The organism is Mitsuaria sp. GD03876, from assembly GCF_029840635.1.
In the GTDB taxonomy this organism is placed as follows: domain Bacteria; phylum Pseudomonadota; class Gammaproteobacteria; order Burkholderiales; family Burkholderiaceae_C; genus Roseateles.
Window position 1 is genome coordinate 55,485 of sequence record NZ_JAOCCU010000004.1, and the last position, 57,671, is coordinate 113,155.

Below are 57,671 nucleotides of genomic sequence, written 5' to 3' on the forward strand. Positions count from 1 at the left end.
ACAACGGCTCTTTGGTCATCCAAGTCAACGGGCGAGATGTGGGCGCAGCCGCGACCCTTGCGACGCTGATCCGCCGCAATCTGTCCGCGCTCACCAAGTCACTGTCGACCTTGGTGCGCGAGACCGACATCCCGCAGCCTCAGATTCGTGTATCGGGGCATTCGCCCACGGACGATGACCTGGCTCGGTTCATCGCCAAGATCGGCTTCAACCTCCTGGCGTTGGAGCAAGGGCGCGCATTCTGCTGCGACCCAAGGTTCGATGCATTGCGGTCGTCCATCCGAACCGGTAATCCCGAACTGCGTATGTCACCGTGGACGGAGGCCGAGGGGCTTTTGCCCAGGCTCCATTACCTCTTCGCGGGCAAGCATTGGATGATGCTGTCCCCCATGCCGAATCCGGCAACCGGCGCAAGGGGACTGGTCCGTTGCTGCAGCCTCTATGGCGGCGCTGCCAGGATCGTCCTGCTCACCGAAGATCTGCCTGCCCAGCACTTTGACTTCCATGTGTTCTATGTGGTCGACTACAAGCGCCAAAGCGTCGCTCGCCACACTTTGTTCGACGTCGTGCAGATGATGCAGCAGTCGCCATCGATCAACGTAGCGCCTGACGTCGACCCCCGGTAGATCCCGTAAGGATCCTCGCTCCGTTGTCCTTATCATCGAAGGCTACACGCGGCGCCTCAACCTTCTCGGCCGTGCGCGTCGCGCGGTAAAAACGCTCACTCCCTATGAACGGCGACGTCCAGCAGTACCTCAGTGCGGCCGACCGTGAGAACACGGTGCGCAGCTACGCAGCCGCGATCCGCCACTTCGAGGTGGACTGGAAGGGGCTGCTCCCAGCGACGATCGATACCGTGGCCAGGTACTTGGCTGAGCACGCAGCGGTCTACAAGATCAGCACGCTCAGGCTGCATTTGGCGGCCCTGGCGCGATGGCACGCCGACAACGGCTTCGCGGACCCAACGCGATCGCCGTTGGTGCTCAAGGTGCTTAGGGGAATCCGGGCCAGACACGCCACCCCCCAGCGCCGCGCGCGTCCACTTCAGCTCGATGTGCTGGAGCAGGCCAGCGATTGGTTGATGCGCGCCAGGGACTCCGCCCTCGAAGGCGGACGGCGCGTGCAGGCACTGCGCCACGCACGCGACCGTTCGCTTCTGCTGCTCGGCTTCTGGCGGGCTTTTCGAGCCGACGAGCTCGCCAACATGCGCATCGAGGAAGTCCAGGCCGTGCGCGGTCAAAGCTTGACCTGCAGGCCGGGCCGCACGAAAACATCTCACGAGGACGATGACCGGGCATTCCGTTGCCCGGCTTTGTCCCGTCTTTGCCCGGTAGATGCCTTTCTCGACTGGATCGAGCTCAGCGGCAGAACCACCGGTCCGGTTTACCCAGGCATCGACCGCTGGGGAAACATCTCCCGGAACCATATGGCCAGCCATGCGGTGCTGCCACTTTTGCGTCGCATTCTTAAAGAGGCCGGCGTTCTGGAAGCCGACACCTACTCCAGCCACTCCCTCCGCCGCGGTTTCGCTGGCTGGGCCACCGCCAACGGGTGGGATTTGAAGGAGCTGATGGAGCACGTGGGGTGGCGGGACGTGAACTCAGCGTTGCGCTACATCGACGCTCCCCAGGACGCGGTGAAGGCAAAGATTGAACGCGCACTGGCCTCAAGCGGCAGACTCCCGGATTGATGACCATGGATGGTCTGACCTCTGACCAGCGAGCTCTTGCGGAGTGCATCTGCGAGATCTCCGAGCGTCGCTACCGGGCTGGCTGGATGTTGGGCATCGACGCGGAGGTGTGGCAGGACCTGGTCGGTGCACAGGGCGGGACGTATCGACGCGGTCTCTCGTCCGAAGAATTCCAGCGACTCAAGACGTTGAGCGACCGATGCGGCGGCTGGATCGCCCTCGATCACGAGGGCGATTGCGGTTTCGTAGCCATGGAGGACTGGCTGGCCCGTTGCGCTGCGGACGACGGGATTGGACGCTAGATCTGCCAGGCACATCCGTCATGCGTCGCTCCCCAAGCGCTCCCGATGCTCAGTGGTCGCGTCCTGGGCGCCGCACGCCCTCTGGCGAATGCGACGACTCCAATGCCGCTTCCTTCATCCCCGCAAGGATCCCGCAGTCCTGCGCGGTTCGTTCGTCACCGCATTGCCTGCGCAGATCCATCAGCTGGCGCTCAAGCAGCCCAAGCTCCTCGATGCGGGTCGAAACGTGTTGGATGTGTCGATCGAGCAAGACGTTGACGTCTCCACAAGCGGCAGCAGGCTTATCCCGAAAACTCAGCAGCGCCCGAACCTCGTCAAGCGACATATCCAGGCTGCGGCAGTAGCGAATCATCTGCAGACGGTCCAAATGGGCCGCCTCGTAGATTCGGAAGTTTCCGGCGGTCCGCGCAGGCGCCGGCAGCAGTCCTTCGCGCTCGTAGAACCTGATCGTCTCGATGGGCGTCGCCGCCACGCTGGATAGTTCGCCAATCTTCATCGGGGGCACTGACAGCGAGTGAAAGTCATCAACATTCTAGGGGCCATGGGCTTGACTCTGTAGTTGGTAGAGGTTTTCCAATACAGGGATGAGCACCTCTTCGCCGACCAAGACCTCCGCGCCCACCGCGACGGCAGTGCCGTCTGGGTTAACCTCCTATTCTGGAGGCTGCTCTGAAGCTGCCCCGGGGGCCCCGCCGACGAGCCTGCCGGCTAACCCCCGCGAAGCTCGCCTCGAACTGCGCATCCCGTCCATGGACTGTCCAAACGAGGAGCGCCAAATCCGCGCCGCCTTGGAGCGGATCGCCGGCGTTAGAGCAATGAAATTCGATCTGGGGCAGCGCCGGCTGGCTGTTGACGCGCCTGAAGCGACCTGGCCGCACGTGATTGCAGCGATCAACCAATTGGGCTTCGAGACATATCCGCCCACCGGGCCCTCGGCCAGCGCAGTCGCCCAAGTAGACGCGTGCGCTACCACCGATTCTTGTTGCTCCAGCGCTTGCGCTGCACCGGTGGCGCTCGCCACCGATGCCGCGCAGGAGAACGCCGCCGAGTTTCAAGGGCTGCTGCTGCGTGTGCCGGCAATGGACTGCCCGACGGAAGAGGCTCAGATTCGTCGCGCTCTGGAAGGGTTGGAGGCGGTGCGACGACTGCAGTTCGACCTTCCCGCGCGCACGTTGTCGGTCGATGCGCCGGCATCAGCCAAGGAAGCTGTGATGCAAGCGCTGCTGGCCAACGGCTTCAAGTCGGAGGTGCTAAGTGAACCACCATCGGCTGAGCTCACCGCGAGAGCTCAGCGCGTCGAGTTGTTGAGGCTTGTCGGTGCGTTGGCTGTGGCGGCGCTCGCCGAGGCTTTGCACTTCTTCGCATCCGACGCCCTCGGCTGGAAAGCCGTCGGCATGGGTATCGCGGCGGCAGCGATCGCGCTCTCAGGACTATCCGTCTTCAAAAAGGGGTTCTCATCGCTACTACGCGGGCAGCTGAACATCAATGCGCTAATGAGCGTTGCGGTCATCGGAGCGTTCCTCATCGGCCAATGGCCCGAGGCAGCCATGGTGATGGCCCTGTACTCGTTGGCAGAACTTATCGAAGCGCGATCGGTAGACCGGGCGAGGAACGCCATCGCCGGCCTGCTCTCACTCTCGCCTACGCAGGCCGAGGTGCAGCAATCCGACGGTGCTTGGGCAATTCAGCAGGCTAATGTGGTCAAGGTCGGAGCGCTGGTCCGCGTCAAACCGGGCGAACGATTCGCACTGGACGGCCGGGTCACTTCAGGCCACGGCGCGGTGGACCAGTCGCCAGTGACCGGCGAGAGCGTGCCTGTCGACAAGGGGCCGGATGACGACGTGTTCGCCGGGACCATCAATCAAAGCGGCTCGCTGGAGTTCCGCGTCACCCATCCGGCAACCGACACGGTCCTCGCGCGGATCATCCATGCCGTTGAGCAGGCGCAGGGGCAGCGCGCGCCGACGCAGCGATTTGTCGACAAGTTCGCCGCCATCTATACACCTTCAGTCTTCGTGATGGCGCTCGCGATCGCACTGGGCACGCCGATGCTGTTGGGCTGGGATTGGCTGACGGCCCTTTACAAGGCCCTGGTGTTGCTCGTGATTGCCTGCCCATGCGCGCTTGTGATCTCCACCCCGGTGACTGTCGTGAGCGGCTTGGCCGCCGCGGCGCGTCGCGGCATCCTGATCAAAGGCGGCGTCTACCTGGAGCAAGCGCGCAAGCTGGCGGTCCTTGGCCTGGACAAGACGGGCACCTTGACCGAAGGCCGCCCCAAGCTGGTGGCCAGTGAAATCATTGCCAATGTGGTGGAGCGTGATGCGGTGCTGCGCATGGCCAAGAGCTTGGCGGCAAGATCCGATCACCCAGTGTCCAAGGCGGTCGTCGAAGGCCTTCCGGGCGAGTCCCTCGACGTGATGGCCTTCGGCGCGGAACTGGGCAAGGGCGTTCGAGGCACCATTGACGGCATGGACTACGTGCTGGGGAACCATCGCTGGATTCACGAGCGCGGTCAGTGCTCCGCCGAACTGGAAGCCATGCTGCTCAAGCACGAGTCTCAGGGGCGCACGCTCTCCGTGCTCGCCAGTGAGACACAAGTGCTTGCGCTGTTCGCCGTGGCTGATACCACCAAGGACACGAGCCGCCAAGCGATCGCCGAGCTCAAGGCCATGGGCGTGCGCACAGTCATGCTCACCGGCGACAACGAGGCGACCGCCAAAGCCATCGGCCATGAAGTAGGCGTCGAAGAGGTGTGTGCGAACTTGCTGCCTCAAGATAAACAGGCCTGGGTCACAGAGACAGCTGCGGCGAATGACGTGGGTATGGTCGGCGACGGAGTCAACGACAGCCCTTCGCTGGCAGCCGCCTCTGTGGGCTTCTCCATGGGCGCCGCTGGCACGGACACCGCGAAGGAAGCGGCCGACGTCCTGATCATGAATGATGACCTTCGCAAGGTTGCTGAAACCATTCGGCTTTCCAAGCGGACATACTCAGTGCTCTGGCAGAACATCACCCTGGCACTGGGCATCAAGGCAGTTTTCTTCGTCTTGGCGGTGTTCGGCAGTGCTTCGATGTGGATGGCGGTGTTTGCGGACATGGGAGCCAGCCTCCTCGTCGTGTTCAACGGGTTGCGGCTGCTCAAGCCGCCCCGCGCTTAACGCAATCTTGAAGGCCCGCGAGACGGGCCAACTTTTCGTTCAGGAACAAAAATGAGTCGCAGTCACGGCAGTCCAGGTGTAGGTCTCCACTTGGTCAGGAAGATCCTCATGGCCGCCTTGGTCTGCCTCACCGCCCTGGCAGGCGGCGCGGCACATGCGGCCGAGGCCGACGTGCGCCGGGTCTGGCAGATCCTCGACTACTTGGCCGTCGATTACTCGGGTGCGGTGCAAGACGGCAAGGTCGTGGCGCAGTCCGAGTACGACGAGATGAGGGAGTTCGCTCAAACCGCTCACGACAAGATTGCCGCGCTAGAGAACAAGCCCGAGCGCGCGACGCTGTTGCGGGAAAGCGAAGCGTTGCAGGCCGAGATCGCCGCCAAGTCTGAAGCGAGCAAGGTCGGCGGGCTGGCCAAAGCACTGGCAAACCACCTGATTGCGGTCTACCCAGTCCCATTGGCACCAACCGCGCTGCCCAACCTGAAGCTTGGCGCTGCAGTGTACGCAGCCAGCTGCGCGGCATGCCACGGCGTTTCCGGCAACGGCGATGGCGCGCTTGCCAAGCAGCTTGACCCGAGGCCGATCGCATTTACGGATCAAGGTCGAGCTCGCCAGCGCAGCGTGTTCGCCCTGTATCAAGCGGCAAGCCAAGGCATTGCGGGTACGGCGATGCCCGCGTTCGGGCAACTATCAGAGGACGAGCGCTGGGCGGTGGCGATGTACCTGGGTACCTTCGCGCACGACGACAAGCAGCGTGAGCAAGGGGAGCGCCTCTGGAAGGAGTCGGAGAAGGCCCGAGGCGAAGTGGCTGGCTTGGACCACTTTGTCCGCATGACGGAAGCGGAGCTTGCTGGCTCCATCGGAGCGGAGCAGGCCGCTGCAACGATGGCCTATCTGCATGCGCGTCCCGAGGCGCTTGCCGCGCCTCGCGCAAATCTCGGCTTGGCGCGCGAGCGACTGCACCATAGCGTCGCTGCTTTTAAAGCGGGCAAGCTCAAGGATGCCGCTGAACTGGCCCTGTCTTCGTACCTGGATGGCGTCGAGCCGTACGAGCAGGCGCTGGCCGCCCGCGAAGGCGCACTCAAGGATCAGATCGAAGTGGCCATGGGGCAGTACCGATCGCTTATCGCGTCCAAGGCCCCGGCTGTGGAAGTTGAAGCAGCCGCTGCGCGTATTGATGCACTCTTCACTGAAGCGGACCAGGTTCTGGCTGCATCGGGGGCGGATGCCAGCGCGGCCTTCTTCGGGAGCCTGACGATCTTGCTACGCGAGGGCATCGAGGCCCTGCTCGTAGTCGTGGCGATGATCGCCTTCCTCAAGCAGGCCAAGCGCCCAGACGTGCTTCCATACGTGCATGCGGGATGGGTTGGCGCGCTTGCAGCTGGGGGCGTGACCTGGGCCATCGCAACCTACGCGGTGTCGATCAGCGGAGCTAATCGCGAGGTGACCGAAGGGCTGTCGAGCCTCTTCGCGGCGATAGTGCTGCTGAGCGTGGGAGTGTGGATGCACCAGAAGAGCGTCGCTGGTCAGTGGCAGGCGTACCTGCGGGAGCGCATGTCCGCGGCGCTGAACCGCCGTTCTGCTTTTTTCATGTTCGCACTCGCCTTCGTTGCGGTGTACCGCGAGGTGTTCGAGACGATCCTCTTCTATGCGGCGCTGTGGGGCCAAGGCAATGACGGCGCGATCCTGGCAGGCTTGGGAGTAGGCGTACTCTGCTTGGCGCTCATCACGGTGCTGCTCCTTCGATACAGCGCTCGGCTCCCCATCGGCATATTCTTTTCCGTGAGCTCTTGGCTCGTTGCCATCCTGGCCGTGGTCCTGACCGGCAAGGGAGTGGCCGCACTGCAAGAGGCTGGCTGGATCGCGCCCAGTGCACTGTCCGCGCCGCGTCTGGAGCTACTGGGGGTCTATCCCTCAATCATCGGCCTGACGGCGCAGGCAGCCGTGCTTCTGCTTGTTCTGGCGTTTTTCCTCAGGAATGCGCGCCCGAAAGCTGCGGGCGTCGGCCGATAGGAGCCTTGTCCGGCATTCGCCTGCGGCGGCTTTGAACTTGCCGCTACACTTTCACCACTCATGTTGCGACGCCTTGCTCATCGCCTGACCGTCACGTGCTACGTGGCGCTGTCGCTGCTGTTCTCGCAGCTGGCGCTGGCGAGCTATGTCTGCCCTCAGGAGCAGGACATGACGGCCATGGCTGAGATGGTGGCGTCCGGGGTGCCCTGCGAAGGCATGGACATGGATCAGCCCGCGCTATGCGCGGAGCATTCGTCTGGGGCTCCCCAGTCGTTCGAGGCGGTCAAGGTGCCAACGCTTGCGCCTGCGCTCGTGGTTTCGATGCTGATGGTCAGCGTCGATGTTGGTGGCGACGCTAGCGTGCCCGTCGGGGGCTTGACTCCGACGGAGGATCGGGCACCAGCCGATCCACTCTTTCTTTCCACACTCAGACTCCGAGTCTGATCAGCTCCGTCGATTGACTGGCGCCGGTGCGGCATGTCCGCCATCTGGCCACACTGTCCTTCGTTCGGAGCTCTCGTGAACCCAAGAATCATTGTGCGCATGGCCGCCCTGGCCGTCGCTTTGCTGCCGCTGCACAGCCGCGGCAACTCTCTCACGCTGGACCAAGCGCTGAGCCTGGCCGTCGAGCGGTCGCAAGCCGCGCAGGCTGCCAGGTCTGGTGCTGCCAGCGCCGCGCAAACGGCTCGCGCCGCCGCCCAGTTGCCCGATCCCGTCTTGCGCGCCGGGATCGACAACTTGCCCATCTCGGGCAGCGACCGTTTCAGCGGTCGAGACTCGATGACGATGAAGCGTGTCGGAATCTCGCAGGAATGGGTGTCCGCAGGCAAGCGCAGCGCACGTCAGGCCGCCGCAGACGCCGCAGTTCATCGAGAGGTCGCCGCAACTCACGCGTCGCTGGCTGACGTCCGACTACAGACCGGCATGGCCTACCTGGACGTCTACTTCGCGCGCGCGGCGCTGGGATTAGCCGTCCAGGACGAACGCCACGCGCATGACGAGCTGGAGACGGCGCGGGCTCGTCTGAGCTCAGCCAGCGCGACCAGCCAAGAGGTCCTCGCGCTGGCAAGCGCCCGCGGCTTGGCCGAGGATGCTGCGGCTGAAGCGCGCCAGCAGCTGGACGTCGCCCGCGCCGCGTTGGAGCGTTGGGTGGGCGTTCCCGTGGATGACGTGGCCGCAGCGGGCGGCTGTACGGCGCCCAGCGAAGACGCCTATGTGAGTAGGCATCCAGCCGTCGTTGCCGCCCAGCGAGACGTCGATATGGCGCGTTCGGAGGCAGACTCGGCCCGGATCAATCGCAGCCCCAACTGGTCGTGGGAAGTGAGTTACGGGCAGCGATCTGGATACTCGGACATGGTCTCGGTGGGCGTGAGCATCCCACTGGCGATCGCGCCGGCGCAGCGGCAGGACCGCGAACTCGCGGCCAAGCTCGCGCTGGTGGAGAAGGCTCAGGCCCAGCTTGCCGAGACGACTCGAGTCGCTGTGGCGGAGTACCGGGGGCTCAGCACAGAAGCCGCTCGGTTGGCCGAGCGCGTCGAGCGCTATCGAACGTCAGTCGTTCTCCCGGCACAGCAACGCACGGTCGTTGCTCTGGCCGCATATCGGTCGAATCAGGCGCCGCTCACGACGCTCTTCGATGCGCGCCACGCCGAGCTCGAAGCCGATAGGAAGCTACTCGCGCTTCAGCGCGATCTGAGCCGAGCACAGGCGTCGCTCGCCTTCAAGGCCATCAGCGAAGGAGACCTTCCGTGAATCGCGCATCAGTTCTCACTCTGGCTGCGATCGGCGTCGCCTTGGCAGTTGGAGGCTTTTACGCCGGCCGAGCGCTCAACTTGCCAAGCAGGGACCTCGGTCGACTCGGTGAAGGAACGGCAAGCACCACCACCGATGCTGATCGCAAGGTCTTGTACTGGCACGACCCGATGGTGCCGGGACGTCGCTTTGACAAGCCGGGCAAGTCCCCCTTCATGGACATGCAGCTCGTGCCCGTGTACGCCGACGAAGCCGCTGACGCCGGTGTCAAGATCTCCGCTGGCGTACAACAAAACTTGGGCATCCGTATGGTCGCGGCGAAGATGACCGACGTGTCGTCGTCGATTGACGCAGTGGGCGCGGTGCAGTTCGACGAAAGACTCAACGTTGCCGTTCAGACGCGCATCTCTGGCTACGTCGAGCGCCTGTTCGTGCGAGCGCCCATGTCCATCGTTCACAAGGGGCAGCCGCTCGCCAAGATCTTCGCGCCGGAGTGGCTGGGGCCGCAAAACGAGCTCCTCGCGCTTAAGCGCGCCGGCGCCGCGCCGGAACTTATCGATGCCGCGAGAGATCGCCTCAAAGCCATGTCCGTCCCCGAAGCGCTCTTGCGTCGCAGCGAGGACGCCGGCACGGCGCAGGCTCGCTTCACCCTTGACGCGCCTGCCGACGGCGTTGTGGCGGAGCTCGGTGTGCGCGACGGTGCAGCGGTGAGCCCCGGGAACACGCTGTTCCGCATCGCAGGTCTTGAGCGCGTGTGGGTGGTGGTCGAGGTGCCTGAGGCACAGGGGGCGCAGCTCGTCCGCGGTCAACGGGTCAGTGCGACGCTGCAGTCCGATGCGGCACAGACTTTCGAAGGTGAACTCAAGGAGATCCTGCCGCAGGTCAGCGCCGACACGCGCACGTTGCAAGCGCGCTTCGAGGTCGACAACAGGAACGGCAGACTGGTGCCCGGCATGTTGCTGCGATTGAAGATTGCAGCTGCCACCGCATCGCGCCTGGTCATTCCAGCCGAAGCCGTCATCCGTACGGGCGTCAGGGCCTTGGTCATCGCCCGCAAGGACGGCGGCGCCTTCGAGCGGCGCGAGGTGAAGCTCGGTTCGGAGCTGGGGGGCGACGTGGAGATCCTGCAGGGCCTGCGTCCCGGTGAAGAAGTCGTGGCCAGCGGCCAGTTCCTCATCGATTCCGAAGCCAACCTGAAGTCGGCACTTGGAGGCATGGCCCCCCCGCCTGGTACCCCCAGCACGCTCAGTGCCACGGCTGCGTCCTCCTTACCGGCCGTCCCAGTCGCCACTGGCACCTACGCCGCCGAAGGCACGATTGAGAGCGTCGACGCCGACAGCATCACGCTGTCACACGGCCCTGTGGCTGCGCTGAAGTGGCCCGCCATGACCATGGCTTTTGGGAAGCCTGCACCTAATGCTTTCTCTGGAGTGAGGCCCGGTGACACGGTCCACTTCGAGTTCAAACAAGGCAGTTCTACGCAATGGGAGCTGGTCTCGGTGCGCAAGATGGGTGGTGCGCCATGATCGCTGCGCTGATCCGATGGTCGATCGGGAATCGCTTCCTGGTGCTCATTGCCACCGCGATGCTGGTCGCCGCGGGCGCTTGGTCCGTCGCGCGCACGCCGGTGGATGCGTTCCCCGATCTGTCCGACGCACAGGTGATCGTACGAACGAGCTACCCGGGCAAGCCCCCGCAGGTCGTCGAAGACCTCGTCACATATCCGCTGACCACCACGATGCTCAGCGTGCCCGGCGCCAAAACGGTGAGGGGTTACAGCTTCTTCGGCGACTCGTTCGTCTACGTGCTCTTCGATGATCGGACCGATCCGTACTGGGCCCGGTCCCGTGTGAGCGAAGCGCTTGGTCAAGTCCAGGGGCGACTGCCGGCTGGGGCCACAGCGGTGCTAGGCCCGGACGCGACCGGCGTGGGATGGGTTTACGAATATGCGCTGGTCGATCGCACAGGTGCGCACGACCTGTCGCAGCTGCGCGCGCTCAACGATTGGTTTCTGAAGTTCGAGCTCAAGACAGTACCGGACGTGGCCGAAGTGTCCAGCTTGGGCGGCATGGTCCGGCAGTACCAAGTCGTCCTAGACCCAAACCGCATGCGAGCGCTCGGCGTGACGCAGGAGGCTGTCTTGGCCGCCTTGCGCAGTGCCAATCAGGCCTCTGGAGGATCCGTCGTGGAGCTGGCGGAGAGCGAGTACATGGTGCGCTCGCGCGGCTTCCTGAGGTCGCTAGACGACTTCCGCGACATCCCGGTGAGCGTGGCGCGGGCGACGCCGGTGATGCTGCGGGACGTCGCTTTCGTGCAGGTCGGTCCCGAGATGCGGCGCGGCATTGCGGAGCTCGACGGCGAGGGTGAGGTCGCCGGCGGCGTGATCGTGATGCGATCCGGCAAGAACGCCCGAACCACGATCGAAGCCGTCAAAGCCAAGATCGAGGCGCTCAAGCCTGGCCTGCCAAAAGGCGTCGAGATTGTGGAAACCTACGATCGGTCGACGCTCATTGACCGCGCCATCGATCATCTGCGCGACAAGCTCATCGAGGAGTTCATTGTCGTCGCGGTCGTCTGCGCCGTGTTCCTGTTCCACCTGCGTTCCGCCTTGGTCGCAGTCGTGACCTTGCCCGTCGGCGTACTGACCGCCTTCATCGTGATGCACTGGCAGGGCCTGAGTGCCAACATCCTGAGCCTGGGCGGCGTGGCGATCGCGCTGGGCGCGATGGTCGATGCGAGTGTCGTGTTGGTCGAGGCGGCGCACAAGCACTTGGAACACTTCGAGGCTCGGCATGGGCGATCTGCCAGTGTTGTCGAGCGGTGGGCCCTCATCACGGAGGCTGCCGTGGAGGTGGGACCTGCGCTGTTCTTCTCGCTGCTGGTGATCACGCTGTCGTTTCTGCCGGTGTTCACGCTTGAGGCGCAAGAAGGCCGCCTGTTCTCGCCTTTGGCGCTGACGAAGACCTATGCGATGGCCGCGGCGGCGGGCTTGTCCGTGACGCTCGTGCCGGTGCTGATGGGCTTCCTGATCCGGGGGCGCATCCCGCAGGAGAACGCCAATCCGATCAACCGACTGCTCATCGCGCTCTACCGACCGGCGCTGGAGGTCGTCCTGAGGTTCCCCAAGATGACGCTGCTGGCGTCTGCGCTGGTGCTGGCGCTCACCGTGATCCCGCTGATGCGTCTTGGCGGCGAGTTCATGCCGCCACTGGACGAAGGTGATCTGCTCTACATGCCGTCTGCGCTACCAGGGATATCCGCCTCCAAGGCCGCGGAACTGCTGCAGCAGACGGATCGGCTCATCAAGACCGTACCCGAAGTGGATCGCGTCTTCGGCAAGGCCGGCCGCGCCGACACGGCGACCGATCCGGCTCCGCTGGAGATGTTCGAGACTACGATCCGATTCAGGCCACGAGCCCAATGGCGGCCGGGTCTCACACCGGAGAAGCTCGTCGAGGAGCTCGACCGCGTCGTGAAGGTTCCGGGGTTGTCCAACGTCTGGGTTCCACCCATCCGCAATCGCATCGACATGCTGGCCACCGGCATCAAGAGCCCGGTCGGCATCAAGGTGTCCGGCCCTGACCTGGCCACGCTGGACAAACTGACGACGCAGATCGAGGCTGCGGTGAAAACTTTGCCCGGCGTTTCGTCGGCCTTGGCTGAACGCCTGACCGGTGGCCGCTACATCGATATCGACGTCGACCGCGCGGCTGCGGCGCGGTATGGACTTTCTGTGGCGGCGGTCCAGTCGATCGTCTCGACTGCCATCGGCGGAGAGAACGTCGGTGAGGTGGTGGCCGGGCGCGAGCGCTATCCCATCAATGTCCGCTACCCGCGCGAAATCCGGGACTCGCTGGAGCGGCTGCGGCAGCTGCCTTTCGTGACAGACAAGGGGACCACCGTGCTCCTTCAGGACGTCGCCCGTGTGACAGTCGCGGACGGGCCGCCCATGCTGCGCAGCGAGAACGCCAGGCTGTCGGGCTGGGTGTACGTCGACGTTCGGGGGCGCGACCTGCGCTCCGTCGTCCAAGACATGCAAGCCGCGGTTGGACAAGAGGTGGTCATGCCGGCCGGGTATGCCTTGTCTTGGTCCGGTCAGTTCGAATACCTGGAGCGCGCAACGCAGCGGCTGAAGCTGGTGGTACCGGCGACGTTGGCTGTGATCTTTGTGTTGCTGTACGTCTTGTTCCGCTCCGCAGGTGATGCGCTACTGGTGATGGCGGCGGTGCCGCTGTCGCTGGTCGGTGGCTTCTGGCTGGTGTGGGGACTTGGACATGCGGTGTCTGTCGCCACTGCGGTGGGCTTCATCGCCTTGGCCGGCTTGGCGGCGGAGTTCGGCGTCGTGATGCTGGTGTACCTCAAAAACGCCCACGCGCAGCGCCTGGCGGCCGGCGAAGCGGACGACGAAGCCACGCTGCTCGCGGCAATTCGCGAAGGTGCCGTCCTTCGTGTACGTCCCAAGGCGATGACGGTCGCTGTGGTGATGGCCGGCCTGCTTCCGATCCTGCTGGGTGGTGGGACAGGATCGGAGGTCATGGGGCGCATTGCCGCCCCCATGGTGGGCGGCATGGTGACGGCGCCCCTGCTCAGCATGCTCGTGGTTCCAGCTGCTTGGTACCTTTTGCGCCGGCGACGTACGTCGGCAGGGGAGATATCAAGCCGGTCGGCCACTTCCCGTCCTCTCCAACCAACTCAACTTTGAAGGAATCCTGTCGATGAATGCCAACAACGTGCTTGTCGCAGCGCGGATCACGCTGCTGGGCGCAAATGCGCAGGCGTAAGGCGCTTCAAACTCCACAGCCATGCCGATGTCTAGCAAGGCTGCAGCTTCGGCAGCGATGCCGTTGGTGTTGGGTGGGGTGCGTAAGGTCGACTTGGCCAAAAGATTGATCGTCCTGCGACACGGCGACACGGCGACATACCCAACCTCGCTATGCCGGGCATGACCATTGGCGTCGACTTCGCCGACAAGAAGCTGCTCGATGGCCTCACGGCCGGCCATCTCGTCGAATTTCAAGCAGAAGTGATCAAGGGCAAGGCAACGGTGACGGAACTCAAGCGACGCTGACCGGGATCCCCGGTTCCAGTCGCTCCAGCACCTGCACCTGGCGCACTTCGGACTGCGCCTACCAAGCGCGCCTGAGAGGTCCTCGAATGGGACTGCCAGACATCTCACCAGATCAATTTCTCAGGTGTTGCTGTGTTTCATCGATTCGAGTATTCTTTAAATATGGAATCAACAGATGTCGTACGCGCCCTCGGCGCACTGGCCCAGCCGCTGCGCTTGCAGGTCTTCCGCGCGCTCGTCGTGGTGGGCGATACGGGTCTAACCCCCGGTGCCATCCAGCAAGCGCTCGGCGTAGCCCCCGCGACGCTGTCGTTCCACCTTAAGGAACTGGTCGCTTCGGGACTGGTAACGCAGGAGCGGGTGAGTCGAAATTTGGTCTACCGCGCCGCGTACGCCCAGATGAACGACCTGCTGAGTTACCTCACTGAAAACTGTTGCCATGGCTCGTCGTGCGCCGTGGAAACGGCTACATCCAGCTGCGACTGCTGAACAAGGAATCTTCATGACATCGAGGGTCTACAACGTGCTGTTCATCTGCACGGGCAACTCTGCACGGTCCATCCTTGCCGAGGGCTTGCTGAACCACCTGGGGCGTGGCCGCTTCCAGGCGTTCTCGGCTGGTAGCCATCCCAGGGGCGCAGTCCATCCGCTGGCTCTCAAGGAACTGAGCGAGCTGGGTATCCCGACGGACGGCTTCCGCAGCAAGAGCTGGGAGGAGTTCGCTGAGCCGGGCGCTCCCGAGATGGACTTCGTCTTCACCGTCTGCGACCAGGCTGCTGGCGAGGTTTGCCCCGTGTGGCCCGGTCAGCCGCTGACCGCGCACTGGGGCATGCCGGATCCGGCTGCCGTTGAAGGCAGCGATGACGCGAAGCAGCAAGCCTTCCGCGCCGCGGCGGTCACGATGAAGCGCCGGCTGGAACTGATGATGTCCTTGCCGCTCCAGAGCCTGGACGCCATGGCTATCCACAAGGAAGTCAAAGACATCGGGACGCGCTGAGCCATGACCACCAACGTTCTCATCCTGTGCACCCACAACTCGGCGCGAAGCGTGCTGAGCGAGGGCATGCTGAACCATTGGGCCCAGCGTCTGGGCAAGGACATCAAAGGCTTCAGCGCCGGCAGCGCGCCGAGCGGGCGCATCAATCCGTATGCCCTCCAGGCGCTGGGCGAGGCCGGCATCGACACCAGCGCCTATCGCAGCAAGAGTTGGGACGAGTTCGTCACCGATGGCGCGCCCGAGATGCGGGTCGTCATCACCGTGTGCGACAGCGCTGCGGCTGAGCAGTGTCCCTACTGGCCCGGCAGCCCCGTCAAGGTTCATTGGGGCTACGCCGACCCGTCGAACGCGCCAGAGGCCGACAAGCCTCAGGCCTTCGAACTGACGCGGCAGGCCATCGGCTACCGGATGCTCCAGCTGGCGCAGTTGCCGCTGAAGACCATGTCCAACGCCGAGCTGCAGCAGGCGCTCGATGCCATCTCGAAGTCCTGAATCCCGACCATGACTATCGCAACTCTCAAGCCGGCCGCCACCGTTGCCAAGCCTGCCATCAGCTTCTTCGAGCGCTACCTCAGCGTCTGGGTTGGCCTTTGCATCGTCGTCGGCGTTGCGCTGGGCCAGCTCTTCCCCGGCGCGTTCAAGGCGATTGCCTCTCTCGAAGTCGCGCAGGTCAACATCCCGGTGGGCCTGCTCATCTGGGTGATGATCGTTCCGATGCTGCTGAAGATTGACTTCGCAGCGCTGGGGCAGGTGAAAGCCCATGCCCGAGGAATCGGCGTCACACTCTTCATAAACTGGGCCGTCAAGCCGTTCTCGATGGCGCTACTGGGCTGGATCTTCGTGCGCCAGCTCTTCGCCCCCTGGCTGCCAGCAGACCAGATCGACAGCTACATCGCTGGGCTCATCCTGCTGGCCGCGGCGCCGTGCACCGCCATGGTCTTCGTCTGGAGCCAGTTGTGCAAAGGTGACCCGTACTTCACCCTGTCTCAGGTCGCGCTCAACGACGCCATCATGGTGGTCGCCTTCGCGCCCATCGTCGCGCTGCTCCTGGGCCTGTCCTCGATCACGGTGCCATGGGACACGCTATTGACCTCGGTCGGCCTGTACATCGTCTTGCCGGTCATCCTGTCGCAGCTGTGGCGCAAGCTGCTGCTCAAGCGCGGGGTCGGCCACTTCCAAGCTGTGGCAGCCAAGCTCGGCCCGTGCTCCATCGGGGCGCTTCTGTTGACCCTGGTGCTGCTGTTCGCCTTCCAGGGGGATCGCATCATCCAGCAGCCGCTGGTAATCGCCTTGCTGGCCGTACCCATCCTCATCCAGGTGGTGCTGAACTCGGGGCTGGCCTACTGGCTCAACCGCAAGATGGGTGTGCAGCATTGCGTCGCAGGCCCGTCGGCCCTCATTGGCGCCAGCAACTTCTTCGAGCTGGCCGTGGCAACGGCCATCAGCCTCTTCGGCTTCCAGTCCGGCGCCGCCCTGGCGACCGTCGTTGGCGTTCTCATCGAGGTGCCGGTGATGCTCGCCGTCGTCGCAATCGTGAACCGCTCGCAGGCTTGGTATGAACAAGGAGCGCAGCGTGCCTGAACTGGACCAGACCTTCCCGGTCTTGGAGTCGGAGCTCTTCGATGTACCCGACCAGGGGCGGTTGACGGTGCGCGAGCCGTCTGAGCATCGGCCGCGATTCCTGATGCTCTATGGCTCCCTGCGCGCCAGGTCGTACAGCCGACTCTTGACCTTTGAAGCGGCCCGCTTGCTGGAAGCCATGGGCGGCGAGGTCAAGATCTTCGACCCGTCCGGTCTCCCGCTTCCCGATGATGCCGCGGACACGCATCCGAAGGTCCAAGAACTGCGTCAGCTGGCCACGTGGGCGGAGGGCATGGTCTGTGCTCTCCAGAGCGTCACGGCGCCATGACGGGCGTCATGAAGTCCCAGATCGACTGGATCCCCTTGAATTCCGGCGCTGTCCGTCCGACGCAGGGCAAGACCCTGGCGGTGATGCAGGTCTCTGGCGGCTCGCAGAGCTTCAACGCCGTCAACCAGATGCGCGTGCTGGGCCGCTGGATGCGGATGCTGACCATCCCCAACCAGTCCTCGGTGGCCAAGGCATACGCGGAGTTCACCGAGGAAGGTCGGATGAAGCCGTCCTCGTACTACGACCGCGTGGTCGACGTCATGGAGGAGCTGTTCAAGTTCACGCTCCTCACGCGCGACTTGGGTGACTACCTAGTCGACCGGTACAGCGAGCGCAAGGAGACGGCCGAGAAGCTGTCCGAGCGGGTCAATCAGAGCGCCATCTGAGCGCGAGTGCGGGGCTGCGGCCCCGTTCTCTTGGTCATCTAGTTGCTATTGACAACCAAAAGAGCGATTTCTAGCATGCGGCCAAATAGTTGCTTTCACAACGATATGAGCCAAAGCCTATCTGTCGAGCTTCTGCGCGAGGTCACCCGGATGTACACACGCGCTCAGCGCGTCGTCGCCGACTGCTGCCGCACCACCAACACGCAGTGCCATCTGCTGACGGAGCTGGGACGCTCGGGCCCGCTGCCGCTGTCCGAGCTTGGCGTGCGGGTCAGTCTGGAGAAGAGCTGGGTGTCCCGTGCGGTGGAGGCCATGGTCGCGCATGGCTGGGTGACGAAGGAGCCGAACCCCTCCGACGCAAGGAGCTGGCTCGTCACGCTCACCGCCGACGGCGAACACACGGTCCATGAGCTCAACGCCACCCTCGACCGTCACGCCGAAGCCTTGATGGCCAAGCTCAGCGAGCGCGACCGGACCGCTGTCGAGAAGTCACTGCAAATTCTCATGAAGGCGCTGCGCGAGGACGACGCGGCCATGTGCTGCCTGCCGCCTCCAGACGCCAAGGACGACAAATCATGTTGTTGAACGCGAACATCACCCTGCGCCAAGCGAAGCCCACCGACTGGCCCGCGTTGGCCGCGCTGCTCCAGGCCAACAAACTTCCGCTGGACGGCGCGCAAGAGCATCTGCACGCGTACCTGCTCGCGCTGTCCAACGGCGAGGTCGTTGGCAGCGCCGGCGCGGAGATCTATGGAGACATCGCGCTGTTGCGCTCGGTCGCGATCTCGCCGGGGCTGCAGGAGCGGGGCGTGGGCAAGGCGCTGGTCGGTCGCTTCCTGGATGAAGCCAGAAGCCGAAGCATCCGCCGCGTCTTCCTGTTGACGGTCACCGCGCCGGAGTACTTCGAGCGATTCGGCTTCCGGCGGCTGGACGCCAAGGAAGCGCCCGAGGCGCTGAAAGCGTCCGCCGAGTTCCGGGGCGCTTGCCCAGCGAGTGCGGCGCTCATGGGCCTGTCGCTCCAGGCTGCCACAACACCCGAGCCGGGTCTGCCGGTCGCGGTGCTGGGAGCAGGTCCGGTTGGTCTGGCGGCTGGGGCGAAGCTCATCGAGCGCGGCTTGCCATTCGTGGTGCTCGAAGCGGGCCGCGAGGTGGGAAGCAACCTGCAGGAGTACGGTCACGTTCGGCTGTTCTCGCCGTGGCGCTACAACGTCGACGGCTCGATGGCCGCACTTCTCAAGCCCACTGGCTGGACGGCACCCGATCCAGACGGCCTGCCGCTGGCGCGCGACATCGTGGAGCAAGTACTGAGACCGTTCGCACGGCTGCCCGAGGTCGCGGCGGCGCTGCATCTCGGCACGAAGGTGCTGGCGGTGAGCAGGGAGGGCTTCGACAAGGTCAAGAGCACCGGTCGTGACCAAGCCGCCTTCGTGATCCGCGCCCAACGTGGCGACGAGCGCCTTGAATTCCGGGCGCGAGCGGTCATCGATGCGACGGGGACGTGGAGCACGCCCAATCCGCTCGGCGCCAGCGGCTTGCCGGCCATTGGCGAAACCCAGGCCACCTCGCGCATCTTCTATGGTATCCCTGATGTACTGGGTGCGCATCGCCATCGTTATGAGGCCCGGCGCACGCTGGTGGTCGGCGCTGGGCATTCCGCTGCGAACGCGCTGCTTGCGCTGGCTGAGCTTGCCAAGACAGTGCCGGGCGCGAGCCTCGCCTGGGCCGTGCGCTCGCCTGTGCTCACCCGCGTCTTCGGCGGAGGCAATGCCGACGCGCTCCCTGCTCGCGGGCAGCTCGGCGCATCGCTTCGGCGCCTGCGCGATGCCGGACAGCTGGCGTTCTTCGGCGGTCTGCGCATCACCGAGATTCGCGAGCAGGACGATGCGCTGACGGTGATCGGGTTGAGCGCCGACGACCGACAGGTCCAGGTGGATGGCGTTGATGAAATCATCTGCGCGACCGGCCAGCGCCCCGACCTTTCGCTGACAAGCGAGCTGCGGGTCAAGCTCGATCCCTGGCTGGAATCGACCGAAGCGCTCGGCCCTCTCATTGACCCGAACGTTCACAGCTGCGGGACGGTTCGTCCCCATGGACATCGGGAACTTGCACATCCAGAACCAGCCTTCTACACGCTCGGAGTGAAGAGCTACGGCCGCGCACCGACCTTCCTGATGGCGACGGGCTTCGAGCAGGCGCGATCCGTGGTGGCCGCCATTGCCGGCGACATCGAAGCAGCCGACCGTGTGGAACTCGATCTGCCCGAGACTGGCGTCTGCGGCATTGGCGTGCCAGGCGTCGCTGCGACGGGTGCTGGCTGCTGCGGGGATTCAGCGCCGTCGCCGATTGCGAAGCCGAAGCCCGCGATGGGGAAGGCGGGAGGCTGCGGGCCGTCATCCTGCGGCACAGGAGCAGCGACGCCAAAGCCTCCCGTCTCCCGTTGCTGCCGCTGAGCACGCGACGAGCATGAGGCGTTCGAGCACCGTTGTCGCGTTGGGGCTGGCCCAGACCCTGGCCTGGGCCTCGACCTACTACCTGCCGGCCATGCTGGCTGCGCCAATGGCGCGGGATGTGGGCGTCACCGTCCCGACGGTGTTCGCCGCGTTCTCCGCGGCGCTGGTCGTATCGGCACTGCTGGGACCGCAAGCCGGCCGGGCCATCGACCGCGTCGGCGGTCGGCCGGTGCTGATGGCCACCAATCTGGTGTTCGCGCTAGGCCTTGTGCTCCTCGGGCTCGCTTCTGGACCGACCTCGCTGTTCGCCGCATGGGTGATCCTTGGCATTGGGATGGGGAGCGGCCTATACGAGGCCGCCTTCGCGGCTCTCGTTCGACTGTGGGGGAACGACTCCCGCGGCGCCATCACCGGCGTCACGCTCTTCGCCGGATTCGCCAGCACAGTCGGCTGGCCGCTGTCGACCTACCTAGAGGTGCACCATGGATGGCGGGCGGCATGCTTCGTCTGGGCTGCGCTTCATCTTTGCGCCGGGCTTCCGCTGAACGCATTGCTTCCTCGGGTTCGGAAGGAGGCTGAGTCCGCGCAGGGCCCCGCCAACGAAGCACCCGCGCCGGTCGGCGACGAACGGTCGTCCTTGCGCGCTTCGCTGGTGCTCGCATGGGTGTTCGCGACGACCTGGTTCATCAGCACGGCGATGGCGGCTCATCTTCCACGCGTGCTGCAGGCTGGAGGCGCCAGCATTGAGACGGCGGTTCTCGTCGGAGCGCTAATCGGACCGGCCCAGGTTGGGGCAAGACTGCTTGAATTCGGCCTCTTGCGTCGTTTGCATCCGATGCTGTCCGCGAGGCTTGCTTCGGTGATGCATCCGCTTGGGGTCGTATTGCTCGGCGTGCTCGGGATGCCCGCAGCACCGCTTTTCGGGTTACTTCATGGGGCAGGGAACGGTATCTTGACCATCGCCAAGGGGACTCTGCCGTTGGTGGTCTTCGGTCCTGAAGGCTATGGCCATCGACAGGGCGTCATCATGGTTCCGGCACGAGTGGCGCAAGCGCTCGCACCATGGGCCTTTGGCAGCGCGATAGACCATTGGGGGGCAGCAGCCCTGGTGCTGTCGGCCAGCCTTGGTCTTCTGGCATTCGCGAGCTTGTTCCTTCTGTCGCTTCAGCCTCGGACGGCGAACTGAACAACTCGGCGACTCGCAGACCAGCGCTGGCACGGGATTACCCTAGGCGCTTAACCCCATCTACGGCATCGAAAGCGAGGTCACCCCCAGCAAGGCGACCCTCGGCCAGCTACTGCGGATCTTGCGAGAGCGGGTGGACCTACACCCGACATTCGACGAGCGCTTCGAGCGATTTCTGGAGAGCCGCAACATCATCGCGCACCGCTTGTTCGACGTGCCGGGCGGCCTGGACCTTCATACGGACGCAGGCAGGCAGAACCTCAAGATGTTCCTGCTGCGCTTCATGGATGATGGCCAAACCCTCTCGATGATATTCCTTGGCTTGATCCGAATCTGGTCTCAACAAGTCGGCATCGATCTGCCCAGCGTAGATGACCATGCTACGCAGGCCATGCTGGATCACGTCGATGAGAACGTGATCCCCAATCTGAGCATCCTCTTGAAGGAGAAGATGCCTTCTGCAGGCAACAACTAGCCTGGGTCTCGCATGAGATTGGCACTCTCGCTGCATAGCGCCGTGGCTAAGTCTGCACGCAGCTGATTACCGAGATCCGAGAGCAGCCTCGTGGCGAGCTGAGCGCTCAACGACAACCTCGATTTGGAAGCGAGCTGGACAAAGGGGCGAACAGACCTGGCCAGTTCGTCGGACGCATCAAGCACCTCTGAAAATGGGCGATCCAGAAGAATCGTCAGCATCAGCACTGAGCTCAACCTCTTCATCGCCTCCGCTTGCCGCTTCAACGTGGCGACTTTGCTGTGCACCAACATCGAAGGAAGCGTGAGGATCAGCTTGTCCAGGTCCCGCAGCTCCCTAGTCACTCGAACGGCCGCCTGCTCAGACATGCGCAGCCCCGTGTCGATCGAACTCCTCTCGTCTTCAGTCTTCAGCATCGTGCGGTCTCCCGCGCACGCACCTTCGGCAGGCATGACAGGGGAACGCGAACCACTAGGCCCGCGCTCTGGCCTCGCCGTGGGAGGCTGACCTCATCAAGGACGAGAGTATTGCGTTGAATCAAGTGGGTACCGCGCTGGAGGAGATCGTGAAGCCAATGCGCGTCTCGCCGCGCTCGGAAGTTGCAATCGCCTTGCCTCCATGCATGCGCGCAATTGCCGCGACGATGGAGAGGCCAAGGCCATGGTTCTTGCTGGCGCCGGTGCGGGAAGGGTCGACGCGGTAGAAACGGTCGAAGAGCCTTGGCAGGTGTTCCGCGGGGATCTCCGGACCCTCGTTGATCACGCCGATATAAATCTCTTTGCCACGTGGCTCGATTTCGACCACCACCTCCGTCCCGCGGGTCGCGTAGCGGCGAGCGTTACCCACCAGGTTGGCGATCGCGCGCTGCAACAAGCCAGTGTCCACGCTGGCTCGGGCACGCCCGCGCACGACGCCGCGAACGCCCGCTTCCTGCAGGGAGCCTTCGTGATAGTCCAGCACCTCTGCACAGAGTTCCGCCAACTCCGTGACCTCGTCGCGGCTGGCCTGAGCGCCTCGCTGTGCATTCGCAAGAAAGAGCATGTCCGCCACGATCCTGGCGATGCGACGAAGCTCCTCGAGGTTTGACTGAAGCGTCTCCTTGAGCTCGTCGGGCGAGCGGGGACGCCGGAGCGCGAAGTCGCAGCTGTTGATGAGGATCGAGAGCGGATTGTTCAGCTCGTGTGCGACATCAGCGTTGAACGACTCCATCTGCCTGTAGGCGATGGCGAGGCGATCGAGAAGATCGTTCGTTTGAGCGATCAGCGGCTGCAACTCTTCGACCTGGTCGCGGCCGTCAAGTCGCAGCTCCAGACGGTCGGCGCGGACAGCTGCGGTCTGCCTGACAAGCGCACGAAGGGGCGCGAGCTCTCGCCTGACCCCAAATGCCGCAGCTGCAGACAGCACCAGGGAGCCCCCAACGGCCGCAAAACCGAGCGTCCACGCGAGCCGCAGGAGCAGCTCCTTGTCCTTACTCTGGTCGAAGGCAAGCGAGGCGGTCCCCGCCCCGCCGAGATCGGGAGGCAGCGGCACTGGAAATCGCTCGACCTTGACGTCGGCGCTAGCAGCGCGCTGCGGCGGCAAAAAGATGTGGCCCGAGTTGTCCGCCACGCTGAGCGTGAGCTCGTCGTGCCCAGCGAGAAAGTCGTTCAGCAGATGACGGACGCTGTCCAAGTCGTGCGCGCCGCGCCCTTCCTTGAGCAGATGTTCAACGGCCTCGCGCTTCATGCTCAGGGTCTGGTTCTGACGTTGATCGAGCGTCAGGAAAATCACCACGTACACCGCCACGCACACGACGCCGAGCCCCGCCATGGACTGCACAGCGAGTCGACGAAGGAGACGTGCCCGAAGGCTTCCCGTATGCATTGCGACGCTCATGCGGGTCGGTCTTCGATGACGTACCCCATCCCGCGCACGGTATGGATCAGGGCCCGATCAAACGGCTGATCAATCTTCACGCGCAGACGGCGTATGGCCACCTCCACCACGTTGGTGTCACTGTCGAAATTCATGTCCCAGACCTGTTCAGCGATCTCTGTCCTGGAGAGCACCTCGCCTTTGCGTCGCATCAGCAGCGCGAGGAGACCGAACTCCTTGGTGGTGAGATCAATCCGCTGACCAGCGCGGCTGACCTTGCGACGGATGGGATCCACCTCCAGATCAGCTACGCGGTACACGGACTCCTCGGTCACCTGTCGACCTCCCGTGCGCCGGCGCAGGAGAACCTGAACCCGGGCCACGAGTTCGGAGAATGCGTAGGGCTTGGTGAGGTAGTCGTCAGCGCCGCTTTGCAGGCCCTTGACGCGATCTTCGACGCGCGAGCGGGCCGTGACCATCAGAATGGGCACATCGCTGCTCTGACGGATCGCGCTCAGCATGGCGAGCCCATCGATGCCCGGCAACTGCCCGTCAAGGATGAGCAAGTCGTAGCTGTTGACCGAGGCCATGTGCAGCCCGTCAACGCCGTCGTGGGCGACCTCCACGGAATAGCCTTCCTCGGTGAGCCCCTTGCGGAGGTACTCAGCGGCCTTTTCCTCGTCCTCGACGATCAGTAGTTTCATGAGCGGATCTCGTTGTTGTTCGTCGATCTCATGCGGCCGACGCCTTCTGGTCGCCGTAGGCGAGCAAGCGAAGCGCGTTGATGACCACGATGAGGGTAGACCCCTCGTGGAACAGGACCGCGGTGCCAATATTCAAGCCGAAGAGCGTGGCCGGAATCAAGACCGCCACAACGCCCAGGGATACCCACAGGTTTTGCCGGATGACGCCGCTCGCCCTGCGCGACAGGCCGACCACGAACGGCAGCTTGGAGAGATCGTCCGCCATCAACGCCACGTCAGCAGTCTCCAGCGCCACGTCCGACCCGGCCGCGCCCATGGCAATCCCGACGGTCGCACTGGCCATGGCCGGAGCATCGTTGACGCCATCGCCCACCATCGCCACCTTGCCCTCGTTGGCGCTGAGCTGCTTGATGAAGCCGACCTTGTCATCTGGCATCAGCTCGCCTTTGGCCTCGCTCAGGCCAACGGACTTCGCCACCGCGTCGGCCACCCGCTGGTTGTCTCCCGAGATCATGATCAGGTCCTTGACGCCAAGCTTCTGAAGCTTGCTCATGACGTCCGCGGCGGCCGGGCGAGGCGTGTCCATGACGCCAATGACGCCCAGGAAGCGCTGGCCTCGCTTGACGATCATGGTCGTGCGGCCCTTCTCGATCAGCTGCTGATCGATGCTGGAGACCTCCGGCGGAAGACCACCCACATCTTCCACAAAGAGCTTGGCCTTGCCTATCCACACGTCGTCGGCGCCAATGCGTCCCGTGACGCCCTTGCCGGTGACGCTGTGAACATCTTCGGCACTCAGGGCCTGAGCAGTTCCCTGCATCCGTTCCTTCGCGCCAGACACGATGGCGGCTGCCAGCGGGTGATCGCTGTGGCTCTCGATGGCCAGTGCCACGGCCAGCAGTTCATCCTGCTCCACGCCAGGCGCAGCCTGGACATCCACAAGCTTGGGTTTGCCTTCCGTGAGCGTGCCTGTCTTGTCGAACGCGATCGCGGTCAAGACCCCCAAGTTTTCCAGCGGCGCGCCGCCCTTGATGAGAACCCCGCCACGCGCCGCCCGAGCAACGCCGCTCAGGACGGCGCTCGGGACCGAGATGGCAAGCGCGCATGGGCTAGCAGCCACCAACACTGCCATGGCACGGTAGAACGTCGCACTGAAGGGCTCGTCGATGATGAAGCCTGCGAACAAGAGCGCGCCGACGAAGCCCAGCACAGTCGGCACGAAGATGCGTTCGAACTTCGCCGAGAAAGACTGGGTGGGGGACTGCTGCTGCTGCGCCTCGGTCACCATCTTCACGACGCGTGCCATGGTGGACTCGGTGGATCGCTTGGCGACCATCACCTCCAGTGATCCGGAGCCGTTGATCGTGCCCGCAAACACGCGACTCGTTGCCGCGACGCGGTCGAAAGCGGCAAGCGCCTGCTGCGCGTCCTCCACGGGCTGCTTGTCCACGGGAATACTCTCCCCGGTGACAGGCGCCTGGTTCACGCTGGACTTGCCCGTGATCACAAAGCCGTCGGCCGGCATGCGCTCGTTGGGCTTGATCACCACGATGTCACCGGGCTCCAGTTCAGCGATTGGCACCTCTTGCGTGGTGCCATCACGCTTGCGAAGCGCGGTTTCTGGCGCCAGCTTGGACAACGCCTCGATCGCACGTCGTGCGCGGCCCATCGCGTAATGCTCGAGCGAATGCCCCAGACTGAAGAGGAACAACAGCAAGGCGCCTTCAGCCCACTCGCCGAGCGCGGCCGCGCCGGCTGCGGCAACGAGCATCAGCGTGTCGATCTCGAAGCGCCGCTTACGAATATTCTCCACCGCCTCGCGCAGCGTGAAGAAGCCGCCGAAGACGTAGGCCGCCACGTACAGGCTCGTCTCCAGCGTGGACGAGAGCAGTTGATATTTGCCGAGCAGCCACCCCGCCAACAACAGCGCACCGCACAGCAGCGAGAAGATCAGCTCCGTGTTGCTGCCGAAGATGCCGCCCTCATGGCCATGATCGTGATCGCCATGGTCTTCGGCGGCGTCGCTTCCGTGGTCATGCTTCTCGCCCTTCACATGCTTGTGATCCGGCGACGGAAGAGTCGACGCGCTAGGCGAGTTGGCCTCCAGCGACTGGGACTTGGCCTGTTCAGAATCTTTTCGTTCAGCCATCTGGTTCTCCGGCTTTGAGTGCATGAGGGGCGTCAGCGAACTACCGTCGCTTCTTCCTGGACCGCTTCGCAAGCCGCTCGGCCCTTCTCGCAGCACGACGATCCTTCAGCGACATGTAGTCCCGGATCGAGGTGTAGGTCAGGTACACGAGCGCGATTCCCCAGCCAACGATGGCCAGGTACTTGAACATCACATGAAGGGTTTCGTGAGAGCCCGTGCTCATCTGAGACTTTCGCTCGCGAACGCTGACGCTCGGGTTCATACCGATGACCCAAGCGAAGCATCCGCATTCCTTGAATTACTTGGAGGCTTTCAGAGCCTTCTCCGCAAGCCCGGTGCGCGGCTCGACCCAATGGCTCTGATCGAGCGCGTCGCTGCAGGCCTCGGTCTCCATCTGCAAGGTGACGTGAGCAATCTCGTACTGCTCCTTGAGCATCTGGCGGAGTTGGGTCAGCAGGGGACCCACGGAGACCGAGCCGTCGTGCACGACGTGCGCGCTCAGACTCGTCTTGCCGCTGGACAGCGCCCAGATGTGCAGGTCATGGATCCCCGTGACGCCGGACGTTGCGGTCATCGCCGACTCGATCGCCGTCACGTCTACTCCCTCGGGCACACCCTCAAGGAGGATGTTCAGGCTCTCGCGCAGGAGCACCCACGTCCGAGGCAGAACCCAAAGACCGATGCCCACGGCGACCAGACTGTCGACCCACGCCCAGCCGGTGAAACGAATGACGATGGCCGCGACGATGACGCCGACCGATCCCAGCAGGTCGCTCCAGACCTCTAGATAGGCGCCCTTGACGTTGAGACTCGCATCCTTGCCGCCCATGAGCATGCGCATGCTCACGAGGTTGACGATCAAACCGAGCGAGGCGATCACCAGCATGCCGACCGACTGAACCTCGGCCGGCGAATTGAGCCGCTGCCAGGCCTCATAGAGGATGTAGATCGCCACTCCAAAGAGCAGTAGGGCGTTGAACGCAGAAGCCAGGATCTCGAAGCGGTGATAGCCGAAGCTGCGCTTCTTGTCTGCCGGCCGTCTGGCGATGCGTATGGCTGCCAGCGCGATCGCAAGGGCAGCCGCATCAGTGAACATGTGGGCAGCGTCCGAGATGAGCGCCAGGCTCTTCGTCGCGATACCGCCGATGACCTCGGCGATCAGAAAGCCGAAGGTCAACGTGAAGGCAATCCAGAGCGAGCGCTCATTGCCTCCTGCCGCGGCAGAGTGGTCGTGGTCCTTGGACATGGGTCATCTCCTTGTTCGTTTGATTCCCATCCTCGGCAACAGCGATACCCAGCGGCCCCGCGCCGCGGCATTTCAGCCTCGCGCGGGACCGCTGGCGCTCAGAGGGTGCTCAATGGGCGCTTCCGTGCTCGGCGGCCGGGGATTGGCTCTCCAGTTGCTCCTCTTCCTCATCGCGCCGGTGTGCCAGGCGGTAGAGGATGGGGAGAACCAGCAGCGTCAATGCCGTCGAAGACAAGATGCCGCCGATCACCACGGTGGCGAGCGGACGTTGGACCTCGGCGCCGGTGCCGGTGGCAAGCGCCATCGGAACGAAGCCAAGCGAGGCCACGAGCGCTGTCATCAGCACCGGACGCAGACGTGTCAGCGCGCCTTCGTGGATCGCCTCGTCCAGTCCCTTGCCTGACTCGCGCAGGTTGCGGATGAACGAGATCATCACGAGCCCGTTGAGCACCGCCACCCCAGAAAGCGCGATGAATCCGACTGCTGCCGAGATCGAGAGCGGGATGTCTCGCAACCACAAGGCCACGATGCCGCCAGTCAAGGCGAACGGGATCCCGGTGAAGACGATGAAGCCATCCTTCATGTTCCCGAACATGGCAAACAGCAGCACGAACACCAGCAGCAATGAGACCGGAACCACGATCTGAAGACGCTGGGTCGCCGACTGCAGGTTCTCGAACTGGCCGCCCCAGACCATCCAGTAGCCGGTCGGGACCTGAACCTGTGCGCCAATCAACTGCTGGGCCTCAGCAACGAAGCTGCCCAGGTCGCGACCACGCACGTTCGAGCTCACCACGATCCGACGCTTTCCGTTCTCGCGGCTGACCTGGTTCGGACCAGGTGCCGTCGTGAAGTCAGCGACCTCACTGAGCGGGATGAAGCGGCGTGCGCCGTCAGCACCAACTGGCATCGGGATAGGCAGCCGCTTGATGGCCTCCACGTCGGCGCGAAGCACTTCGGGCAATCGCACCAGGATGCCGAAGCGGCGGTCGCCTTCGAACATGATCCCCGCGTCGCGTCCGCCGACAGCGGTCGCGAGCGTGTCTTGCACATCCTGGACGTTGAGTCCGTAGCGCGCCGTGCGTTCCCGGTCGACGGTCACGCTCAGCATCGGAAGCCCAGTGGTCTGCTCCACATTCACTTCCGAGGACCCCTGGATGCCTTGCAACAGCCCCTGGATCTTCTGAGCGGTCGCGTTCAGGACCTCCATGTCGTCGCCGAAGATCTTCACCGCGACGTCGGAGCGCACGCCCGAGATCAGTTCGTTGAAGCGCAGCTGGATCGGTTGCGAGAACTCATAGTTCTGTCCCGGCAGCTTGGCCGCCTCGGCCTGCACGGCCGCCAACAGGTCGTCACGCGTGCGCTTGGGGTCAGGCCACTCGTCCTGCGGCTTGAGCATCACGTAGCCGTCCGAGATGTTCGGCGGCATCGGGTCCGACGCGATCTCCGCAGTACCGGTTCGAGCGAAGACGCGGTCGATCTCAGGGAACTTCGCCTTCAGCGTCGACTCCAGCTGCTGCTGCATCGTCAACGACTGCGTGAGGCTCGTGCCCGGAATACGCAGCGCCTGGATCGCGAAGTCGCCCTCGTTCAAGCTGGGGATGAACTCGCTGCCCATCCGCGCGGCGATCAAGCCCGTCAGCACGATCATCACTGCGGCGAAGGTCAACACGACTGCCTTGGCACCCATCACGTAGTTGAGCAGCGGCTCATACACGCGACGCGCCCAGCTCATCAGCCAGTTTTCTTTCTCAGCAACCTTCTTGCCGATGAACAGCGCGACCGCTGCGGGAACGAACGTGATCGACAGGATCATGGCGCCGACCAGGGCGATCACGACCGTGAAGGCCATCGGGTGGAACATCTTCCCTTCGACACCGGCCAGAGCAAAGATCGGCAGGTAGACGATCATGATGATCAGTTGTCCGAACAGCAGCGGACGACGAGCTTCCTGGGACGCGAGGAACACCTCGTGGAATCGCTCCGAGCGCGTCAGCAGTCGTCCCTTGTGCTCCTGCGCATGTGCCAGGCGCCGCACGCAGTTCTCGACGATCACCACCGCGCCGTCGATGATGATGCCGAAGTCCAGGGCCCCCAAACTCATCAGGTTGGCGCTGACCTTCTGATTCACCATGCCGGTGAAGGTGAACAGCATCGACAGCGGAATCACCATGGCCGTCAGGATGGCCGCACGGATGTTGCCCAGGAACAAGAACAGGATGGCGATGACGAGCACCGCGCCTTCGATCAAGTTCTTCTTGACGGTGGCGATTGCCTTGTCGACCAGCTTGGTTCGGTCGTAGACCGTGACCGCGTGGACGCCCTTGGGCATGTTCGCGTTGATCTCGGCCATCTTCTTGGCAACCGCTTGCGAGACCGTCCGGCTGTTCTCACCGATCAGCATGAAGACGGTGCCGAGCACGACCTCGCGGCCGTTGTCGGTCGCGGCGCCGGTGCGCAGCTCTCGGCCGATTTCGACCGTGGCGACATCACGCACGCGCACCGGCACGCCGCCGGCGTTGAGCAGAACGATGTTGCCGATGTCGGTAATCGAGCGCACCTGGCCCGGGGCTCGGATCAGGTACTGTTCACCGCGGCGCTCGATGTAGCCCGCGCCGACGTTCGCGTTGTTGCGATCAAGCGCAGTCACCACGTCGCTGAGCGTCAGGCCGTACGAGGACAGCTTGGACGGATCGGGGGCGACGTGGTACTCCTTGGCGAAGCCGCCGATGGAGTTGATCTCAGTCACGCCCGTCACGTTCTTCAGCTGCGGCTTGATGACCCAGTCCTGAATCTCGCGCAGGTCTGCCGGCGTATACAGCTCACCGTTGGGCTTCTTTGCGCCCGGCTCGCTTTCGACAGTCCAAAGGAAAATCTCACCCAACCCCGTCGAGATCGGCCCGATGTTGGGCGTCACGCCCTCGGGCAGCTGAGACCGCGCGGATTGGATGCGTTCATTGACGAGCTGGCGGGCGAAGTAGATGTCCGTGCCGTCGTTGAAGATGACCGTCACTTGGGACAGACCGTATCGCGACAGCGAGCGGGTCTGCTGCAGGCCAGGCAGGCCGGCCATCACGGTCTCGATCGGATAGGTGACGCGCTGCTCGGTCTCCAGCGGCGAGTAGCCGGGTGCACCGGTGTTGATTTGCACCTGCACGTTGGTGATGTCCGGCACGGCGTCGATGGGCAGCTTCTGGTAGCTGAACACCCCGAGTGCGGCCATACCGAAGACGGCAAGCATGACAAGCCATCGATGCTCGATGGCGAAGCGGATGATGCGTTCAAACATGTTGCGTCATCTCTTTAGTGGGCGTGGGAAGCCGTGGACTTGCCGGCCTCGGCCTTGGCAACGAAGCTGCCGACGGCGATGTAGGGCACACCGGCCTTCAGGCCCTCGACGATCTCGACCCGCTTGCCGTCCGTGCGGCCCACCTTGACGGGCTGGGCGACAAAGCCCGAACCGGTCTTCACGAACACGACGGGCTTCTCTTCCATCGTCTGAACGGCTTCGGAGGTCACGGTCACCGGCGCGTCGAAGGTTTCGCTCTTCATCTCGACGTTGACGAACAAGCCCGGCCGCCATGCGGTCTTGGGGTTCTCCAGCGTCACGCGGGCTTGGGCCGTGCGGGTGGACTCGCCGATGAGCGAGCCGACGTAGGCGACCTTGCCGACCGCGGACTGCTCGAACGCCGCCGCGCGCACGACCACGTTGTCGCCTACGCGCACCAGCGGCAGGTCCTTGGCGGGCACGTTGATCTGGGCCCACACAGTGCGCAGATCGGCGACCGTGAAGACATTCGCGTCCTCGCGCACCTGCTCGCCCAGCGCGATGTGCTTCTCGACGATCGTGCCGTCGAAGGGAGCACGCAGTTCATAGCGGTTGAGGGCACCGCTATCCAGCGTGGCGCCGACGGCCTGGAGCTTCTGCCTGGCGTTCGACACCGCGATCTCCGCCTCGCGCATGGCTTGCTCGGCGATCTGCACATCCTGCTGAGGCGAGATCTTCGCTTCGTACAGGCTCTTTTCGCGTTCGTACGTGATCTTGGCCAGTTGCAGGCGCTTCTGCGCACCTTGCAAGTCGGCGCGTTGGTCAGATATCGACGTGCTGTTCACAATGGCCAGAACCTGACCCTTGCGAACCGTCTGTCCCAGCGCCACCGGCACAGATTCGACAACGCCGGCCACGCGTGGGACCACGTGCGCGGTGGTGTCCTCGTTGAACTTGACCTCGCCCGGCAGCTGGTAGCTGGCCGCCAGCGAAGCGGCCTTGGTGGCTTCGACCACGATGCCCGAAGACTTCTGCTGCTCGGCGGACAACGCGATCACCCCTTCGCTGGGGGAGAACGGGAACGACTGGGTTTGGCCGCCGACCACAACTTGGATGACGCCGTCGAAGACATGCGGCTCTTCAACAGGTTGGGCGCTGACAAGCGCGTCCTTCTGAGCCGCGAACGTCAGCTTCTGCTCCTCGCCGCCAGGGCGCTTGATCTGTGCGGTCACCTGCAGCTGAGCTGGCGCGACATCCTTGCCTGCCTGTGACACCCAGATCTTCAAGCGCGGCGTGCCTTGATCCTCGGACAGCAGCGCCTCGACGGTCACGTTGCCCTTGGAGATGAGCTCTCCACCGCGGCTGCCCTTCTTGGCTTCTTCGTGGTGTTCGCCGTCCCCATGCCCCTTGGCGTCGTCGTGGCCCTTTTCGCCACCGGCCTTGGCTTCCCCGTGATGTTCGCCGTCGCCATGGCCCTTGGCCTCTTCGTGTGCGTGCGACTCTTCGCCGCCGGATTTCCCGCCGGTGGTCATCAGCCCGACGGCGGCCGCGGCACCAAGCGCCAGCACCACGGCAATGGCGATCGCCTGCTTCTTGCCGGCGCCGCTGCGCAGGCGTTCCTTGAGTTCGTTCTTGGAGGTCATTTGGAAACTCGTTGATGGATCGTTGTTCAGGGACGAGCGTCGGCGCTACCGAGCCGGCGATCGATCTCCGCGGAGAGGCGGTGGGCTTGAGAGAGCGCGGTGAAGTACTGCCCGCGCGCCTGCAAGAAGGTGCGCTGCGCATCCAGCACATCCAAGAAGCCAAACTTGCCCAACTCGAAACCGCGGCGCGCGGCCTCGTAGGCGGTCTGGGCGCCGGGGAGCACATCGCGACGCAATGCCTCGATCTCGTCGGTGCGCGCGTCGAGCTGGTCAACGGCCTGCAGCACCTCGGAGCGCAGACGCTGCTCTTCCGCTTGGGCCATCGCCTGCGCCGCGTCGCGCTTGCGCAGCGCCTGGAACTGAGCGCCCTGGTTGCGGTCGAACAGCGGAATGGGAATCGAGACGCTGATCAGCGGCTGGGTGCGGCCGATGTCGGGAGCGCGTTGCGCGCCGAGCCCCACCGTCACGTCGGGGACGCCGCGAGCTCGTTCCAGATTGAAGGCGGCTTCCGCGCGCTGAACCTCCATCTGGGCCCGACGCAGGATCGGGGAGCTCTGGATGCGGTCACCAAGGGTTTCAGCACCAGGCAGAACCGGCAGCGCGTCAGGGCTGCCGTCAACCAAGGAGATCGATCCCTGAGGTACCCCCATCACCGCGCTCAGCGCCTTCAGCGCTGCGGTGAGGTCCGCCTGTGCCAGGCGTTGCTCGATCCGCGCGGTGGATTGCGCGACACGGGCACGCGTCTCCTCGGTAGGCGACACCTTGCCCGCAGTCACGCGACGACCCACGGCGTCCGCGCCGTTGGTAGCGATGCGCAGAGACTCCTCAGCGACTTTCACGCGTTCCTGCGCGATCAACACGTCGAAGAAGGCCTGGATGGCGCCGGCGCGCGTTTCAGCACGCTGCGTCTCCAATTCCAGCGCTGCAACATCGCGGGTGCGTTGAGCCAGTTCGACGCGAGCGGATCGCTTGCCTCCCAGCTCGATGGTCTGGCTGAGCGTCACCTGCGTCGTACGCGTGGCCTTGCGGGTGTCCTCGGTGCTCAGGCCGAGCGTGGGATTCGGGATCAGGCCAGCCTGACGAATCGCGCCGTCGTTGGACTCGAGCTCGTACCCGAACGAGCGCAAGAGCGGGTTCTGACGCAACGCCGTTTGCACGGCCGCATCGAGCGTCAGTCCGGATTGAGGGTAGACCGTACCGGCCGCCGAAGCGGCGGCAGAGGCCGCGGCCTCAGGGGTTGCGGGACGGGATTCGCCAGCTTGGGCGAAGGCTTGAACTTGGAATAGTGCCGCACAAGCAAGCGGCACAAGCAATCTGCGCATCGAAAACTCCAGGGTTGTGGAAACAACTCGAAGGATTCGACGAAGGCAGCGCGGCTCAAGCCGCTAGAGGAGGAACAGGAAGGAACCCGCTGCGATCGCCGAATCAGGCGATGCGCCAATTGGGGCGTTCCGGATGATCTGGAGCGCGGGTCGAAAAGACTTGCTCGCTCAGTCCGCGCATGACCTGCGCGCTGAGATTTGCGAGCGCCATGCTGCTGCCTGAGACCGGCTTGGCAGCACTGAGATGGCACGTTCCGCAGTCGTTGTCCAAGCCGACCTTTCCGGGCTTGGTCTTGTCGCCAGGCAGAGGCTTCTTGCCCTGGGCCAGTTGACCGGCGTCAGCGTGCGAATGCACGTGATGACCGAAGTGGCTGGCTTCACTTGAACTCTCGTGCTCGCAATAGGCCGCCGCTGCACCCCAGGTGAACTGGAAGGGCATCAGCACCAGCAAGAAGATGGAGAGCCAGCGACGCATGGGTGGCAGTCTAGTAGAGGCCGACGGTTCGGTGGAACCGTCGGTCTAGCCTTTAGGGGACACGAGTGGGCATTCGGGCACAGCCCGATGGAACTCAGCTGCCTTCGGACTCGTTGCGGCTGACGTAGACCGTGAAGTTCGCGTTAGCGAAGCCTTCCGGTGCGATGACGGGCAGGTTCACGGCGCGATGTTGCGCGGAGTCGAACTTCCACGTGAAGGTCTTGGCGCCGTCGCGAAACTCGACGATCTGGCCGCAGTCAACGTTGACGAAGCCGCCTTGCTTGACGTCGACCACCTTGTCGGCCTTCACGGCGGCGACAGGCAGGCCGTGGGGCGAGCGGCCGTTCATCAGGAGCTCCGGCTGGGTTGCAGCTTGGGCGCCAGCGGTCAGCATCACGGCGGCAACGGCGGAGAGGATCGACATGGAAACCTTCACTTTATGTACTCCTTGTTCGTGAACGTGACCTCCGACGGAGGCGACACAACGTTCATCGCGGAGTGAACTTTAGAAGTCGGCACCTTCCAGCAAACCGTGCGTGTTGATTACAAAACTGTCAGCTTCTTAGAGTGGCGCGGTCGGCCGCAGACGTAGGCTGAGCACCTGCGGGCAGCCCTTCATCGTCGGTGCGCGCGACCTCTTTCAGCGGCGCCATCCAGCGAAGCGTGGCGTAGGTCACCAGGCTGAGGATCACCGCGATGTCATACAGGCCGTAGCCCACCGCACCGCCGACCGCGCCGGTCGCCCAAAGACTTGCCGCAGTGGCTGTTCCCGAAGCGCCGGCAGAGTGCTTCAGGATCGCCCCACCTCCGATGAAGCCGACGCCGGTGATGAGACCTTCCAGGATGCGGGCCTGACCGATCGAGTCGATGCCCAGTACACGGATGGCGACCAGCACGAAGCCACAACTGGCGATGGCCACGAGAGGAAAGGTGCGTATGCCAGCGCTGCGCTCCTTGCGCTCCCGGTCCCAGCCGATGGGCAACGCAAGCACGTACGCGATCGCCAAGTCCATCACGTGGGAGGCGATCTCGACCCAATTCACTTGACCTGTCATGTTTGGCTCCTAGCCGTTTGATAGTGAGAACGATCGGCAAAGCGGCAAGCGTTAAGCATTCCTGACAACACCGTAATCGCGCCGTCAGCGGCTTGCCCGCAGCGGCAACCGATCATGGCGACGCACTGGGCAGCCCCCCCTGGCTCCCAGCCCGCCAACCACGATGTATCGGAGCGACCATGTCCATTCTTCGCCGCCTGTTCAGCGGCCACCACAGCGGTGGTCACGGACGAAGTGATCACCACGGCGGGCATCGCCGTCTCGGCGACCCGAGGTACGACTCGCACGGCAGTCGGAATTCGGGATGGTCGGAACCGTCGCAGCCGCCAATGGCGCGCTCCAACGGACAGCATGTCGCCTGCATGCGCTGCGGCGCGAGCAACAACGCTGCAGGCCGCTTCTGTACCCAGTGCGGTTTCGCGCTGCGCCCCACGGCTTGCGGGAAGTGCGCCGAACCGCTCGGCACGGAAGGCAAGTTCTGCCCAAATTGCGGCACGCCCATTCCCGCCTCGTCTCCCGCTCCGTCTCCCGCTTCATCTGGTTGAACCTCGCTCGTCTGGACGTTCGACCTGCAGTGGCGGTGCTTCGCCGTCAGCGAGCTGTTCGATTGGTACTTCGCAGGAGCCTGGCCTGACGAGGACAAAGCGCGGGTCTGATGTCGGACGGGTCGTTCCCGCCGGCAGCAGAAGGATCCAGCCTCGATGGTTGCTGCGGTAGCTGGTCAGGGCGAAGGGAGCTGTCGTGTCTTCGGGTCGGCGGCAATCCAGAGTCGCAGCTGGCACCTTGAACTCTGCCGCGGGGCGCACCGCCCACAGCGTCGCAAGACGCCAACCCTGGTTTTCGAGATGGGTCGGCACCCCCGGGGTCGTGCAGCCCCACAGGAAGAGCGCCAGCGTCACCAGGACGATGCCCCAGTGCGGCCTGTGCCGATCAATCTGCTTGGCTCGCCCCATTTCCACCCCCGTGTGCCCGTCGATTGCCGAGAAGGGTCGAACTGTGGGACTGACAGCCCCGCCAAACACTGACCGCGGGATTACAAGACTGACAACTTCGGATCGTTCAAGGCTTCAGCGCCTCACGACCGGACCAAGGAACTCTGATGACGACACGCATTTCCCCTCGGGCCGGCCAACCGGCGCGCGAGGAGGACCTCATCGATGTGAGCGCCCTGCGGGGAGCCTATTTTTCGCTGATTCCCAACTCCGAGGACCCTCAGCAGCGCGTGCGCTTCGGCACATCAGGGCACCGCGGCTCATCCTTGGATGGCTCCTTCAATGAGCGACACATCTGGGCGATCACGCAGGCCATCTGTGACTATCGAAAGAGCGCAGGCACGACGGGACCGCTCTTCCTTGGCATCGATACCCATGCGCTGTCCCTGCCCGCGCGTACGAGTGCCCTGGAGGTTCTCGCGGCCAATGGCGTTGATGTCCGTGTGGCGCCGTCGGGCCAGTTCACGCCAACGCCTGCTGTTTCCCTTGCGATCCTCGACTTCAACCGGATGCACGCGCCTGGTCCCCTGGCCGACGGCATCATCGTGACCCCCTCCCACAACCCACCGAGGGACGGCGGGTTCAAGTACAACCTTCCGCATGGCGGGCCGGCCGACAGCCACGCCGCGTCGGTGATCGAGGAGCTGGCCAACCAGCATCTCGCGGAGCACTGCAAGCGCGTGAGACGCGTTGAAGTTGCCAGGCCATTGGCCTCCGGTGCCGCGCGCCCTTACGACTTTCTGCAGCGCTACGTGGTGGCGCTGAGCCACGTCATCGACCTTCAAGCGATTCGAGAGTCGGGCATCCGCATCGGCGTCGACCCGATGGGCGGCGCCGGCCTCATGTACTGGGAAGCCATTGCCGACAGGTATGGTCTCCCGCTGACCGTCGTCAACGCCAACATCGACCCCACGTTTTCGTTCATGCCGCTGGACTGGGACGGCCAGATCCGCATGGACCCGTCTTCCGCGTTCGCCATGCAGGCTCTCACGCGTCAGTGTTCCTTGTTCGACGTCGCGTTTGCCTGCGACACGGATCATGACCGGCACGGCGTCGTATGTCCGAGCAGCGGCTTGCTGCCACCCAACCACTTCCTCAGCGTCGCAACGGACTATCTGCTGATGCACAGACCTCAGTGGCCCATGACGGCCGCAGTGGGGAAGACCGTGGTGACCACGTCCATGATCGACCGGATCGCACAGGCCATGGATCGCCGCGTCCTGGAGACTCCGGTGGGCTTCAAATGGTTCGCCCAGGGGCTCCATGATTGCGAGCTGGCCGTGGCATGTGAAGAAAGCGCTGGGGCCTCGTTCTTGCGACGTGACGGGTCGGTGTGGACGACGGAGAAGGATGGGATCGTGGCGGGGCTGCTCGCCGCGGAGATCACCGCCCGTGCCGGGGCGGATCCCGGGCTGTACTACCGCACGTTGAGCGCGACTCTCGGTTTGACCTGGTCCGATCGCATCGATGCGCCGGCTGCTCGGGATCAGCGAGCTAGGTTGGCCAACGCGACAGCCGAAGATCTTCAGCAGCGCGTGCTCGCCGGCGATGAGATCACGCAGGTGCAAACGCGAGCGCCAGGCAATGATCAACCGATCGGCGGCATCAAGCTGACTTCGCGACGCGGCTGGGTCGCGATGCGTCCCTCAGGTACCGAGGACGTATACAAGGTCTACGCGGAGAGCTTCGAAAGCGAGGAACATCTTCAGATGCTGCTTTGCGATGCACTGTCGCTGGCCGACGGTGTGATGGCGGATGCGGAGGCCTGACGCGGGGTCGCCGCGCGCGGAACCTGCGCAATATCTCGGTGGGTCAACCGATCTCGCCATTGATCACACGCCCGCAGCTGCGGCCAGCGTTCGCCCGCTACGCTTCCTTCTGGTTGGCGTCGCTGCCACCATCGTTCACTGGGTTGTCGTCGCTGCCACCGTCTCGACTTTCGGTTGGGAGCTTTTGAGGGCGAATCTGATGGCGTGGTTGGCGGCCGTGGGTGTGTCGTTCATCGGCCACCAACGCTGGACGTTTGGTTCAAGGCGAGCTGCCACGAGTAGCGCGGCCCCAAAGTTTCTGGTGGTCTCACTCGCCAGCTTCGTCCTCAACCAGGTCATGTTTGCATCGCTGCTGCGATGGACCGAACTTCGGTACGGCGTTGCACTCGCGGTGGTGCTGCTGCTTACGGCGAGCGTGACCTACCTCGCCAGCAACCTATGGGCCTTCTGTGCTCCGTTGGATCGACCATAGCTGCTGCCGAAGTGCGGACCTCCGCCGTTCTTTGCGAATTCCGCATCGCGACTGGACGTAGTTGCCACCGCTAGGCTTCTTGAACTCAGAAGCTCTCGCGAAGCGGAATGCCCGCCAAACGGAGTGCCTGACGCTTCAAGGCATCCTTGCGTGACCACTCGGGCGTATTGTGGTGATCACCGCGCTGCACCTCCTCCACGTAGGTCACGTAGCCGGCTTCGTTGCATACGACTATGTCAAGTTCACAGTTCTGTAAGTACATCCAATCCTCAGCGCTGAAGTGCGGCTTGAGCGCTCGCACGTCGACCAGACTGCGCATCGGATAGTTGGGAACCACAATGGAGCTTGGCAACTCGGCGCGAATCCGATGGAAGGCGTTGCACTCGGTGTTTGACCTGAACAATCGCGTCGACGTTGCCTCCGGTGGGAGGGAGGATTCGCCTTGCAGAAAGTAAGGATTGAGCACGAGCCGCCCGCGAGTGCTACGGTGAAGCGCCTCACACATCCATCCCGAGCCTTCGGCATAAAGCTGCACGCTGGCGCCGTCTACGACGAGCGTGATGGCCTGCTCGGAGACTTCCAGATGGCGAACGCCAGGAGTATCTAGCGCTGCGCTGGACAGCCAAACTGCCGCTTTATCCAAGGCCTCCGTCGCTTGCTCGTCGTGCAACCAGCGCTGAGTCTCGCAGCTCCAGATGGGCCACGACGCCGCTGTCATCAGCTGTTGGAAGGAGTGGCACTCGGGCAGCCACTCTTCAGTTACCCGATAGATCAGCCTGTAGCGTTCGGCCAAACCGAGGATTTCGTTTTTCTTCCCATTGTGCTTGCTCAGGTACATGTTCAAGCAGTTGAGAAAATCGTCCCCGTCTTTCGGTTTGAGCTCGATCAAGGCTCGTAGGGCCTTGTTGGGGTCGTTCTTGTGAAGCACCCAGTCCCGGCGCATACGGTCCTGGTCCGGTATCGGCTCTTGGTGCGTCTTCAGGCGCTCCAACTCCCTCTCGTAGGTTGACATAGCTCTGGGTGATTCGTCAGCGACAAGCTGGCGCAGGTCGGAGGCGAGGCGACTGTTCAAAGCAGCGCAGAAATGACAGTCGCACGACTTCGACGAGACTCTCGCGTCCGTTGTGTCCAAGCTGTGTCGGCAACGTTGGCAACTGAACATGCCGCGGAATAGCAAGCCTGGGTTGGCGACATCTAGCGTCTTGAGGCGATAGCTTCCGTCCTCGCCGCAAGCAGGACAACGAACCTTGGCTTCAAGTCCAATGTCCAAGGACGCGAGATTCGCGAAGCTGATGCTCTTCGCGTTCTTCCACGGGGACGCGTTGCCGGTTTCGAGCAACATCCGAAGCGCTTCGAGGGCCGCCAATTTTGCGAAGACTTGGCGAAGCGTTCGAGCGTCTGGCTCCAGTGGGCCGTTGGCGCCGTTCCCGAAGACGGGCGGCCGTACAACGGACTTGGCTGCCGTGGCCGTTCGTTGGTCCAATATCTCCGAGAGGTAAGTGAGGACAGCGTCGCTTTGCTCAGGTGTGCATGCGGCAACCAACTCAGCGACGGCGGCGTAAATGACAGGCTGCAACATGCTAGCCAACGCAGCCTGAATCTGCTCTCGATTGAGCGACACTTCTGCCCGGTGCCGTTGGTGAAGGCGAGCAAGCCTCTCCCTTCCGGCATCAGAAATCAGTGGGATCTCGTGCGTGCTGGAACGCCACCTCATGAGCCGCATGGTCACCTCTATCTGCGAAACCGTAGATCGCAGTTATCTCATAGACCTCTTCGTCCCCGACGAGGCTGCGGGCCCCAGGCACGAGCCTACGTCATTGGGGGAGTGCACACGCGGAGCTGCCCGGACCTTTGCGCAGATGTCTGGACGCTTCATGCTGACGCGGCTTGGACTTTTTGCACCGAGGCCAGGGAGGGGGGCGACGCTTTAGCTCTGGAGAGAAATCGGCACCTTGTCGCGAAGCAGCTATGACCGGTCCGATCAACGAATCGCTGGCGCCGGTCTGGACATGTCGGCGAGATGGAGACGGAGTGGGAGAGATGGGAATTTACTCCCTGGTCGCAAAGAAAAAGGCCCGCAGATGCGGGCCTTGGGCGCGAGCGGAAGACGTCTTACGCTGCGAGACGTGCGTTGCTCTCTTCGTGCTGCAAAGCAGCAGCTTCCGCCTGCTCTACGGCAGCGGCGGCCTCTTCAGCTTCGCGCTCAAGCGCGCGATCACGCTCCAACTCCTGCTGACGACGCAAGGCTTGGTCGCGAACGATCGCTCGCTTCTCAGCATCCACAAATCTCTTGCAGATTTCGCGGATCAACGGCTGATAGCCCATCCCATTCAGTTGGGCGATCGCCTTCAAGTCTCGAACCATCTCCTTGGTGAAGCGGATCGAAATCGGGTGAAGGCCGAGCGCTTCGTCGACGTTCTTTGACTCGTCGGCCTTTTTTGCGTGGGTCGGGTCGTTGCCGAGGTGTCCGGTGGGCCCCCAGTCATCCGCAGTCGCTTCCACGCGATCGAGCAGATCTTGGTTGATGGGCATGTGCGCTCCTAGTTTCCGTGAAGGTCAAAAATGTCTTGTATCGTCTTCGTGGCTGGGTACGCAGTCTTCAGATAGATGTTCTCTTCGTCTTCGACATACACGATCTTCAGCAGCCTTCCCACGTGGGTCTCCGCGACGAACCAAACCGTGGCCGGATCGGTCCGATGCTCTTCCCGGTCGTCGCAGACGACTCGCCCGCATCGATTGAGAAAGCACTCTCGCACTTCCCGGTCCGTGACCGAGCCGTGAGAGGAGTCCCCGATCTTCTGTCGGATCTTCTCAGAAATGACGAGCATGGCAAGATTGTATATACGCCACGATGCCCCTGCAATTTTGGTGCTCTCCTCGTCGGGCTGAGGGGAAGGCATCACTCGCGGAGAGCACGTATATACGTCCAGGCTCCTCCCAACACAAGCCCCGACAGACGGCCGGTGTAGCTTTGATGGGCAAACGCGCGTCCCGCGTCTTTGTAGGTGTTCGTAGTTCGGAGTTACTCCGACCCAGCGTCCCATTTTGGCTGTCTGTCACTGCGGAAAGCTGTAAGGCGCCGCAATCTCCTGTGACATCGTACCAACGTGGGATCGCACCACTCGCGGTTGGAAGCCAGCAAACTAGAGGATAAGCCATTGATTTATATGAGCATTTAGACGGGGTAGTCTTGCAAACAGGCTGTCAGTGAACGCCCACGTCAAGGTGGTGTCAAAAGTTCTCACAGCAGACATCTCCAAAATCAAGGACTTGCCGCCGGCGGAGAAGACCAGGGATGTAGCGCTGGTGGTCCCTGTTGCTAGGGTTGGATGCGCAAACCTCCGGACGCCCATCAGCCGCGCCAGATCATCTAGGGCTGACAAACCGAAGGGCTGGCAGCCTTTCGCATCTCTTCATCGTGCGCGCAGCTTCCTTGCCAGCTCCATCGCGCGTGCGCGCGAGGCCCCTCGTTCCTCCGGACTTGACCTCTCGGGCGACGGCACGTCTTCCAGGATCGCTTCGGCGCGGATCTGCTCAAGGTCACCCGGATACGAAGCAACCCAAATGGGCTTGAACCATGCTTCGAACTCGTCGGCAAGGACGTGCGGCGACGTACCTTCGGTAGACCACCGGACGTGGCCCGGGTATTCGGCAAGAATTCTCTCCAGGAACGGCCGCGATAGACCCAATCGCTTGGCGACCTCGGTAGTTGTGATCCAACGGGCGTCGTCGGTCGGCTTCATGTTGACCTCGCCAGGTTGCTGGCCCACTGCTTCTATCGCTCACGATCTGACTAGCGCTTACGAGCGCGTTTGGGGCCAAGTAGCGCACGGACGTTTCTTGGCTCCAGCTCGATGCCGGCGTCAAATTCTGCTTTCGTGGGCATCCGTATGCGGGCCGCCTTTTCGACCAGTCCCGAGCGGACCACGACGAATCTTCCCGGTGCTACCTTCACGCGCTTCATGACGCACCTCTTTCGCATCGAACCTACTTGCACCGCCGCGTTGGCGGCCAAGCGCTACCGTTCACCCAAGCGATCCGTCAGGCGAGCCAAGATCCACGAGCGGTAGCTCTCGGGCATTTCGAAATCGTTGGCCAAGTTGACCCTGAATTTTTTCAGCATCTGCTCCGTCGTCAGAGCTGCGTACTTAGGCTTGAGCGCCTTCTCTCGAAGGAAGCCCACGGCCCAGTCCACCACTTCGCAACAGCGAAAGAAGTCCTCAGCCCGCTCCTCCGGCAGGGAGCCAGGCTCGTGAAATCGGCCATCGGGCCCCCGCGTCAGGCTGAACTTGAGTTGCATGCCGGACAGCGATCCGCCGAAGGGAGGGTGAGGGAAGTCGTCTGGAACGGCAAGGGTCATGGCTTCGCTCCTTCAACAAACTGTGCGGCCACGGTTGCCCGACTCATGCGAACTGCGCTTGGCCCGTCGAGCTCGCCAGGCACCACGACCTCCAGCTCGCCGTCCCCGATGATGGCCGTGATGCCACGCAACCCTACCCCTACGGACTTGAAGCCTTGAGATCGCCATGCCTGCGACTGGTCCTCGAAGCGCCACCGCGCATCGTGAAGGTGTCCGTGCGCAAGCAGACTCACCCCTAGGGCGCGCGCCAGGTCGTCCAGGACAGGGAACCCGTACGGGTGATATCCGCTCGCCTCATGGGTCACGAGAATGTCTGCCCGATGCCGCTTGAGCCGCTCGAAGTCTTCGGGGTAGATGGTGCCCCAGTGCTTGAAGTGAGGACCGTCACCGTAGCGATGCTGACGAGGCGTTGAACGCGCATGTTGGCGCATGCTGCTGAAGCTTGGCGGTGCGCCAGCGGAACCGCCGGCCCCCTTGGGCATCCAAACACTGCCGCGGAATACGTTCCCGAGGCCGGCGATCCTTCGCCCATCCTCGAGCTTCACAACCCGGCCATGCAGGTTCCTATCCGCCAGCCCGCTCTGCCAAGTGCGCTCGATGTCGACGATCCGATCCGCGTCGTGGTTCCCCGGGATCCACCACACGCGGTCGGCCACCGGAGCCAGGACCGTCTCCAGGGGAGCGTCAGGTTCCATATCGCCGAGAAGAATGACGGCAGCGGGATCGAACATCGTCGTCGCCTCAAGGATGTGGGCGAACTGCCCGTGAGGATCGCCGCACAGCAAGATTGGTCTATGGGTCATGAGTCATTGGCGCGCTTCGTCCAAATCATTCGCTGGCGGTGCGGTGCTGCTGGCTTGTGCCCCGGCCGTTCAGTGCTCTGGGGCCGTAAGCCGCGATGGAGCGGAACCCTCGCCGAATGCGGGTTGAAAGCAGCCGCCCGTTCACCGTCCTTGTCGGCTGGATACCGAACACCGCTCCCAGATGAGTGACGTGGAGGTAAATCCGTTGGCCGAGGTGGAAGCCGGGCACGGCAGGCGGTAGGTCAATCCTTCCTGCCTTCCTCACTTGGCTTGTCCAGGCGGTGCTTCTCGTTCGACTGTTCATATCCGTTCTCCCGTTTGCGCTGGGCGTGTGGAACAGGCTCGCTGATTGGCAATCTGATTTCCCCGCAGTCCTCAAAAGTCCATATGCACACACCTAGCTCACGACAACAATTGTGACTTAAACGCTGGTGATCCTTAAGCAGCATACGTGAAGACCCACGGGTAGCTTCCATCCGTACTCAGCCCAAGGAGATTGCCGTCAGCGCGCGTGAGCAGCTGGCGATCAGTCTCATTCGGCCACGTGCTCAGAAGGGGTGGTCACAGGAGGCGCTTGCGCTGGACTTTCGTAGCTCGTGTTGAGCGCCTGCACGGAAATGTGTCGATCGACAACATCGAGCGTTTGGCGCAGGTGCTCGGCGTCCCGATGCGAGACTTCTTCGCTCCGATATTTAGGGAGAGAAGAACCGCAGCTTGACGATGGGACCGAGCGCTGAACGACGGCTGCCGGCCAGCCGCCCTCCGGTGCTAGCCGCTCGATTTTGAACGCTTCACGCGCTGCTTTGACGTGAGCTTCCCCAACTCAACGCCGCCCTTGCTCAGAGCGTTGCGCGCCGCTGCTTGACCGGACACGCGGTCGTCCTTCGCCTTGCTATGACGGAAGTCGTCCTTCGGATCCCCAGGGCAGTAGGGAAGCACTCGGCTCATCACGCCTCTATGTTTTCGAATGGCCTCAAGGACACGAGGAAGCCAACCGTCAACAGCTGTGGGGCGCTTCAGGACCAGCACCAACCCGCTGTACTCATCGTTTTTCAACTCCTCCAGCCCACCATCCGGAGTTACCTTGCTCCGCCGTTCGACATCAAGAATGAAGATCGTCCGGTCGGGCGTTGTCACACGCGCGACCAGAACTCCACGAGGAGCCCTGCGATCAACGTCGACGTAACCCCAGCTATCGCCCGCCGGCGAGCCCTCATGGTCGCTCAAGCCAGGTATACGAAGAGGCTGAAGTCGCGGAGGCCTGCTGTCCCAACGTGGATTCACCTGCACGAAGTCGTCCTCGCGCGTGAACCAGCTCAAGGTCATCACCTGCTGTGGATGCTCCGTGGCCAAGAACCTCAGCCCCTCCCAGAGGTCACGCAGGGTCCCGTACGACTTCAGCTCAATGGCAGAGTGGTGCGACGCATAGCTCACACCGCCAGCTTGAGATCCCCCCCGTTCTGCGGCTGACGCTTGATCTGCAGGTTCCTCTTGGGGGATGAGCGTCCCGCGGGGCTTGCGCTCGCCCCCCTCCTGACTTCGGCTCACTATTTCGCGAGCCACACCCAGGATCTGCATCTTTGGGTCCCGCATCAGCACCGAGCCGGATGAAGTTGTGGGCGCTTCCAGATCGACAAGGGACGCCTCCGCCTTGTCGTCGGCGTCAAATTGGCGTCGGTAATAGCCGCCGGGCCCCATCTCTCCGTTTTCGCGGCGTTCGTCGACACCGTCGTCTTCCTCGGTCAACGCTTGGTCGCGAACGACCTCGATCGGCGGGCCCGACGGCTGCGACATCCCGGTGATTCGAAGGCCAAGGAACGTCCGTTCATCGACCTGCAATCCCTCGACCTCGAGTTGTGCCGTCCCGTGCCACCAGGGATGAATCTTCGGGAATGCAACTTCACGGAACCAGTCTTCGCTCTCATGTTCGGACCACCGACGGTCCGCGCTACCGGTTGTCGCAGTGGCAGGATTTCGTGGGCGGACAACGGCTTGCAACTGCGGAAAAAGTTCGTTGACGCGCTGGCGTGTTTGCTCTTCGAAGAGCAGATGCCCCAGGAGCAGGGCGTCATCCTGATACATGCCCGGATGGAGCCGCAGTTGCCACCTCGAAGACGACGACCCAAGGATCGCCGAGCACATCATGGGAAGGCAGTTTTTGAGTGGATGTTGCGTCAACAGCCTCGTGAGTCGACCCGATCTGCCGTAGCAGCGAGCAAGGAACACGGCGGCGGGAATCAAGAGCGTTCGCCCATTCGCCGTTGTGAGCCGGACCATCTTGCTACGGTCTTTGTCGTGATTTCGCAGAAGGTATTTCTCGGGCGGGAAAGGGAAACTTCCACCCGACTCAGCCATGGAAACGAAGTCGTACTTCCCGTCCGAGAAGTCCACCGTGAACAACCTGCGCTGGTAACGGATTTGACTCGTCGAACGCTTGTTGGACCAGATCGAGCCGATCGACAGTAGGGGCAGCGACGTGATCGCCATGGTCCTGGAGAAAAACTCGCCGAACGTGTTGTCCGGTCTGAGGCCGCGAAAGAGCACCTCGATATGCGGCAGCGCCACGTCCTTCCGGGGGTTCTGCATGGTGCCCAGGGGCCACCAAACGACGCAGGCTTCGTCTTGCTTGTTCCCCTCGCTCAGCTTGCGGCGCCCCAGGGCCGCCAATTCGGGACTGCGTATTACCTCTTCTCGGTCGATCAGATCAGGCACGGTTGCGGGTTTTGAGAAAGCTCTGGGGCAAAGTATTGCCTCACCGTCGCCTCGTCCAAGAGCAGTGCAGCGTGCCCCTCACCCAAACGCCAAGTTCGTCACGAGTGCGCACGGTAGGTGCGGCCTGGCGACTCAAGCGTGCGCCTCAGCTGGTGGTCACCTTGAACCGCGATACATAGGAGACGGATCAGGGATCCAGTACCGTTCCGCGCCATGCTCAAGCTCCACGCCACCGTATGCGTTAAAGAGCTTTCCCTCCGTCAGCAAGTGCTGAGCTTGCTTAAGGGAGATCCAATGGAAGTACATGAGCGCCACCGGCCGCCAGCGCTGATCGAAATCGGCAGAGCGGTCCTCTTCGAACAGCATCTGCCGGATCTGCACCTCAAGTTGTCGACGGCGCCTGTGGAAGATCGTGCGAGCGCTGGATTTCGGCACCGCAAGGTTGACACCGAGCGTCTCTCGAAGGAATGTCGCGAAGGCGAAGAGCGCGGCGCGTTGACCAGGCGCCTTCATGAGGTAGTGTGTGACGTCATCCTGCGCCGGGAGCTGGTCCCCTGCCAAAGATGCCAGATCGAGGGCGGGTCTAAACGACAGCCGCGCGGTCCGCACCGAGATATCTCCCTGTGCAACTCGCTTGCTCAAGAACTGATGAAACGCCATCAACGCTTGGCGAGGCAACGGCTGCTCTGGTAGCTCAGAGAGTTGCTCTTCGAAGCGCCTGGCTTCGGACGCTTGTATCTTCTTCTTGGCACCGATCTCGACTCCGAGCACTTCCGACAACCACCTGGCCGCTAGCAGGTGCGTGCGCAAACCTTGCGTTCCAAAATGGCCCAGCAGATCATCGGAGCGCCAGCCACCATCGTTGCGCTCCGGGAGAGCAGCCAGCTTGACGAAGAAGGCTACATGGCGCGGCAGTGACAGCGCCGTGCGTTTGGGGTCCGTTGTTGTGGCCGCCCAAGCCGCAAATTCCTTGAAGCGCTTTTGGATGCTGGCACGCGAGACCATATGCGAAAGCTGGTCCGCATCGATCGAGCATTTCTGCGTCCAGTAGCAGCACTCACACCGGCCATTCGCCCCTGCGGCGACCGCGCTCCCGCAGGCTCCGCAAGGTGCCGAGGGGTTCTCCGCGCACTTCTTGCAGATCCATCTTCCATCCGCGGTGGCAGTGCATGACCGCGATCGCCGGCAGCTGCTGCAGGTGTGGTGGTCGTTGTTGCATCCCGGACAAAGTCGCGGAGCTTCAGGATTGCCGTGGCGGCGAGACAACCGCGCTGATGGACGGTTGCAGCGTTCACACGGCTCCTCGTCAACGAAATAGGTCCGACAACTCGAGCACGCAGGGCCGTTCGCCGTGAGCTTTCCTAGCGGCTGCCCGAAACGACGGCACCGCACACACGGCTGCTTCTTGATGCACGCCGTGCACACAGCGTCGGGTTCGCGCACAAAGAGCCGACTGAACATGCCGCAGCCACCACACAACCGTCGCTTGAACAGCCGCGAGTAGCAGGTGTTGCAGTATGGAATCTCACGGTAGACCTTGTGAGCGCGATCAATCGCGTGATCGCAGCCTCCGCAGATGATGCTCTTTTCGGTCATAGGTAGGCTCGATGCATGCGGCGCAGAAGGCGCGCCCATTCCTGGCGGACCAACCCCGCCGGCCGCGCACCCGAGTTCGGCCTGAACGTCGGGCTCCTACGTTTCTCACCTGGTCGAGGATGCTGTGGACCCGCCAGTAAGCAGGACACATCTTGCGGCGTAATCTGCGCCAGCTGACCTGCCACCCGGCCAAGACGCAGATGGCGCTCACGCACGGATAGCAGTTCGAAGCGAAGTCCCGGCCCAATCGGTACCGGAGGGTTGCCGTTCACCATCAGTTCCTTAGGCTGCTTGAGCCGAACGCAGTGCTGCAGAACCGCGAACCATGCAGGCGTCGCGACTTCGAGCGATCCGAGGACACCTGTGCCGCACTTCAGCACGGTGTCCGCCCGTGCCTGCATCTCAGCGGCCCACGGGTCCAAGCGACTCGCGATGGCACTGCGGTGATCGAACTGACAGTTCCAGCAGCTCGTGAGGCTCACGGGACGAGGAGTGTCGCGAAATGGTTGATGCACGGCCAGGCACTTGCAGCAGTGCTCAAGGAGTTCGCAACCGTGGTTCAAACAGCCCACATTCCATGCCGCACGCCATGCTCTACGGAGATAGGGGCGGACATCCGACGCGAGGCATTCGGGGCAAAACGGCTGGCCGCCCGCGTTCCTGCGATTGCGCATTCCCCTTGCCGCCAGCCAAGGCCAGACGGGCTCCGCGTGGCCAAGCGAAGCGCCCAAGGGCCGCAGCAGTTCGCGCATCTCGCAAGCGCGAATTTGCTCCGCGTCGACACCGCATGCTCGATGCAACGCGTTTAAGCGGGCATCGCTGAGTCCGCGATCCAGATCCACCGTCCATGCCCGCCAGCCTGGCCAGATCACGCCGGTCAAGGTGAGTGGTTCGCAGTGCGCTGCGACTGCGGAGCGCAGAAGCCAGCTTGAAAGCGTCTCGTCTACCTGGATTGGAACAAGGCGGATCACGCAATCGCCTTCAGGCAGCCTTGCCTCGCAGCTTCGCGGTGCGGTACACGCCTCTCGCGCGGATGGCATCCTCAGTGATCTGCTCGATGCCTGTCTTGATCGCATTCTTGGCGAGTTCCTGAAGAAGGAACTGCAGATCACCAAGAACTCCGCCAGAGTTCGTGTGGAGGAGGCTTGCCAGCCTGACCGTCGACAGTTGCGACGCCTTGCGCAGCGGCAACACACTTTCAAACCCAGCGAGCAGCGTTTGAAACTTTTCGTCGGCGTCCCAGAGCGGCACCGGCAAAATCTCAAATCGGCTGGTGTGCTGCGGGTCCGTGTACAGAACTTGGACCGCATTCGCAGTTCCGATCCCGACGATGGGGACCCGGCAGACGTTGCACAGGTATTTGATCGCGTTCATCACGTCACCTTGCTTCTTCCTCGTCCCGCCTAGCAAGCTGTGGAACTCGTCGATGAAGATCATCCTGACCTTGCAGTCACGCAACTGCTGGACCACCTGATTGCGCAGAGTAATCGCTGGAGACGAGGCTCGATATGCCGTCCAGAACTGGTCAAGGATGGTCGCATACAACCCCTTCTCATCTGGAGTGGGAGGCGCCTGCGCGAGGATCACCGGCTTGACTGCCTCCCGCTCCTCATCAATGAACGGCTCTCCGCATTGCTGGACGAAGCGGTGCACCAGCGTGGTCTTCCCGTTGTTGGGCTCGCCAATGAGCAGATAGTTTTTTGGCCGTATGCGCGACGGTGCATTGAGAACACCCGTGAAGACGTCCAACACCTCCTTCGCTCGTCCGTAGCCTACCCAGCGGTCCTCTTCGATGAATGCGAGACGTTGGGCATCCGTCAGCTGCATCACATGGCGAAACTTCTCGTTGACGTGGTCGTACGGGCCAGAAGAAGCTGGACTATTCATGGTCAACCGATGTCCAGGGTTGGAGCGATAGGCGCGTCAGTCATCCCGGAAAAACCCACCTCGCCGCTCTGCCGAGCGGTCGGTGGTGACGAGGACACGAAGCCTTTCGCGGCGGCGGGCGACGCGGACGGTGGGTGTGACCCTGCCGACTTTGCAACCTTGCGGTGTTCTGAGTTGCGTTGCTGTTCTCGACGCGCCCGCTTGGTTTTTGCTGCCGACTCAGCAATGTCTTCCCGTCGAGACTTGATGGACTCAAAGACCGCATCGGCGTCACCCGGATCGAACCCCTGGTCCTTCAGCTCTTTCTGAGCCCGCCGGTGTTCCCAGATGCTGATGCTGTCTTCTGTATAGACCCAGGGGACGCGGAAGTACTGCTTGACGTCCGGGTCGAAGAACCAGAGCGCCGAAAGGTCCCGCGGGTCTCGGCGGAACCGCAGCTTCGGGCTCGCCTTGGTTTCCGAATCCTCCTGACCAATCCAGGGTCGAAGGCAATGATCAAAGTAGCGGAGGTTATCAAGCGTCACACCATCCTTTTGAATGGTGCGCTCAAACGACGGCATGAAGTGCAGCATCAACGCGTGCTTGTCCTGGGTCCTGCTCGGCAGACCTGTCCCACGCGCGGTGGGTCCGCCAAGGAGACCTTGCTCCCACTTGCGCAGGGGAGTCATGCCGATCGCGGAATGAGGACGACGGTGGTACTCGTTGCAGATCACCTTCACCAACTGCCGCTCGAACTCGGACAAGTTCATGATCGCCCGACCTTCTGAGTCGTACTCGCCGCGCTGTCCAACGTTGGAGAACGTGGTACCCGGTATGTCGTGAATCTCTCGCATCAGCGTCCCTTGGAGCCTCTCGATGCGGCCGCCGAATCTCGGCGTGCAAGCGGGCCGCCAATGCAGGTCAATTCCCAGCTCCGTGCAGGCCCGGATGAAGTCACTCGATCGGAACTCTGGGCCGTTGTCCGAGACAATCAGCTTAGGGCGCCCCCAGGCCGGCCAAACAGCATCGATGCCGAGCTTCAGCAGCCCTTCCTCCTTCGGCAGGATTGCATGCGCCATGCACATGGCGCTCGACGTCCTGGAGGGAGCGTCGAAGGAGAGATAAAAGCCCAGCACCATCCGGCTGAACCCGTCCATGGCCAAGGTGATCCAAGGCCGGCCGATGGGCTTGCGGTACACGTCATCCACCAAGATGACGTCCACACGCGTATGGTCGATCTCAACGCGCGAAAGCGGGAAGTCCGCGTCGGGTGCGGTGCCAGGAGTTGCCTGAAAGCGCTGCTTCGCAGCCTCCTTCTTCCCGCGCTTCTTCATCCGCTCTTCAAGAGGGATGGCGTCGATGCGCGCTTTCAGCGCGGTTGGGCTCGGTGCCTCAACTTTGTACTCACGACATTTGATTGCAAGTAGGCGGTGCGTCTTCGTGAGGGATGGTGCCTCCGCGGTCATGTAGTACTCATCGATCACAGCTCGCAGAGCCCGCTCGGCGTGCGCATCCAGGCGCCAGTTCCCTTTCTTCCAACCTCGTTTTCCCTCGAGCAGCGAGGAGACAGCATCGAAGTTTCGGTACTTGCTCAACCAGCGATACAGCGTCGACGTGTCCTTGCCGACGCGGGCGGCGTGCTCGGACACCACGCTGCGGGTGAGATGACCCGCCTCAATGAGCGGGCGGATGATTTCAAATCGGGCGCGGGCCACCTGCCAGTCCTCATCGTTCACCGCCGCAATGTCTTCCATCGACATGGGAGGGATCTCATTGCCCAGAGGTTCGAGCTCGAAGAGGCGCAGAACGTCAGGGCGCCCGGTGTCGACGTTGCGCGCAAACACTGACTCAAGCCCCAGAACCTCGACGACACGGAAGATCCCGCTCGCGTGCTTGACCAAGGCTCCCGGACCGGTGGAAAACGTTGCCAGATTCTTCGTCACGGCGCTGGTCGAGCCCGCTTCGCTCTCGATGGCTTCACTCATTGGTCGGGATCCACAGTTCGGTGTTGAGGTTCAACGGCCAGCAGACATCGCATTCGATCCTTCGGTTCGCGACCAGACTCCAAAGTTGCGCGACGCCTTCTGCACGATGGGCCGGGGTGAAGTACTTGTTGAGTAGGTACTCGAACTCGATGAGGCCAAGTTCCTCAAGGTCTTCGAGGATGCAGAGGTTGAGCGCCTCTTCGAACTCCAGGTCTTCGTAGCGGCGCAGAAACTTGATGTTGTCCAGTGCTAGGGTGCGGATGCGTCGGTCATCCATGATCGTGAAGCGCCAGCCCATCTCGATCGCGTAGCGTCGAGCAGCCTTCCACTTCGCACTCCACTCTCGCCAGTTCGCCTTCCAGTCCGCCGTGGGCTTCACTTCGACCAGCAGGGGCTTCCGCTGCTGCTTCAAGCTGCCTGGCGTGTGCCGGTACGTCACCAGGAAGTCCGGCGTGTAGGTGTACTTACGCCCGCTTGGCCCAACAAACGCTACCGCGCACGGCTGTGAAACCACGTGCGCTACGGCGAGGCTGAAGCGCTGCAAAAGAAGGTAATCCTTCTCAAGCGGCGACTCAAAGGGGACGCCTGGCTCCCCGTCGCGGAAGAAAACATGGCCCGTGACGTTGCGGTATGACCGCGGAATCTTGCGAACCGACCGAGGCAGGTCGGTGGAGTCGCACTTATTTGAAGAAATCTTCTTGGCAGTCGCAGCTAATTTGCTCATTTGCGTCGCAGCAATTTCGAGGAGAACCGCGCTAAGTGATTGTCAGGCGTGTAACTCAGTCGCAGCAATGGAAATTTGTCACACCCGGCGAGCGTTTCGCGCGCCGCATCACAGCGCGTCGTCAGCGGCGCTGATCGGCGGCGGCTCACCGCCTCGGCCGGGCGAGATCACGCTCGCGCAGCACGGCGTTCTGTTCCTCGACGAGTTGCCCGAGTTCCAGCGGATGTCGCTGGAAGCGCTGCGGGAACCGCTGGAGACCGGCCGCGTCCACATCTCGCGTTCCGCGCACCAGGCCGAGTTCCCCGCCCGATTCCAATTGGTCGCCGCGATGAACCCCTGCCCCTGCGGCCATCTCGGCAATCCGACGAAGGCGTGCCGCTGTTCGCCGGACCAGGTGGCGCGTTACCAGAACCGGTTGTCGGGCCCGCTGCTGGACCGCATCGACCTGACGGTGGAGGTGCCGGTGCTGCCGCCGGCCATCCTGTCCGCGGCGGCGGACGGCGAGACCAGCGCAGTCGTCGCCGCGCGCGTCGCCGCGGCGCGGGACCGCGCGATCGCCCGGCAAGGTTGTGCGAACGGGCAGCTGGGCGCGGCGCAACTCGACGCGCACCTCGGGATGGCGCCGGAGGCAGAGACGATGCTGCATCGCGCGTCGGCGCGGCTGGCGTGGTCCGCGCGCAGCTTCCATCGGGTGCTGCGCATCGCGCGGACGATCGCGGACCTGGCAGGCAGCGACGTCGTCACGAGCCAGCACGTGTCCGAGGCGATCCAGTGGCGCCGGGCGCTCCCGGGCCGGGATGACTGAGGATGACCGACGCAGGACCGGCGGCCGCGACGCCGCCGGCATCGCGTCACCGGTCATCGGGATCGATCTGGTTGAGGCAGTCGCAGACGACGCCTGCCAACCTCATCCAGCCGCGTGCCGGATCGCGTCATCCTGCCGATCCAGCGCCGCCTTGATGATCTGGTCGCTCTTCACATGGCGGGTCAGCGGATCCGCGAGCGGCCCGGCGGAGAAGAAGTGCTCGGTCCCGACCGCCGTCGCGCCGACACCTCGCAGCAGGTTCCCCAGGTTGGGCACCACGTCCAGCTTCACCGAGTACACGTTGACGTGCTGCTCCGCATTGGCGACATCGATGCCGAGCTTGGCGAACTCGCGCAACTGCCGGTCGTTCAGCGGCGCGGAGGACAACCCGGTGACCTCGACCGGCGACTTCAGCGAATAGTTGGCCAGCCCGCTCGAGGCCGCTTCCCCGCCGCCCTTCGAATGGCCCAGCGTCGACACCGAGTAATTGGCCAGGTGGCTGAACTGCGGCGTCTGCTGCAGCTCCTTCACCGCGCTGACGATGCGACGCGCCTGGTCATGGCTCTTCGTCGGTCGCCCCAGCGCGGTCTTGGCGTTGGCCGTCCATTGCGGAAGGGCCATTTCCAGGTTGCCCAGCGCGAGCCGCGCCGGCGATCCCGCCACCCGGCCGGCCGTCGTGCCGCCGAACACGATGCCGATGTCCTGGGTCTTGTCGTTGACCAGCAGCGAGCCGACCAGGCCGCTCGAGGTGTCGACCAGCGTGCCCGCCGGACGCTCCACCTGGCTGGACGGCAACAGCCCCTTCGAACCCGGCCGGGACGCCCGCTCGGACGACGTCCAGACCTTGTCGGCGACCGCCGTGGCGAAGGCGTCGTTGGGCTGGTAGTTGCCCTGCGCGATGCGCTGGTACGGGAACATGCCCAGGTCGATCTTTTCCCTCAGGCCCTCGTTGGCCTTGAGCTGCTGCTCCGGCAGCGACGCGGTCCGCGACGGGAAAGTGGGCAGATCGTGCCCGCGCAGCGGTTTCGGAGGGCTCGCGCCCGCGTCCGAGGTGGACGGCAGCATCGCGCCGCGAGGCGGCGCCGAGGCCTTTGCATCGCCCGGCAGCGGCGCCCGTCGGGCGCGCAGGCCGCCGGAGTCCGGCACGGCGGATGTCGACGTCGAGGACGAGGGCGAGGTGGGAGGCGCCGGACGCGTGTCGACGGCGGACGACCAGGCGTCGCCGAGGCGAGGTGCGCCCTGGCCGGAAGGGGGGAGTTGAACTGGCATCGGGCCATCGTGGTCCGCGTCGCCGGTGCCGGCGACAGCTCACCCGAAGCGATGCACGCGCAACGGAAGGCGCGCTCAGCCCTTGCCGGCGGAAGCCAGCCGCTCGTCGAGCCTGTCCATCAGCGACGCGCTGCCGCGCGGATCGATCTTTCTGCAGAACAGCGCGTCCGACGCCACGATGCGGTCGAAGTGCGCGTCGGTCAGGAGATGCGGATGCGCCTCGCCCGCCTCGAATTCGACGAAGCGCAGCGGGTCATTGACGATGCGCCCGGCGAACGGCGAGTTGCAGATCAACGTCGGGAAGAAGTGCTCGTCGCAGTAGCGGGTGGACCGCATGAAGCGCATCAGCCGCTCGTCCCGCGCGCGCTCGACGAGATGCGCCGCGCAGTCGCGGGTCAGCGTGAACCAGCAGCCGCCGACGAAGGGCGCGAGGCCGCCGACCATCCGGCGCCGCAGCCCCAGGCGCTTCATGACGCCGCGCAGCAGCTTGTAGGCCAGCGGCGGCATCCGGCTGTCGTGCCAGTGGTGGAAGTAGCCGTACCGGTCGGCGAAATGCGTGCGCTCGACGATCGGATCGTGCTGGAGGAACTGCTCGCCCTTGTGCGGCGCGAGCCGGGCGAGGATCTCCTCGGGCCGGCGCACCGGGTAGTCCTGCCCGCTGATGAAGGTCAGGTGGTCGAAGGCCGGCTCGGCCGCCAGGATCTCCCGCAGCGCCTGCAAGGTCGCCTCGACGGCCGAGACCTCGCCCCAGTGCACGCTGACGCGTTCCCGGATCAGCCGGGCGCGCGGATCGATGCGATCGACCGGCATCGTCGACTTGCGGTCGACGTTCACGTAGATCGTGATGTCCGGATGGACCAGGCGGTCGATGAGCCGGTTCAGCAGGTCGACGTTGGCGTGCGCCTGGATCAGGACGATGAGCTTGTGGGGGACGTTGCCGTCGCCGCGGGAGGTCGAGTTCACCGATGCCAGCCATTCAAGAGAAGCGGCCGGCGAATCGGAACGTCGGCCGGCGGGAGCGGCATCGTAATCGCTCGAGGGTGGCAGGCGGAGCCTCGCCGGCCCCGCCCGCTCGGGTCCAAGGCGTCGGGCATCGACGCCCTCGAACGCCCGGCCGGGTTCGCCGCGCCAGGCGTTCGAATCCGGCGCTTTACTGGCGGATCAGGTTGCCGTCGCTGACGCGGACGATGTCGCCGTTCTGCACGCCCGGGTCATGGCTGAAGTGCATCGTGCGGACCGACTGGTCGGCATTGCGCATCTTGACCACCCAGACCGTCGTGCTGCGCTGGCGCTTCTCGATCTCGTTGCCGGCGTAGCCGCCCGCGACCGCGCCGCCCACCGTGGCGATCTTCTTGCCGGTGCCGCCGCCGATCGCGCTGCCCAGCAGGCCGCCCACGACCGCGCCGCCCACCACGCCGATGCCGGTGCCCTGGCCTTCACGCGCTTCCGTGCGCACCGACAGGACCGTCGCGCAGGCCGCGCACAGGCGGGAATCGGCCTGCGCCGTGCCGCCCTGGCCGTTGTTCTCGGCATAGCCGGTGGAGCCGCTGTCGCGGGCCGGCTGCTGCTGCGCGACGCGGCGCGGCTCGTTGTTGCGGTTCAGCGCGTCGTCGGCCGAGCGCCGGGCGGCGCGCGACTCGTCGTTGGAATTCGCGCCGTTGCGGTCGACGATGTTGTTCTGCGGCTCGTTCATCGCCGCCACGGGCCCCTCGGGCATGGACGGGGCCGACTGGTGCCGCCCCGCGAAGAAGGCCGCCACGACCAGCACGGCCGCCCCAACGGCACCTGCCGCGATCTTGTGATTGGTAGTCAACGCCATGATTCACCTCTTATGGTTTACCCCTACGCCGGGGGATGAGCGAAGAATGCCACGCTGTTACAAGTCGCGGGTGGGTGGTTCTGTTCCGTTTGTAAAGGGGTGAAACGTAGCCTGTAGGACAAGGCCGCGTCCTGCGGTTTTCGTTGCGCCCAGGCGTCAGCCGAGCAGCGGCGCCAGGGCCCGTTGCGCGTCCGCCTGGTCCAGCGCCATGCGCGCCGCCCAGTCCGCGACCTGGTCGTCGCCGATGCGGCCGACGTTGAAATACGCCGCCTCCGGATGCGCGAAGTAGAAGCCGCTGACGCTGGCGGCCGGCGTCATGGCCATGCCCTCGGTGAGCGTCATGCCGATCTCCTCGGCCTGCAGCACCCGGAACAGGTCGCGCTTGACCAGGTGGTCCGGGCAGGCCGGATAGCCCGGCGCCGGCCGGATGCCGCGGTAGGCCTCGGCGATCAGCTGCTCGTTGCTGAGCGCCTCGTCCTGCGCGTAGCCCCAGAACTCCTGGCGCACGCGCTGGTGCAGCCGCTCGGCGAAGGCCTCGGCCAGCCGGTCGGCCAGCGCCTTGAGCATGATCGCGGAGTAGTCGTCCAGGTCGTCGATGAACTGGCGTTCCTTCTTCTCGACGCCCAGGCCGGCGGTGACCGCGAACAGCCCGATGTAGTCCGGCACCGTGCCCTTGGCGGCGATGAAGTCCGCCAGCGCGCGGTTGGGCCGGCGCACGCCGTCCACCACCGGCCGCTCGGATTGCATGCGCAGCCCGCGCCAGGTCATCAGCACCTCGGAGCGCGTCTCGTCGCTGTAGATCTCGATGTCGTCGTCGCCGACCTGCGCGGCGGGGTACAGCCCCATGACGCCGCTGGCCGTCAGCCAGCGGCCCTCGATCAGGCGCTGCAGCATCCGCTTGCCGTCGCTGAAGACGCGTTGCGCCTCGGTGCCGACGACCTCGTCCTTCAGGATCTGCGGGAACGGGCCGGCCAGGTCCCAGGTCTGGAAGAACGGGGCCCAGTCGATGCACTGCGCCAGCTCGGCCAGGTCGTAGTTGCGGAACTGGCGCCGCCCGATGAAGCGCGGCACCGCCGGCGTGTAGGCGGTGAAGTCGGCGCGGTGCTTGTTCTGGCGCGCCTGCGCCAGCGTCACCAGCGGCGTCTGCTTCTTGTTGGCATGCAGCTCGCGGACCTTCTGGTAGTCCGACTTCAGCTCGTCGAGGAAACGCGTCGCGCGCTCGTCCGACAGCAGGTCCGAGCACACGCCCACCGAGCGCGACGCGTCCGGCACGTAGACCACCGGGCCTTCGTAGTGCGGCGAGATCTTGACCGCCGTGTGCACGCGGCTGGTCGTCGCGCCGCCGATCAGCAGCGGGATCTTCTTCACGCGGAAGTAGTCGTCGCGCTGCATCTCGGCCG

Annotated in this window: 46 protein-coding genes and 1 pseudogene (2 of these 47 cut by a window edge); 21 read left to right on the forward strand and 26 right to left on the reverse strand. The window is 63.7% G+C overall.

Features of this window, described 5'->3' with window-relative positions:
* The 3 genes from N5D62_RS03930 to N5D62_RS03940 all read left to right on the forward strand — a co-directional run.
* A protein-coding gene (locus N5D62_RS03930) for a hypothetical protein (RefSeq protein WP_279756254.1) crosses the window boundary here: on the forward strand, nucleotides 1-626 show its 3' portion. Its footprint begins 610 nt before the window's first position; only the last 626 of its 1,236 coding nucleotides appear in the window; the start codon falls outside the window, past its left edge; it ends in the stop codon at nucleotides 624-626.
* Between the two features lie 104 nt (nucleotides 627-730).
* Nucleotides 731-1,690, forward strand: a complete 960-nt coding sequence (locus tag N5D62_RS03935; protein ID WP_279756255.1) for a tyrosine-type recombinase/integrase — start codon at nucleotides 731-733, stop codon at nucleotides 1,688-1,690.
* 5 nt (nucleotides 1,691-1,695) lie between these two features.
* A complete protein-coding gene (locus tag N5D62_RS03940) occupies nucleotides 1,696-1,992 on the forward strand; it encodes a hypothetical protein (RefSeq protein ID WP_279756256.1) in 297 nt (98 codons plus the stop codon).
* Nucleotides 1,993-2,041: 49 nt separating this feature from the next.
* On the opposite strand, the gene cadR is transcribed toward N5D62_RS03940, so the two are convergent.
* On the reverse strand, nucleotides 2,042-2,488 hold the full coding sequence (cadR, locus tag N5D62_RS03945) for a Cd(II)/Pb(II)-responsive transcriptional regulator (protein ID WP_279756257.1): 447 nt from the start codon (nucleotides 2,486-2,488) through the stop codon (nucleotides 2,042-2,044).
* A gap of 583 nt (nucleotides 2,489-3,071) precedes the next feature.
* Between cadR and N5D62_RS03950 the strand changes: the two genes are divergently transcribed.
* The 16 genes and pseudogenes from N5D62_RS03950 (at nucleotide 3,072) to N5D62_RS04025 (ending at nucleotide 21,383) form a co-directional block, all read left to right on the forward strand.
* Nucleotides 3,072-5,150 carry a heavy metal translocating P-type ATPase gene (locus N5D62_RS03950; RefSeq protein WP_347881802.1) on the forward strand — a complete coding sequence of 693 codons (2,079 nt, stop codon included), beginning with the start codon at nucleotides 3,072-3,074 and terminating at the stop codon, nucleotides 5,148-5,150.
* Nucleotides 5,151-5,258: 108 nt separating this feature from the next.
* Nucleotides 5,259-7,160 (forward strand): cytochrome c/FTR1 family iron permease, encoded by a 1,902-nt coding sequence (locus N5D62_RS03955; protein WP_279756259.1) that lies wholly within the window; start codon nucleotides 5,259-5,261, stop codon nucleotides 7,158-7,160.
* 60 nt (nucleotides 7,161-7,220) lie between these two features.
* Nucleotides 7,221-7,604 (forward strand): hypothetical protein, encoded by a 384-nt coding sequence (locus N5D62_RS03960; protein ID WP_088384676.1) that lies wholly within the window; start codon nucleotides 7,221-7,223, stop codon nucleotides 7,602-7,604.
* 99 nt (nucleotides 7,605-7,703) lie between these two features.
* Nucleotides 7,704-8,912 (forward strand): TolC family protein, encoded by a 1,209-nt coding sequence (locus N5D62_RS03965; RefSeq protein ID WP_279756260.1) that lies wholly within the window; start codon nucleotides 7,704-7,706, stop codon nucleotides 8,910-8,912.
* The gene (locus N5D62_RS03970; protein WP_279756261.1) at nucleotides 8,909-10,438 is read left to right on the forward strand and encodes an efflux RND transporter periplasmic adaptor subunit; all 1,530 of its coding nucleotides are present in this window, start codon (nucleotides 8,909-8,911) and stop codon (nucleotides 10,436-10,438) included. Before N5D62_RS03965 ends, N5D62_RS03970 begins: the two co-directional genes overlap by 4 nt.
* Nucleotides 10,435-13,614 (forward strand): efflux RND transporter permease subunit, encoded by a 3,180-nt coding sequence (locus N5D62_RS03975; RefSeq protein WP_279756263.1) that lies wholly within the window; start codon nucleotides 10,435-10,437, stop codon nucleotides 13,612-13,614. The genes N5D62_RS03970 and N5D62_RS03975 overlap by 4 nt, the downstream gene beginning before the upstream one ends.
* A gap of 231 nt (nucleotides 13,615-13,845) precedes the next feature.
* A complete protein-coding gene (locus tag N5D62_RS03980; RefSeq protein ID WP_279756264.1) occupies nucleotides 13,846-13,980 on the forward strand; it encodes a copper-binding protein in 135 nt (44 codons plus the stop codon).
* Nucleotides 13,981-14,142: 162 nt separating this feature from the next.
* Nucleotides 14,143-14,469 (forward strand): metalloregulator ArsR/SmtB family transcription factor, encoded by a 327-nt coding sequence (locus N5D62_RS03985; RefSeq protein WP_279756397.1) that lies wholly within the window; start codon nucleotides 14,143-14,145, stop codon nucleotides 14,467-14,469.
* Nucleotides 14,470-14,482: 13 nt separating this feature from the next.
* The gene (locus tag N5D62_RS03990) at nucleotides 14,483-14,977 is read left to right on the forward strand and encodes an arsenate reductase ArsC (RefSeq protein WP_279756265.1); all 495 of its coding nucleotides are present in this window, start codon (nucleotides 14,483-14,485) and stop codon (nucleotides 14,975-14,977) included.
* Between the two features lie 3 nt (nucleotides 14,978-14,980).
* Nucleotides 14,981-15,469 (forward strand): arsenate reductase ArsC, encoded by a 489-nt coding sequence (locus tag N5D62_RS03995; RefSeq protein ID WP_279756266.1) that lies wholly within the window; start codon nucleotides 14,981-14,983, stop codon nucleotides 15,467-15,469.
* Between the two features lie 9 nt (nucleotides 15,470-15,478).
* Nucleotides 15,479-16,558 carry an ACR3 family arsenite efflux transporter gene (gene arsB / locus N5D62_RS04000; protein ID WP_279756267.1) on the forward strand — a complete coding sequence of 360 codons (1,080 nt, stop codon included), beginning with the start codon at nucleotides 15,479-15,481 and terminating at the stop codon, nucleotides 16,556-16,558.
* Nucleotides 16,533-17,272 (forward strand): annotated as a pseudogene (gene arsH / locus N5D62_RS04005) (arsenical resistance protein ArsH). Before arsB ends, arsH begins: the two are co-directional and overlap by 26 nt.
* Nucleotides 17,273-17,377: 105 nt before the next feature.
* The gene (locus N5D62_RS04010) at nucleotides 17,378-17,857 is read left to right on the forward strand and encodes a MarR family transcriptional regulator (protein WP_279756268.1); all 480 of its coding nucleotides are present in this window, start codon (nucleotides 17,378-17,380) and stop codon (nucleotides 17,855-17,857) included.
* Complete coding sequence (gene arsN2 / locus N5D62_RS04015) at nucleotides 17,848-19,722, forward strand: arsenic resistance N-acetyltransferase ArsN2 (protein ID WP_279756269.1); 1,875 nt, start codon at nucleotides 17,848-17,850, stop codon at nucleotides 19,720-19,722. The genes N5D62_RS04010 and arsN2 overlap by 10 nt, the downstream gene beginning before the upstream one ends.
* Nucleotides 19,723-19,735: 13 nt before the next feature.
* Nucleotides 19,736-20,908 carry an MFS transporter gene (locus tag N5D62_RS04020; protein WP_088384687.1) on the forward strand — a complete coding sequence of 391 codons (1,173 nt, stop codon included), beginning with the start codon at nucleotides 19,736-19,738 and terminating at the stop codon, nucleotides 20,906-20,908.
* A gap of 133 nt (nucleotides 20,909-21,041) precedes the next feature.
* The gene (locus N5D62_RS04025; RefSeq protein WP_279756271.1) at nucleotides 21,042-21,383 is read left to right on the forward strand and encodes a hypothetical protein; all 342 of its coding nucleotides are present in this window, start codon (nucleotides 21,042-21,044) and stop codon (nucleotides 21,381-21,383) included.
* Here the strand turns inward: N5D62_RS04025 and N5D62_RS04030 are convergent.
* From N5D62_RS04030 to N5D62_RS04080, 11 genes are all read right to left on the reverse strand, one after another.
* The gene (locus tag N5D62_RS04030) at nucleotides 21,380-21,799 is read right to left on the reverse strand and encodes a hypothetical protein (RefSeq protein ID WP_279756272.1); all 420 of its coding nucleotides are present in this window, start codon (nucleotides 21,797-21,799) and stop codon (nucleotides 21,380-21,382) included. The two genes, N5D62_RS04025 and N5D62_RS04030, sit on opposite strands and share 4 nt — an antisense overlap.
* A 121-nt stretch (nucleotides 21,800-21,920) precedes the next feature.
* A complete protein-coding gene (locus N5D62_RS04035; RefSeq protein ID WP_279756273.1) occupies nucleotides 21,921-23,258 on the reverse strand; it encodes a heavy metal sensor histidine kinase in 1,338 nt (445 codons plus the stop codon).
* Nucleotides 23,255-23,941 (reverse strand): heavy metal response regulator transcription factor, encoded by a 687-nt coding sequence (locus N5D62_RS04040; protein WP_279756274.1) that lies wholly within the window; start codon nucleotides 23,939-23,941, stop codon nucleotides 23,255-23,257. Before N5D62_RS04040 ends, N5D62_RS04035 begins: the two co-directional genes overlap by 4 nt.
* 28 nt (nucleotides 23,942-23,969) lie before the next feature.
* Nucleotides 23,970-26,090: a heavy metal translocating P-type ATPase gene (locus N5D62_RS04045; protein WP_279756276.1), complete on the reverse strand. Its 2,121-nt coding sequence runs from the start codon at nucleotides 26,088-26,090 to the stop codon at nucleotides 23,970-23,972.
* 298 nt (nucleotides 26,091-26,388) lie between these two features.
* Nucleotides 26,389-27,336 (reverse strand): cation diffusion facilitator family transporter, encoded by a 948-nt coding sequence (locus N5D62_RS04050; protein WP_279756277.1) that lies wholly within the window; start codon nucleotides 27,334-27,336, stop codon nucleotides 26,389-26,391.
* Nucleotides 27,337-27,445: 109 nt separating this feature from the next.
* Nucleotides 27,446-30,625, reverse strand: a complete 3,180-nt coding sequence (locus N5D62_RS04055) for a CusA/CzcA family heavy metal efflux RND transporter (protein ID WP_279756278.1) — start codon at nucleotides 30,623-30,625, stop codon at nucleotides 27,446-27,448.
* A 14-nt stretch (nucleotides 30,626-30,639) separates the two neighbouring features.
* On the reverse strand, nucleotides 30,640-32,247 hold the full coding sequence (locus N5D62_RS04060) for an efflux RND transporter periplasmic adaptor subunit (protein ID WP_279756279.1): 1,608 nt from the start codon (nucleotides 32,245-32,247) through the stop codon (nucleotides 30,640-30,642).
* Between the two features lie 26 nt (nucleotides 32,248-32,273).
* Nucleotides 32,274-33,569, reverse strand: a complete 1,296-nt coding sequence (locus N5D62_RS04065) for a TolC family protein (protein WP_091728651.1) — start codon at nucleotides 33,567-33,569, stop codon at nucleotides 32,274-32,276.
* A 103-nt stretch (nucleotides 33,570-33,672) separates the two neighbouring features.
* Nucleotides 33,673-34,044: a cation efflux protein, CzcI family gene (czcI, locus tag N5D62_RS04070; RefSeq protein ID WP_279756281.1), complete on the reverse strand. Its 372-nt coding sequence runs from the start codon at nucleotides 34,042-34,044 to the stop codon at nucleotides 33,673-33,675.
* Between the two features lie 94 nt (nucleotides 34,045-34,138).
* Nucleotides 34,139-34,468, reverse strand: coding sequence for a CzcE family metal-binding protein (locus N5D62_RS04075; RefSeq protein ID WP_141225364.1), 330 nt, complete (start codon nucleotides 34,466-34,468; stop codon nucleotides 34,139-34,141).
* A gap of 130 nt (nucleotides 34,469-34,598) precedes the next feature.
* The gene (locus N5D62_RS04080; RefSeq protein WP_279756282.1) at nucleotides 34,599-35,099 is read right to left on the reverse strand and encodes an MgtC/SapB family protein; all 501 of its coding nucleotides are present in this window, start codon (nucleotides 35,097-35,099) and stop codon (nucleotides 34,599-34,601) included.
* Nucleotides 35,100-36,198: 1,099 nt separating this feature from the next.
* Between N5D62_RS04080 and N5D62_RS04085 the strand changes: the two genes are divergently transcribed.
* Nucleotides 36,199-37,860 (forward strand): alpha-D-glucose phosphate-specific phosphoglucomutase, encoded by a 1,662-nt coding sequence (locus tag N5D62_RS04085; RefSeq protein WP_279756283.1) that lies wholly within the window; start codon nucleotides 36,199-36,201, stop codon nucleotides 37,858-37,860.
* A gap of 557 nt (nucleotides 37,861-38,417) precedes the next feature.
* On the opposite strand, the gene N5D62_RS04090 is transcribed toward N5D62_RS04085, so the two are convergent.
* The 10 genes from N5D62_RS04090 to N5D62_RS04135 form a co-directional block, all read right to left on the reverse strand.
* The gene (locus tag N5D62_RS04090; protein WP_279756285.1) at nucleotides 38,418-39,674 is read right to left on the reverse strand and encodes a transposase; all 1,257 of its coding nucleotides are present in this window, start codon (nucleotides 39,672-39,674) and stop codon (nucleotides 38,418-38,420) included.
* A gap of 770 nt (nucleotides 39,675-40,444) precedes the next feature.
* Nucleotides 40,445-40,864: a hypothetical protein gene (locus N5D62_RS04095; RefSeq protein WP_091728677.1), complete on the reverse strand. Its 420-nt coding sequence runs from the start codon at nucleotides 40,862-40,864 to the stop codon at nucleotides 40,445-40,447.
* A gap of 881 nt (nucleotides 40,865-41,745) precedes the next feature.
* Nucleotides 41,746-42,075 (reverse strand): hypothetical protein, encoded by a 330-nt coding sequence (locus N5D62_RS04100; RefSeq protein ID WP_279756286.1) that lies wholly within the window; start codon nucleotides 42,073-42,075, stop codon nucleotides 41,746-41,748.
* 275 nt (nucleotides 42,076-42,350) lie between these two features.
* Nucleotides 42,351-42,692: a hypothetical protein gene (locus N5D62_RS04105; protein WP_279756288.1), complete on the reverse strand. Its 342-nt coding sequence runs from the start codon at nucleotides 42,690-42,692 to the stop codon at nucleotides 42,351-42,353.
* A complete protein-coding gene (locus N5D62_RS04110) occupies nucleotides 42,689-43,495 on the reverse strand; it encodes a metallophosphoesterase (protein ID WP_279756289.1) in 807 nt (268 codons plus the stop codon). Before N5D62_RS04110 ends, N5D62_RS04105 begins: the two co-directional genes overlap by 4 nt.
* 768 nt (nucleotides 43,496-44,263) lie before the next feature.
* Complete coding sequence (locus tag N5D62_RS04115) at nucleotides 44,264-46,207, reverse strand: hypothetical protein (protein ID WP_279756290.1); 1,944 nt, start codon at nucleotides 46,205-46,207, stop codon at nucleotides 44,264-44,266.
* Between the two features lie 156 nt (nucleotides 46,208-46,363).
* Nucleotides 46,364-47,212, reverse strand: a complete 849-nt coding sequence (locus N5D62_RS04120) for a hypothetical protein (RefSeq protein ID WP_279756291.1) — start codon at nucleotides 47,210-47,212, stop codon at nucleotides 46,364-46,366.
* 1,572 nt (nucleotides 47,213-48,784) lie between these two features.
* On the reverse strand, nucleotides 48,785-49,690 hold the full coding sequence (locus N5D62_RS04125) for a TniB family NTP-binding protein (protein WP_279756292.1): 906 nt from the start codon (nucleotides 49,688-49,690) through the stop codon (nucleotides 48,785-48,787).
* Between the two features lie 2 nt (nucleotides 49,691-49,692).
* Complete coding sequence (locus tag N5D62_RS04130) at nucleotides 49,693-51,654, reverse strand: Mu transposase C-terminal domain-containing protein (RefSeq protein WP_279756293.1); 1,962 nt, start codon at nucleotides 51,652-51,654, stop codon at nucleotides 49,693-49,695.
* Nucleotides 51,647-52,378, reverse strand: a complete 732-nt coding sequence (locus N5D62_RS04135) for a TnsA endonuclease N-terminal domain-containing protein (protein ID WP_279756294.1) — start codon at nucleotides 52,376-52,378, stop codon at nucleotides 51,647-51,649. Before N5D62_RS04135 ends, N5D62_RS04130 begins: the two co-directional genes overlap by 8 nt.
* On the opposite strand from N5D62_RS04135, the gene N5D62_RS04140 reads away from it, so the two are divergent.
* Nucleotides 52,323-53,183 (forward strand): ATP-binding protein, encoded by an 861-nt coding sequence (locus N5D62_RS04140; protein WP_279756295.1) that lies wholly within the window; start codon nucleotides 52,323-52,325, stop codon nucleotides 53,181-53,183. The two genes, N5D62_RS04135 and N5D62_RS04140, sit on opposite strands and share 56 nt — an antisense overlap.
* A gap of 102 nt (nucleotides 53,184-53,285) precedes the next feature.
* Here the strand turns inward: N5D62_RS04140 and N5D62_RS04145 are convergent, their stop codons facing one another.
* From N5D62_RS04145 to metH, 4 genes are all read right to left on the reverse strand, one after another.
* Nucleotides 53,286-54,452, reverse strand: a complete 1,167-nt coding sequence (locus N5D62_RS04145) for a hypothetical protein (RefSeq protein ID WP_279756296.1) — start codon at nucleotides 54,450-54,452, stop codon at nucleotides 53,286-53,288.
* Between the two features lie 75 nt (nucleotides 54,453-54,527).
* Nucleotides 54,528-55,415: a beta-1,6-N-acetylglucosaminyltransferase gene (locus N5D62_RS04150; protein ID WP_279756297.1), complete on the reverse strand. Its 888-nt coding sequence runs from the start codon at nucleotides 55,413-55,415 to the stop codon at nucleotides 54,528-54,530.
* Between the two features lie 187 nt (nucleotides 55,416-55,602).
* A complete protein-coding gene (locus tag N5D62_RS04155; protein WP_279756298.1) occupies nucleotides 55,603-56,271 on the reverse strand; it encodes a glycine zipper 2TM domain-containing protein in 669 nt (222 codons plus the stop codon).
* A 156-nt stretch (nucleotides 56,272-56,427) separates the two neighbouring features.
* On the reverse strand, nucleotides 56,428-57,671 hold the 3' end of the coding sequence (gene metH, locus N5D62_RS04160) for a methionine synthase (RefSeq protein ID WP_279756299.1). The gene runs 1,525 nt beyond the window's last position; the window shows 1,244 of its 2,769 coding nt (coding positions 1,526-2,769); its start codon lies beyond the right edge, outside the window — the gene reads right to left on this strand; its stop codon occupies nucleotides 56,428-56,430.

Excerpts from the sequence above, each read along its gene's own strand:
- N5D62_RS03935 (WP_279756255.1), top strand. The coding sequence starts at position 731 with ATGAACGGCGACGTCCAGCAGTACCTCAGTGCGGCCGACCGTGAGAAC.
- N5D62_RS03940 (WP_279756256.1), top strand. The coding sequence starts at position 1,696 with ATGGATGGTCTGACCTCTGACCAGCGAGCTCTTGCGGAGTGCATCTGC.
- cadR (WP_279756257.1), bottom strand. The coding sequence starts at position 2,488 with ATGAAGATTGGCGAACTATCCAGCGTGGCGGCGACGCCCATCGAGACG.
- N5D62_RS03950 (WP_347881802.1), top strand. The coding sequence starts at position 3,072 with ATGGACTGCCCGACGGAAGAGGCTCAGATTCGTCGCGCTCTGGAAGGG.
- N5D62_RS03955 (WP_279756259.1), top strand. The coding sequence starts at position 5,259 with ATGGCCGCCTTGGTCTGCCTCACCGCCCTGGCAGGCGGCGCGGCACAT.
- N5D62_RS03960 (WP_088384676.1), top strand. The coding sequence starts at position 7,221 with ATGTTGCGACGCCTTGCTCATCGCCTGACCGTCACGTGCTACGTGGCG.
- N5D62_RS03965 (WP_279756260.1), top strand. The coding sequence starts at position 7,704 with ATGGCCGCCCTGGCCGTCGCTTTGCTGCCGCTGCACAGCCGCGGCAAC.
- N5D62_RS03975 (WP_279756263.1), top strand. The coding sequence starts at position 10,435 with ATGATCGCTGCGCTGATCCGATGGTCGATCGGGAATCGCTTCCTGGTG.
- N5D62_RS03980 (WP_279756264.1), top strand. The coding sequence starts at position 13,846 with ATGCCGGGCATGACCATTGGCGTCGACTTCGCCGACAAGAAGCTGCTC.
- N5D62_RS03985 (WP_279756397.1), top strand. The coding sequence starts at position 14,143 with ATGGAATCAACAGATGTCGTACGCGCCCTCGGCGCACTGGCCCAGCCG.
- N5D62_RS03990 (WP_279756265.1), top strand. The coding sequence starts at position 14,483 with ATGACATCGAGGGTCTACAACGTGCTGTTCATCTGCACGGGCAACTCT.
- N5D62_RS03995 (WP_279756266.1), top strand. The coding sequence starts at position 14,981 with ATGACCACCAACGTTCTCATCCTGTGCACCCACAACTCGGCGCGAAGC.
- arsB (WP_279756267.1), top strand. The coding sequence starts at position 15,479 with ATGACTATCGCAACTCTCAAGCCGGCCGCCACCGTTGCCAAGCCTGCC.
- N5D62_RS04010 (WP_279756268.1), top strand. The coding sequence starts at position 17,378 with ATGAGCCAAAGCCTATCTGTCGAGCTTCTGCGCGAGGTCACCCGGATG.
- arsN2 (WP_279756269.1), top strand. The coding sequence starts at position 17,848 with ATGTTGTTGAACGCGAACATCACCCTGCGCCAAGCGAAGCCCACCGAC.
- N5D62_RS04020 (WP_088384687.1), top strand. The coding sequence starts at position 19,736 with ATGAGGCGTTCGAGCACCGTTGTCGCGTTGGGGCTGGCCCAGACCCTG.
- N5D62_RS04030 (WP_279756272.1), bottom strand. The coding sequence starts at position 21,799 with ATGCTGAAGACTGAAGACGAGAGGAGTTCGATCGACACGGGGCTGCGC.
- N5D62_RS04035 (WP_279756273.1), bottom strand. The coding sequence starts at position 23,258 with ATGAGCGTCGCAATGCATACGGGAAGCCTTCGGGCACGTCTCCTTCGT.
- N5D62_RS04040 (WP_279756274.1), bottom strand. The coding sequence starts at position 23,941 with ATGAAACTACTGATCGTCGAGGACGAGGAAAAGGCCGCTGAGTACCTC.
- N5D62_RS04045 (WP_279756276.1), bottom strand. The coding sequence starts at position 26,090 with ATGGCTGAACGAAAAGATTCTGAACAGGCCAAGTCCCAGTCGCTGGAG.
- N5D62_RS04050 (WP_279756277.1), bottom strand. The coding sequence starts at position 27,336 with ATGTCCAAGGACCACGACCACTCTGCCGCGGCAGGAGGCAATGAGCGC.
- N5D62_RS04055 (WP_279756278.1), bottom strand. The coding sequence starts at position 30,625 with ATGTTTGAACGCATCATCCGCTTCGCCATCGAGCATCGATGGCTTGTC.
- N5D62_RS04060 (WP_279756279.1), bottom strand. The coding sequence starts at position 32,247 with ATGACCTCCAAGAACGAACTCAAGGAACGCCTGCGCAGCGGCGCCGGC.
- N5D62_RS04065 (WP_091728651.1), bottom strand. The coding sequence starts at position 33,569 with ATGCGCAGATTGCTTGTGCCGCTTGCTTGTGCGGCACTATTCCAAGTT.
- czcI (WP_279756281.1), bottom strand. The coding sequence starts at position 34,044 with ATGCGTCGCTGGCTCTCCATCTTCTTGCTGGTGCTGATGCCCTTCCAG.
- N5D62_RS04075 (WP_141225364.1), bottom strand. The coding sequence starts at position 34,468 with ATGTCGATCCTCTCCGCCGTTGCCGCCGTGATGCTGACCGCTGGCGCC.
- N5D62_RS04080 (WP_279756282.1), bottom strand. The coding sequence starts at position 35,099 with ATGACAGGTCAAGTGAATTGGGTCGAGATCGCCTCCCACGTGATGGAC.
- N5D62_RS04085 (WP_279756283.1), top strand. The coding sequence starts at position 36,199 with ATGACGACACGCATTTCCCCTCGGGCCGGCCAACCGGCGCGCGAGGAG.
- N5D62_RS04090 (WP_279756285.1), bottom strand. The coding sequence starts at position 39,674 with ATGTTGCTCGAAACCGGCAACGCGTCCCCGTGGAAGAACGCGAAGAGC.
- N5D62_RS04095 (WP_091728677.1), bottom strand. The coding sequence starts at position 40,864 with ATGCCCATCAACCAAGATCTGCTCGATCGCGTGGAAGCGACTGCGGAT.
- N5D62_RS04100 (WP_279756286.1), bottom strand. The coding sequence starts at position 42,075 with ATGAAGCCGACCGACGACGCCCGTTGGATCACAACTACCGAGGTCGCC.
- N5D62_RS04105 (WP_279756288.1), bottom strand. The coding sequence starts at position 42,692 with ATGACCCTTGCCGTTCCAGACGACTTCCCTCACCCTCCCTTCGGCGGA.
- N5D62_RS04110 (WP_279756289.1), bottom strand. The coding sequence starts at position 43,495 with ATGACCCATAGACCAATCTTGCTGTGCGGCGATCCTCACGGGCAGTTC.
- N5D62_RS04120 (WP_279756291.1), bottom strand. The coding sequence starts at position 47,212 with ATGGTCTCGCGTGCCAGCATCCAAAAGCGCTTCAAGGAATTTGCGGCT.
- N5D62_RS04125 (WP_279756292.1), bottom strand. The coding sequence starts at position 49,690 with ATGAATAGTCCAGCTTCTTCTGGCCCGTACGACCACGTCAACGAGAAG.
- N5D62_RS04130 (WP_279756293.1), bottom strand. The coding sequence starts at position 51,654 with ATGAGTGAAGCCATCGAGAGCGAAGCGGGCTCGACCAGCGCCGTGACG.
- N5D62_RS04135 (WP_279756294.1), bottom strand. The coding sequence starts at position 52,378 with ATGAGCAAATTAGCTGCGACTGCCAAGAAGATTTCTTCAAATAAGTGC.
- N5D62_RS04145 (WP_279756296.1), bottom strand. The coding sequence starts at position 54,452 with ATGCCAGTTCAACTCCCCCCTTCCGGCCAGGGCGCACCTCGCCTCGGC.
- N5D62_RS04155 (WP_279756298.1), bottom strand. The coding sequence starts at position 56,271 with ATGGCGTTGACTACCAATCACAAGATCGCGGCAGGTGCCGTTGGGGCG.